At 34.9% G+C, this 57,671-nt stretch carries 52 protein-coding genes, 1 tRNA gene and 1 riboswitch (2 of these 54 cut by a window edge); of the genes, 3 read left to right on the top strand and 50 right to left on the bottom strand.

Annotated elements, in window-relative coordinates:
- The 12 genes from priA to P6940_RS03835 all read right to left on the bottom strand — a co-directional run.
- Positions 1–1,964: the 5' portion of a replication restart helicase PriA gene (gene priA / locus P6940_RS03890; RefSeq protein WP_277293249.1), read on the bottom strand. 220 nt of this gene lie to the left of the window's left edge; only the first 1,964 of its 2,184 coding nucleotides appear in the window; it begins with the start codon at positions 1,962–1,964; the stop codon falls past the left edge of the window.
- Between the two features lie 418 nt (positions 1,965–2,382).
- The gene (gene secF / locus P6940_RS03885) at positions 2,383–3,270 is read right to left on the bottom strand and encodes a protein translocase subunit SecF (RefSeq protein WP_028256928.1); all 888 of its coding nucleotides are present in this window, start codon (positions 3,268–3,270) and stop codon (positions 2,383–2,385) included.
- Positions 3,270–4,541 carry a protein translocase subunit SecD gene (gene secD, locus P6940_RS03880; RefSeq protein WP_028256929.1) on the bottom strand — a complete coding sequence of 424 codons (1,272 nt, stop codon included), beginning with the start codon at positions 4,539–4,541 and terminating at the stop codon, positions 3,270–3,272. The genes secF and secD overlap by 1 nt, the downstream gene beginning before the upstream one ends.
- Positions 4,531–5,127 (bottom strand): 5-formyltetrahydrofolate cyclo-ligase, encoded by a 597-nt coding sequence (locus P6940_RS03875; protein ID WP_051211922.1) that lies wholly within the window; start codon positions 5,125–5,127, stop codon positions 4,531–4,533. Before P6940_RS03875 ends, secD begins: the two co-directional genes overlap by 11 nt.
- Positions 5,127–5,414 (bottom strand): preprotein translocase subunit YajC, encoded by a 288-nt coding sequence (yajC, locus tag P6940_RS03870; protein ID WP_028256930.1) that lies wholly within the window; start codon positions 5,412–5,414, stop codon positions 5,127–5,129. The genes P6940_RS03875 and yajC overlap by 1 nt, the downstream gene beginning before the upstream one ends.
- 158 nt (positions 5,415–5,572) lie before the next feature.
- Positions 5,573–6,685 carry a tRNA guanosine(34) transglycosylase Tgt gene (gene tgt, locus P6940_RS03865; protein ID WP_277293248.1) on the bottom strand — a complete coding sequence of 371 codons (1,113 nt, stop codon included), beginning with the start codon at positions 6,683–6,685 and terminating at the stop codon, positions 5,573–5,575.
- A gap of 143 nt (positions 6,686–6,828) precedes the next feature.
- Positions 6,829–7,854, bottom strand: a complete 1,026-nt coding sequence (queA, locus tag P6940_RS03860) for a tRNA preQ1(34) S-adenosylmethionine ribosyltransferase-isomerase QueA (protein WP_028256932.1) — start codon at positions 7,852–7,854, stop codon at positions 6,829–6,831.
- A gap of 161 nt (positions 7,855–8,015) precedes the next feature.
- Positions 8,016–9,485, bottom strand: coding sequence for a SpoIID/LytB domain-containing protein (locus P6940_RS03855; RefSeq protein ID WP_231562152.1), 1,470 nt, complete (start codon positions 9,483–9,485; stop codon positions 8,016–8,018).
- A gap of 59 nt (positions 9,486–9,544) precedes the next feature.
- Positions 9,545–10,558 carry a Holliday junction branch migration DNA helicase RuvB gene (gene ruvB, locus P6940_RS03850; RefSeq protein WP_028256934.1) on the bottom strand — a complete coding sequence of 338 codons (1,014 nt, stop codon included), beginning with the start codon at positions 10,556–10,558 and terminating at the stop codon, positions 9,545–9,547.
- Positions 10,559–10,560: 2 nt separating this feature from the next.
- A complete protein-coding gene (gene ruvA, locus P6940_RS03845) occupies positions 10,561–11,169 on the bottom strand; it encodes a Holliday junction branch migration protein RuvA (protein WP_277293247.1) in 609 nt (202 codons plus the stop codon).
- A complete protein-coding gene (gene ruvC, locus P6940_RS03840) occupies positions 11,166–11,666 on the bottom strand; it encodes a crossover junction endodeoxyribonuclease RuvC (protein WP_028256936.1) in 501 nt (166 codons plus the stop codon). The genes ruvA and ruvC overlap by 4 nt, the downstream gene beginning before the upstream one ends.
- Before the next feature lie 176 nt (positions 11,667–11,842).
- Positions 11,843–13,183 (bottom strand): anaerobic C4-dicarboxylate transporter, encoded by a 1,341-nt coding sequence (locus tag P6940_RS03835; RefSeq protein ID WP_028256937.1) that lies wholly within the window; start codon positions 13,181–13,183, stop codon positions 11,843–11,845.
- A gap of 605 nt (positions 13,184–13,788) precedes the next feature.
- Here P6940_RS03835 and P6940_RS03830 point away from each other — a divergent pair.
- Complete coding sequence (locus P6940_RS03830; protein WP_277293246.1) at positions 13,789–14,391, top strand: HD-GYP domain-containing protein; 603 nt, start codon at positions 13,789–13,791, stop codon at positions 14,389–14,391.
- Between the two features lie 130 nt (positions 14,392–14,521).
- On the opposite strand, the gene P6940_RS03825 is transcribed toward P6940_RS03830, so the two are convergent.
- From P6940_RS03825 to polA, 16 genes are all read right to left on the bottom strand, one after another.
- Positions 14,522–15,202 (bottom strand): ComF family protein, encoded by a 681-nt coding sequence (locus P6940_RS03825; RefSeq protein ID WP_038151192.1) that lies wholly within the window; start codon positions 15,200–15,202, stop codon positions 14,522–14,524.
- A gap of 291 nt (positions 15,203–15,493) precedes the next feature.
- Positions 15,494–17,644 carry an SF1B family DNA helicase RecD2 gene (locus tag P6940_RS03820; protein ID WP_277293245.1) on the bottom strand — a complete coding sequence of 717 codons (2,151 nt, stop codon included), beginning with the start codon at positions 17,642–17,644 and terminating at the stop codon, positions 15,494–15,496.
- Complete coding sequence (locus P6940_RS03815; RefSeq protein WP_028256941.1) at positions 17,641–18,408, bottom strand: shikimate kinase; 768 nt, start codon at positions 18,406–18,408, stop codon at positions 17,641–17,643. The genes P6940_RS03820 and P6940_RS03815 overlap by 4 nt, the downstream gene beginning before the upstream one ends.
- A 222-nt stretch (positions 18,409–18,630) precedes the next feature.
- Positions 18,631–19,572, bottom strand: a complete 942-nt coding sequence (gene ribF, locus P6940_RS03810; protein WP_038151195.1) for a riboflavin biosynthesis protein RibF — start codon at positions 19,570–19,572, stop codon at positions 18,631–18,633.
- A gap of 10 nt (positions 19,573–19,582) precedes the next feature.
- The gene (gene truB, locus P6940_RS03805; protein ID WP_277293244.1) at positions 19,583–20,461 is read right to left on the bottom strand and encodes a tRNA pseudouridine(55) synthase TruB; all 879 of its coding nucleotides are present in this window, start codon (positions 20,459–20,461) and stop codon (positions 19,583–19,585) included.
- Complete coding sequence (locus P6940_RS03800; RefSeq protein WP_038151200.1) at positions 20,461–21,402, bottom strand: DHH family phosphoesterase; 942 nt, start codon at positions 21,400–21,402, stop codon at positions 20,461–20,463. Before P6940_RS03800 ends, truB begins: the two co-directional genes overlap by 1 nt.
- Complete coding sequence (gene rbfA, locus P6940_RS03795; RefSeq protein ID WP_028256945.1) at positions 21,395–21,754, bottom strand: 30S ribosome-binding factor RbfA; 360 nt, start codon at positions 21,752–21,754, stop codon at positions 21,395–21,397. Before rbfA ends, P6940_RS03800 begins: the two co-directional genes overlap by 8 nt.
- A gap of 10 nt (positions 21,755–21,764) precedes the next feature.
- The gene (infB, locus tag P6940_RS03790; protein WP_277293243.1) at positions 21,765–24,125 is read right to left on the bottom strand and encodes a translation initiation factor IF-2; all 2,361 of its coding nucleotides are present in this window, start codon (positions 24,123–24,125) and stop codon (positions 21,765–21,767) included.
- 17 nt (positions 24,126–24,142) lie between these two features.
- Positions 24,143–24,451 (bottom strand): L7Ae/L30e/S12e/Gadd45 family ribosomal protein, encoded by a 309-nt coding sequence (locus P6940_RS03785; RefSeq protein WP_028256947.1) that lies wholly within the window; start codon positions 24,449–24,451, stop codon positions 24,143–24,145.
- Positions 24,444–24,710 carry an RNase P modulator RnpM gene (gene rnpM, locus P6940_RS03780; RefSeq protein ID WP_038151206.1) on the bottom strand — a complete coding sequence of 89 codons (267 nt, stop codon included), beginning with the start codon at positions 24,708–24,710 and terminating at the stop codon, positions 24,444–24,446. Before rnpM ends, P6940_RS03785 begins: the two co-directional genes overlap by 8 nt.
- Positions 24,710–25,807, bottom strand: a complete 1,098-nt coding sequence (gene nusA, locus P6940_RS03775) for a transcription termination factor NusA (protein WP_277293242.1) — start codon at positions 25,805–25,807, stop codon at positions 24,710–24,712. The genes rnpM and nusA overlap by 1 nt, the downstream gene beginning before the upstream one ends.
- Before the next feature lie 29 nt (positions 25,808–25,836).
- Positions 25,837–26,295: a ribosome maturation factor RimP gene (rimP, locus tag P6940_RS03770; protein ID WP_277293241.1), complete on the bottom strand. Its 459-nt coding sequence runs from the start codon at positions 26,293–26,295 to the stop codon at positions 25,837–25,839.
- Between the two features lie 246 nt (positions 26,296–26,541).
- The gene (locus P6940_RS03765; RefSeq protein WP_028256951.1) at positions 26,542–27,195 is read right to left on the bottom strand and encodes a hypothetical protein; all 654 of its coding nucleotides are present in this window, start codon (positions 27,193–27,195) and stop codon (positions 26,542–26,544) included.
- Positions 27,196–27,201: 6 nt separating this feature from the next.
- Positions 27,202–27,768 (bottom strand): lytic transglycosylase domain-containing protein, encoded by a 567-nt coding sequence (locus tag P6940_RS03760; protein WP_277293240.1) that lies wholly within the window; start codon positions 27,766–27,768, stop codon positions 27,202–27,204.
- Complete coding sequence (gene coaE / locus P6940_RS03755; RefSeq protein WP_277293239.1) at positions 27,769–28,380, bottom strand: dephospho-CoA kinase; 612 nt, start codon at positions 28,378–28,380, stop codon at positions 27,769–27,771.
- A 25-nt stretch (positions 28,381–28,405) separates the two neighbouring features.
- Positions 28,406–31,039 carry a DNA polymerase I gene (gene polA / locus P6940_RS03750; protein WP_277293238.1) on the bottom strand — a complete coding sequence of 878 codons (2,634 nt, stop codon included), beginning with the start codon at positions 31,037–31,039 and terminating at the stop codon, positions 28,406–28,408.
- Between the two features lie 191 nt (positions 31,040–31,230).
- On the opposite strand from polA, the gene rpsT reads away from it, so the two are divergent.
- A complete protein-coding gene (gene rpsT / locus P6940_RS03745; protein ID WP_038151220.1) occupies positions 31,231–31,491 on the top strand; it encodes a 30S ribosomal protein S20 in 261 nt (86 codons plus the stop codon).
- 121 nt (positions 31,492–31,612) lie between these two features.
- On the top strand, positions 31,613–32,986 hold the full coding sequence (locus tag P6940_RS03740) for an amino acid permease (protein WP_277293237.1): 1,374 nt from the start codon (positions 31,613–31,615) through the stop codon (positions 32,984–32,986).
- A gap of 501 nt (positions 32,987–33,487) precedes the next feature.
- Here the strand turns inward: P6940_RS03740 and P6940_RS03735 are convergent.
- The 22 genes from P6940_RS03735 to ybaK all read right to left on the bottom strand — a co-directional run.
- On the bottom strand, positions 33,488–34,663 hold the full coding sequence (locus tag P6940_RS03735; protein WP_277293236.1) for a phosphopentomutase: 1,176 nt from the start codon (positions 34,661–34,663) through the stop codon (positions 33,488–33,490).
- A gap of 27 nt (positions 34,664–34,690) precedes the next feature.
- Positions 34,691–35,215, bottom strand: a complete 525-nt coding sequence (locus P6940_RS03730) for an NUDIX hydrolase (protein WP_277293235.1) — start codon at positions 35,213–35,215, stop codon at positions 34,691–34,693.
- 84 nt (positions 35,216–35,299) lie between these two features.
- On the bottom strand, positions 35,300–35,749 hold the full coding sequence (locus P6940_RS03725; RefSeq protein WP_028256959.1) for a deoxyuridine 5'-triphosphate nucleotidohydrolase: 450 nt from the start codon (positions 35,747–35,749) through the stop codon (positions 35,300–35,302).
- 39 nt (positions 35,750–35,788) lie between these two features.
- Positions 35,789–37,858, bottom strand: coding sequence for a polyribonucleotide nucleotidyltransferase (locus tag P6940_RS03720; protein WP_277293234.1), 2,070 nt, complete (start codon positions 37,856–37,858; stop codon positions 35,789–35,791).
- 458 nt (positions 37,859–38,316) lie between these two features.
- On the bottom strand, positions 38,317–39,570 hold the full coding sequence (locus P6940_RS03715; protein ID WP_277293233.1) for an amidohydrolase: 1,254 nt from the start codon (positions 39,568–39,570) through the stop codon (positions 38,317–38,319).
- A 228-nt stretch (positions 39,571–39,798) separates the two neighbouring features.
- A tRNA-Ser gene (locus tag P6940_RS03710) sits at positions 39,799–39,890 on the bottom strand.
- Between the two features lie 183 nt (positions 39,891–40,073).
- On the bottom strand, positions 40,074–40,859 hold the full coding sequence (locus tag P6940_RS03705; RefSeq protein ID WP_277293232.1) for a thiamine phosphate synthase: 786 nt from the start codon (positions 40,857–40,859) through the stop codon (positions 40,074–40,076).
- A 17-nt stretch (positions 40,860–40,876) separates the two neighbouring features.
- Complete coding sequence (gene thiH / locus P6940_RS03700; RefSeq protein ID WP_277293231.1) at positions 40,877–42,064, bottom strand: 2-iminoacetate synthase ThiH; 1,188 nt, start codon at positions 42,062–42,064, stop codon at positions 40,877–40,879.
- Between the two features lie 147 nt (positions 42,065–42,211).
- Positions 42,212–42,976, bottom strand: a complete 765-nt coding sequence (locus P6940_RS03695) for a thiazole synthase (RefSeq protein WP_028256964.1) — start codon at positions 42,974–42,976, stop codon at positions 42,212–42,214.
- A 25-nt stretch (positions 42,977–43,001) separates the two neighbouring features.
- Entirely contained in the window at positions 43,002–43,571 is a 570-nt protein-coding gene (gene thiF / locus P6940_RS03690) for a sulfur carrier protein ThiS adenylyltransferase ThiF (RefSeq protein WP_051211924.1), read from the bottom strand.
- A gap of 42 nt (positions 43,572–43,613) precedes the next feature.
- On the bottom strand, positions 43,614–43,859 hold the full coding sequence (thiS, locus tag P6940_RS03685) for a sulfur carrier protein ThiS (RefSeq protein WP_277293230.1): 246 nt from the start codon (positions 43,857–43,859) through the stop codon (positions 43,614–43,616).
- 217 nt (positions 43,860–44,076) lie between these two features.
- A riboswitch (TPP riboswitch) is annotated at positions 44,077–44,182 on the bottom strand.
- A gap of 288 nt (positions 44,183–44,470) precedes the next feature.
- On the bottom strand, positions 44,471–44,980 hold the full coding sequence (gene nrdG, locus P6940_RS03680; RefSeq protein WP_038151231.1) for an anaerobic ribonucleoside-triphosphate reductase activating protein: 510 nt from the start codon (positions 44,978–44,980) through the stop codon (positions 44,471–44,473).
- Positions 44,981–45,165: 185 nt separating this feature from the next.
- The gene (gene nrdD, locus P6940_RS03675) at positions 45,166–47,316 is read right to left on the bottom strand and encodes an anaerobic ribonucleoside-triphosphate reductase (protein ID WP_277293229.1); all 2,151 of its coding nucleotides are present in this window, start codon (positions 47,314–47,316) and stop codon (positions 45,166–45,168) included.
- A gap of 611 nt (positions 47,317–47,927) precedes the next feature.
- Complete coding sequence (locus tag P6940_RS03670; protein WP_277293228.1) at positions 47,928–49,874, bottom strand: ABC-F family ATP-binding cassette domain-containing protein; 1,947 nt, start codon at positions 49,872–49,874, stop codon at positions 47,928–47,930.
- Positions 49,875–50,087: 213 nt separating this feature from the next.
- Positions 50,088–51,491, bottom strand: a complete 1,404-nt coding sequence (locus tag P6940_RS03665) for a type II secretion system protein GspD (RefSeq protein WP_277293227.1) — start codon at positions 51,489–51,491, stop codon at positions 50,088–50,090.
- Positions 51,473–52,267 (bottom strand): hypothetical protein, encoded by a 795-nt coding sequence (locus tag P6940_RS03660; protein WP_028256970.1) that lies wholly within the window; start codon positions 52,265–52,267, stop codon positions 51,473–51,475. Before P6940_RS03660 ends, P6940_RS03665 begins: the two co-directional genes overlap by 19 nt.
- 133 nt (positions 52,268–52,400) lie before the next feature.
- Complete coding sequence (gene galE, locus P6940_RS03655; RefSeq protein ID WP_028256971.1) at positions 52,401–53,390, bottom strand: UDP-glucose 4-epimerase GalE; 990 nt, start codon at positions 53,388–53,390, stop codon at positions 52,401–52,403.
- A gap of 19 nt (positions 53,391–53,409) precedes the next feature.
- Entirely contained in the window at positions 53,410–54,858 is a 1,449-nt protein-coding gene (locus P6940_RS03650; protein ID WP_028256972.1) for a glucose-6-phosphate isomerase, read from the bottom strand.
- Between the two features lie 25 nt (positions 54,859–54,883).
- Positions 54,884–55,168: a DUF1294 domain-containing protein gene (locus tag P6940_RS03645; protein ID WP_038113250.1), complete on the bottom strand. Its 285-nt coding sequence runs from the start codon at positions 55,166–55,168 to the stop codon at positions 54,884–54,886.
- Between the two features lie 162 nt (positions 55,169–55,330).
- Entirely contained in the window at positions 55,331–56,254 is a 924-nt protein-coding gene (locus P6940_RS03640) for an NAD-dependent epimerase/dehydratase family protein (RefSeq protein ID WP_277293226.1), read from the bottom strand.
- 395 nt (positions 56,255–56,649) lie between these two features.
- The gene (locus P6940_RS03635; protein WP_038151242.1) at positions 56,650–57,372 is read right to left on the bottom strand and encodes a viroplasmin family protein; all 723 of its coding nucleotides are present in this window, start codon (positions 57,370–57,372) and stop codon (positions 56,650–56,652) included.
- A gap of 106 nt (positions 57,373–57,478) precedes the next feature.
- Positions 57,479–57,671, bottom strand: partial view of a Cys-tRNA(Pro) deacylase gene (gene ybaK / locus P6940_RS03630; protein WP_028256976.1) — the 3' portion only. Its footprint extends 293 nt past the window's final position; only the last 193 of its 486 coding nucleotides appear in the window; its start codon lies off the right edge, out of view; it ends in the stop codon at positions 57,479–57,481.

Below are 57,671 nucleotides of genomic sequence, written 5' to 3'. Positions count from 1 at the left end.
GCTACTTCTTTATGTTTATGACGAACCACTATATGAATCATTTCTCCATAAGGTGGATACCCAAGGTCTCGTCTATTTTTAATTTCTTCATTGTAAAAGCCTACATAATCATGGGTCTTACTTTTTATTATAGCATAATGTAGCGGATTATATGTTTGAATCACTGCTTTTCCTGCTTTATTTCTACGTCCTGCTCGTCCCACTGTCTGTGTTAATAAATCAAAAGTACGTTCAGCCGCCGTATATAAAGGGATATTCAACACTGAGTCAGCTGTTAAAACGCCAACTGCTGTAACATTTGGAAAGTCATGTCCTTTCGATACCATTTGTGTGCCCAACAAAATATCATAAGCACCTATTGCAAAATCATGTAAAATAGCATCGCCTTGTCCTTTTTTAGTAGCTATATCTTGGTCTAATCTAGCAACCTTCGCATGCGGATACCGTTTTTTTAGTTCCTCCTCCACTCGTTGGGTACCAGAACCAAAGTATTTAATCTTTTTACTTTGACAGTGAGGACAAACCATAGGTATAGGCTCATGATATTCACAATAATGACACTTTAACTCTTTAGCCGATTGATGGTACACTAACGCCACATCACAATGAGGGCATAAAATTGGTTTCCCACATTCACGACACATAACAAAAGTACTATACCCACGACGATTTAATAAAATAATCATCTGTTCCCGTTTTTCTAATGTTTCTTGAATCAATAATGATAATGCATCAGAAAAAACAGAATAATTACCATATAATAATTCTTCTTTCATATCTACCAATTCAATGTGTGGCATGGGTTGATCAAAAATACGACGTGGTAATTCCAATAAATGATATTCAGATTGTAATGCTTTATAATAGGATACTACCGATGGTGTGGCTGATCCTAATATAACTGGGCATTGATGTGCTTTCGCCCGCCACAAAGCCACCTTTCGTGCATGATATCTCACCATGTCTTCTTGTTTATAAGAATTATCATGCTCTTCATCAACGATAATTAATCCAATATCATCCGATGGGGCAAATACTGCTGAGCGTGCCCCAATAATAATATGACTATCCTTTCGCCGTAATCGTTCCCAGTTATTATAACGTTCTTGTATAGTTAACTTACTATGAAAAACGACAACTTCATCACCAAAAGTATCTACAAAACGAGTAACAATTTGATCAGTTAGTATAATTTCTGGTACTAATATAATAACTGATTTTCCTTTTTCTAAACATGACGCAGCCGCACGCAAATATACTTGCGTTTTACCACTTCCCGTAACACCATGTAATAAAAATGGTTCATAAATATCATGATTAATTGCATGTTCGATAGGTATAAAACACTGTTTCTGTTCTTCTGTTAAAGGAATGTGTATATGTCTATGGTCCACATATTGAAATTGAGTAGTTGTCTTAGACAGTCTCTCTTCTACTACCACTAAAGGATGATTCATCACCTGTTTAATCACAGCTAGTGTAAACCCTTTTGCCTTCACGAGCGATAGTGGCGCCACTTCTACTTCTTCTAAATAAGTAGCCAATGCTCGTTGCTTTTTTTTGCGTATTTCAAATTGTTCATGCGAAAAGCCTGGCAATATACGAATCCATTTTTCTTTAGGCCGCTCATAGCTTTTTAATTGCTTTTTAGTAATAGTAAATAATCGTAATGCATCACCGTATGAGCAAAGATAGTATTCACTTAATTTTTTAGCAGTCCCTAACATTTCATCCGTAAACCAAGGTTCACTATCTAATACTGCTACAATAGGCTTAATAGAAAATGTTGGTTTCTCTAATAGTTCCCGATACCCTATGAGAATTCCTTCTTCTCGTGCTGATCCCAATGGAACAACGACCCGGGTTCCTATCGGTATAGTACCTAAATCTGATGGTACTTCATAGCTATAAGGTTTATGTAATTGTTTAGTGGGGCGATTAATAATGACTTCCGCTACTACCATGTACTACTACCTCTTTAGCAACTATACTACATACTAATAATTTATTATATACCAACCCATGATATTATGAATAGTCTCTAAGCCAGAACCTACCAAAATATAACTCATAGCCATACCTACGTGTATCCGACAAAATCGTAGTCTTTGGTTCAACTTATATATAATTACTATTTTATCTAATCTATATTTCATATAATCTATCATCATAACTATAAATCATGTAATTGGCCTAGTAAACAATATATACTCCATACACAGCAACTTTATCATTAGTTATGTATAATCAAAATATAATTGTATTACCTAGTAAAAGAAAAATAAACAGCTACAATATCAGATATATAACACCTAATATTGTAGCTGTTCTCTAGTATACGATTCCTACAATATAAATTATATGCATACCAAACTATAAACGTTAAGCACGCTGTCTATTTTTAACTCTTGTTTTCCACATATTCCACAATGAAGTGGCAACACAAATAGAAGAATAACATCCACTAATAAAGCCAATGATCATAACCAATGCAAAGTTCTTAGTCGTATCTCCACCGAAAAAGAATAATGCTAAGCAGGCAAACAACGTTGTAGATAATGTATAAAAGCTACGATGAATACTTTGCGCAATACTTGCATTCGCTAAATCAGCAAATGTATCTGTTCGTTTATGAGTATGTGTATTTTCACGAATACGGTCAAAAATAACAACACATTCATTCATAGAATAGCCAATAACTGTTAAAATCGCAGCTAAGAATGAAGAGTCAATTTCCAATTGAAAGAAAGAAAACACACCAAGCACCATAATCAAATCATGGAAAATAGCTATTAATGCAGAAATGGCTATTTTATATTCAAAACGATAGGAAATATAGAGTGCTAACGCTACAAAAGCAACGACTAAATTAATAATAGCATGTTGCGTAACTTCGGACCCAATAACAGCCCCTACACTTTCAATACGTTTAGTTTGATTTTCACCAATTGTCTTAGTCATATTATCAATGACTGCCTTACTTTCATTAGGTGTTAAATTCCGTGTACGAATCATAACGTCTTTACCAGATGTATCATTAGATTCTCCTGATAACTGTATAACAGAATTTTCTAAATTAAATGTTTTTAAACTTTCACGAACCTGTGCAACTTCAACATTTTGTGTAAATTGAACTTCCACAATAGTACCACCAGTATAGTCGATACCAAGATTAAAACCTTTAGTAAAAATAGATACTAAGCTAATAATTACTAACAAAGAGGAAATAGTAAACCAAATGCGATGACGTGCTATTACATCAAATTTCATTATTTCTTCCCTCCTTTACTAGCTTCAATAACATCAAATACCGATTTAGATGGCGATATATTAGATCCAAACCAGAATGGGTGTTGGGTAAAATTACAAGCAATAAGCATTCGTAATAAATAGTGACTCATAGTAACTGCAGTAAACATACTTACCGCTACCCCTAGGGCTAAGGTGATTGCAAATCCCTTAACTGGACCAGATCCTAAGGCAATTAGAATAGCAGCAGTGATCATGACTGATACATTGGCATCTAGAATAGTCGCAAAGGCACGTTTAAAACCAGCTTCCATAGCTACACGCATAGATTTACCAGTAAACACCTCTTCTTTAAACCGTTCAAATATCAGAATATTAGCATCTACAGCCACGCCAATAGAAAGTATAATACCTGCAATGCCAGGAAGTGTCATCGTCGCATTAAATCCAATGGGACTTAAAATAACTAACAAAATCAAAACATAAATCAACAATGCTAAATTTGCCACAAATCCAGCCAATCTGTATAGCACTAATAAGAATACAACAATAAGTGCCAATCCAACAGTAAAAGCCATTACTGACTTATCTTTAGAATCTTGACCAAGACTTGGACCTACGGTACGTACTTCCATAACCTTAATTTTTACTGGTAATGCACCAGAACGTAACAAAATAGCAAGATTCTTAGCTTCTTCTAATGTTTTGCTACCCGTAATAACAGCTTTACCACCTGTAATAGCATCATTGACAACTGGTGCCGTTAATTCTTCTCCGTCAAGATGAATAGAAATACGTTTACCAATATTAGCAGCAGTTAGGTCACCAAATTTTTTAGCGCCTGCATCTGTCATTTCAATAGCAACTTCAGGTTTCTTATTCTGCCCTAATTCTTCTTTTGCATTTTTAAGATCATCACCAGTTAATTGAACTTGTCCAGCTTCATCCTTAAATTCAAGAACCGCTGTTTTACCAATCGTTTTAATTGCTTCGTCTGGATCCTTAACACCAGGCAATTCAATAATAATGCGTTTAGCGCCTTCACGTTGAATGATTGGTTCTGTTAACCCCATTTCATTGATACGTCGGCTCAAAATTTGAATAGTTCGCTCTACCGCATCATCGGTAACTTTATTTTCTCCAGCATCTTCTGCTTCTAAAACAATATGTGTGCCACCTTGTAAATCAAGACCTTGCTTAATCGATGTTGCTAATGGAACAATAAAATAAGCAAACAATCCAATAATTACAATGATGGCAAGTAAAAATTTTATAATTGCATTACGTTTCAAAAATGCCACCCTTTCTATTTTTATTACATTCAATACATCCCAGTTCAGTAATAATCTTTGGCATATAGCAATCATACATGTCCATAGGTAATAAAGCATCTGTTACCTGCATAGACCAACAAACTCCCATATACCGCGATGTATCCACGGATGCTAAAAATCGATCATAATAGCCAGCTCCCATGCCCATACGACCACCACAACGATCAAATACAAGACCAGGTACTAATAGTAAATCAATGTGATTTGGTGTTTCCATATACCATGGCTTTTTAGGAACTCTAATACCTAATACACCCTTATCAACCTCTTCTAAGTTCCTCAAACGAGCTGGCTCTATCAAGCTTTCATTCATACAAACAGGAACATATACAGTTTTTCCTGCTCCTAAAGCATGCGTAATCACACCATCCAAATTTGCTTCTTTTTCCATTGCCAAATACAACATAAGTGATGTTGCCTGTTCATATTCTGGTAAGGAAATAATTTGTTGTGTCAGTAATGATTGCCAAGCTTTACAATCTTCTGCACGCAAAGCAGCACGCCTAGCCTTGTATGCCAGACGCACTGCTTGCTTATCGCTCACTATTTAGCTTCCTTATGTTTAGTTACTATACTAGCAATACTAGAACGAGCAAATTTGATTTCTACTTTATCAGCCACTAGTAAAACAACAGTTTCATCATCAAGAGAAATAATTTCCCCATACATACCACCAATAGTTACAACTTTTTGTCCTTTTTTCAAACTATTCAACAATGTGTCGCGTTGTTTTTGCTGTTTCTTTTGAGGTCGATATAATAAAAAGTAAAAAATAACTACCATTAATAAAATCGGCCAACTAGTTTGAATAATCTGTTCAAAATCACCCATGATAAACCTCCAAAATAATAAAGTATTACTAAAAATAACTCATATGCTATTGTCACTGATAAACGAATTACATCTATCAGTACTCTAATGAGCTAAACAACTATATAATAATCAGTACTGCCAACTTGAATTTATTAATTTCTTATAACTATAACAAATTATTTTTTATGATAATTGGCCCAAAACTCCTCTCTAAACGCAGGGAATCGGTCTTCTAAGATAGCAGTACGCATACGACGCATAAATTCAAGTAAAAAGTATAAATTATGATATGTTACTAATCGAAATGCTAAAATTTCTTCTGCTTTATATAAATGACGGATATAAGCGCGAGAATAATTTTTACAAGTGTAACATTGACATCCATCTTCTATGGGATTCCAATCATGTGCAAATGTTGCATTTCTAAGTGTCAATCGACCTTGCCATGTCATAGCCATACCATTTCGAGCCACTCTTGTTGGATACACACAGTCAAACATGTCTACGCCTCGTGCAACACCTTCTACTAAGCAGTCTGGCGTACCAACGCCCATTAAATAACGTGCCTTATGAGATGGTAATAATGGTGTGGTATGTTCTAATATATCATTCATCATATCATGAGGCTCTCCTACTGAGAGACCACCAATACTATATCCATCAAAGTCTAAATCAACTAATTCTTTTGCACTTTGTGTGCGCAATTTTTTATACATGCCACCTTGTACAATCCCAAACATACCTTGTGTTTTTGAATCATGTATTTTACGGCAACGTTCCGCCCATCGAGTAGTTCTTTCTGTAGATGCCTTTGTATAATCATAATCTGCCGGATAAGGTATGCATTCATCAAAAGCCATAGCTATATCAGAATTCAATTTCATTTGTACTTGTGTAGCTACTTCTGGCGATAAAAATTGTGTAGATCCATCAATATGAGAACGAAACGTGACGCCCTTTTCTGTAATTTTTCTCATATCACCTAGACTAAATACTTGAAACCCACCACTATCTGTCAATATAGCTTGATTCCAATTCATGAACTGATGTAAGCCACCTGCTTCGGCAATCAAATCAGCTCCTGGTCTAAGAAAAAGATGGTATGTATTACTCAAAATAAGTTGAGCTCCCATCTCTTTTAACTCTTCCGGTGTCATTGTTTTTACTGTAGCTTGTGTACCTACCGGCATAAACATGGGTGTTTGAAATGTACCATGTGGTGTATGTAAAAGGCCAGCCCTCGCACCTGTATGAGGACATTCCTTTTGCAATTCATATGTAATAACCAATCGCACCCCTCCTTATAAAATCATTCATTATTATAACATATAACAGATTAATCTATCCAATAAATATAAATAGTAATTCCTAATATCATATGAATCACTACATGTCTAGCATTACCTAATAAAACTAGAGTACACTCCATACATCATCGAATAAACATGGCATCACCAAAGCTAAAAAATCTATACTTTTCCTTTACAGCCTCATGATAGGCGTTTAAGCAATGATCTCTTCCTGCTAATGCACTAATGAGCATTAACAAAGTAGATTGTGGTAAATGAAAGTTAGTGATTAACGCATCTACCATTTTATAGGTATAACCAGGATAGATAAATATTTCTGTATTTCCACTACCTGCTTGTAAGATACCTGCCTCATTAGTAGCAGATTCTAACGTGCGTACCGATGTGGTACCAACTGCAATAATACGTTTCCCTGCTTTTTTAGCTTGATTAATAATAGCAGCAGCATCTTCAGATACAGAATAAAACTCACTGTGCATCACATGATTTTCAACATTATCTACAGATACAGGTCTAAATGTACCCAATCCTACATGTAATGTAATAAATACTTCAGTAACGCCTTTATCCTGAATTCGTTTCAACAGTTCTGGTGTAAAATGTAACCCTGCTGTCGGTGCCGCTGCTGATCCTTTATGCTCAGCATATACTGTTTGATATCTATCTTGATCCTTTAATGTTTCATGAATATATGGTGGTAATGGCATTTGACCTAATTCTTCAATAATATCATCAAATACGCCTTCACAAGAAAATTCTACAATTCGTCCGCCAAAATCTGTTTTATCAATAACAGTAGCCGTTAAACGATGATCAAAAATAATCTCTTGACCAATAGGACATTTCTTACCCGGTTTTACTAAACATTCCCATCGATTCGAGCCACAAGGTGTTAATAGTAATACTTCAACCTTTCCACCACTCTCTTTTCTATGTCCAAACAAACGTGCTGGGATTACCTTCGTATTATTAAAAACAATGACATCGCCTTCTGATAATTCATCAATAATATCTGTAAAGGCATGTTTATGTTCTATGTTACCAGTAAGTTTGTCTAATATCATTAATCGTGATGAATCTCTTGGATATACAGGTGTTTGTGCAATTAATTCTTCTGGTAAATTATAATCAAAATCTGTTACTTTCATTAACAACCCTTCTTATTATCTTTAATCTGTTAACCATCAATTCACTAGTATGGAATCTAACAATCACATAATACGAAATAAATACACTCTGCTTGCACGGTATATGATAAAAATATTGCAGTATGAACGCCACCTATTTCTTATCTTGCTACCATCAATACTTAGTATATAGTATCAATGGAAACTCCCGTATAATAGTGACGCAAAATTGTTTTATAAAAATTTACATCTTCATGCGTAGCGCGTTTTGCCATCTCTGCAGCACCCCATTGTGATAACCCTACGCCATGTCCACATCCATGACCTTTTATATAAATCATGTCATTATTCTTAGTAAATGTGTGATATATTTTTTCTTGTTTTCTATCCCACGACATAGTAGTCGGCTTATGATTGATATAAAAATCAAATAGTGTGGATTTTAAACCTAATATAGCCATTAACGCATCACCCGATATAGTAACGTGTCCTTTTGAGCCTATAAAAACAGCTGATTTAATACGACCAGATACACCTCTGTCAATCGTATATATTGGTGGAGCTACCAACGGAGACAACTGTATGGAATGCAACGTGCCCACTGACTTACCTGCATGATATAATTTTTCTTCCAATTGCTTTTTGCTAATACTCACAAGCCATGTAGCCGTAGGAGCTGATTGATTCTCATCTTTTACACCTTGTAAATACGGTAAATTAGTGCCCCATACATTTTCACTATTTTCCGTATATCCCCCACTATCCGAATGAAACAATGCATTAATAGGTCGTCCATTATATCTGATAATCACGCCACGAGTAGCATCTACAGCTCGAGTCGTATTCGTATATTCTCCAGATTTTCCTCCATACACTTGATTCTTTGTGGTTGGTTGAATATCATATAATTTATTTTTATTGTTATTCATTGTGTATATAGCATAGGTCCGAGCCGCTACGGCTTGTGCTTCTAATGCAGACATCGGCCAACTTGGTATGGCTTCCTGTGGTACAACACCATATAAATATTCTTCTAAGGGCACATGATTAATCATAGTCATAGAATTAGGACCTGTAGCAATGAAAAAAATACTACCTCTATAATCCTGTCCATCGATACTTATCGCCTCATTGGCAGAAATTGATTGTACAGTAATCATAGGGCCATATACTTTCTTATCAACAACTATATTATTATTTTTTACCATAATAGGTACTCTCACCATCGCCGGAAAGAATGTATCTACTGTTGTATCCTTATCGTCACCTACAACTATTCTAGCACGTGACATAACAGCTATTTGTTGGCATTGTTCTCTTAATAACACGCGTATATAAGGTGTAGTATCTTTTTTATCGATAGATGACTTTCTAATAGGTGTCAACTTTGCATAATTCTTCAACACCTTTTCATTATTACTAGATCTAATCGACTTTGTTAAAGGTTCACTTGAGGTAGATGATTTATGTAGAAATAACCGTTTATTAATTTCCTTTTTCCCCACCCTATTAGTTATACTAGATTTAGCACTTCCTTGTTTAGGTATACCTACCATCTTAGTCGGTCTAGGTAAAACAATCGTTCCTACTTTCTTTTTTTCATGAACCCCTTGACTAGGAGCGTTAGCAATGATCATGCCATGACACATCATTATACTGCTTATGATAGTGCATATACTAATTGCTCTCAGCAATATTTTCTTAGAAATCATTATTTTTTTAGCTCCTCTGTCCATGGCACACCAAGATGTTTATAAGCAGCTTCTGTGGCAATACGGCCCCTTGTAGTACGCGCTAAAAAGCCTAATTGCATTAAATACGGTTCATATACATCTTCAATAGTTTCTCTTTCTTCACTAACAGATGCTGCAATCGTATCTACACCAACAGGTCCACCTTTAAACTTTTCAATAATAGCATATAGCACACGTCTATCAATCTTATCTAAGCCCATCGTATCTACATCAAGTCGCCGCAAAGCTTCATCAGCAATATTTTTTGTAATTATCCCATCTCCAACGACTTGTGCAAAATCGCGAACTCGTTTTAATAATCGATTCGCAATACGTGGCGTTCCCCGTGATCGCCGAGCAATCTCACTCGCCCCTTCCGAATCGATGCCAATCGATAAAATATCCGCTGCTCGTACAATAATGAGCTCTAATTCTCGCTGCTTATAATATTCCAATCGACTAACTACGCCAAATCTATCTCGTAATGGCGCAGCTAATGCACCTGCCCGTGTAGTAGCACCTACCAATGTAAACTTAGGCAAATCAATCCTCACGCTTCTTGCACTAGGACCTTTACCAATTACAATATCTAGTGCGTAATCCTCCATAGCAGAATATAAAACTTCTTCTACACTACGAGATAACCGATGAATCTCATCAATGAATAATAAATCACCATCATCTAAATTTGTTAATAACGCAGCTAAATCGCCGGCTCTTTCAATGGCAGGCCCTGAAGTTACACGAAAATTAACACCCATTTCATTAGAAATAATACCTGCTAACGTTGTCTTTCCTAGTCCAGGAGGCCCATATAACAACACATGATCTAATGGTTCTTTCCTTTTTTTAGCAGCTTGAATAAAAATTGATAAATTTTCTTTTACTTTTTCTTGTCCTATATACTCTTTAAACAATCGTGGTCGCAAACTATATTGCCAAATATCTTCTTCCTGTTCGCCCTTATCTACGATACGAACTTCTTCATTCATAGTTAACGTCCTTTCCCTAAGATAGCTAACGAAATTTTAATCAATGTAGCCACATCATACTGCCCATCATCACATTCTTCTACTACTGACTCTACTTCAGCTACGGTATAGCCTAATGATACCAATGCTTCAATAGCTTGATTAGCAACAGTGTTTTCTGTTTTTATAATTGGTGTAGATGGTACTGTTGACTCTTCAGTAGCTATAGCTAATTTTTTGATTTTATCCTTTAGCTCTAATACAAGTCGTTCTGCCGATTTTTTACCTATGCCTGGTAATTTTATCAATTGGTCGGTAGACTCATTACAAATTGCCCGAACAAAATCCGTTGGCCTAATTCCTGATAAAATACCTAATCCTGCTTTAGGGCCAATCCCCGATACAGATATTAACAAGCTAAATAATTCATATTCTTCTTCAGTAAAAAAACCATATAAGTGAATGGCATCTTCTCTAACATTAGTATACGTATATAATGTAGCTTCAGATCCCGTTATTAATCGTTCTCTTGTACTAATTGGAATATATACTCGATATCCCACACCATGCACATCAACATAACAAAGATCATCATATAAGTGAGTAATAGTACCTCGTACATAACCAATCATAACTGCACCGTCCTTGTTAATCTATCTCGATGGGAACTATGAGCTGTACAAATCGCTACAGCTAATGCATCAGCCGTATCATCTGGCTTTATTTTTTCACGAATTCCCAAAATATTCATCGTCATATACGTAACTTGATCTTTGCTAGCTTTGCCATAGCCAACTACAGCTTGTTTAATTTGTAACGGTGTATATTCATAAATAGGGATATGTTTTTTCTCTGCGGCTAATAAAATAACACCACGTGCCTGGCCAACCGTAATGGCTGTCGTAACATTTCTATTAAAAAATAATTGCTCTACCCCAAATTTATCAGGCTTATATGTTTCTAGAATCGTAGTTAAATCATTAAATACTATTTCTAACCGTTGCGCATCTGTAAATTCAGGTGTTGTCGTAATAGCACCGTAGGCCACAGGCTTTATCTTGCTTCCCTGTACATCAATGACACCATATCCACAAATCGCTGTTCCTGGATCAATTCCTATAATTCTCACAATACGCTCCTTATTTAAATTGAAATTACTTTCTATTATACCATACTTATAGCAATTCTAAGTTACTCATGAATACTTTTATAGCACATCAATAAAAGAAACTATAAAAAAGCTTTCCCAAAATATATAATGTAGATTACATATCTCGGGAAAGCTTATATATCTAGATAATTTTATTACAAAATAATATGTGCAATCACGTAGCCCACACAACAACCAGAAATTACCCCTATTAAACCAGGAATCATAAAACTATGATTTAAAATATATTTACCAATTCGTGTTGTTCCGGATCTATCAAACCCAATACATGCTAAATCAGATGGATACGTAGGTAGGAAAAAATATCCATAACAAGCAGAAATAAAAGATATTACTAAGATTGGATCCATCCCTACATGTAACGCCATCGGTACTACAATAGCTATGGCTGCACCTTGCGAATTAACTAATTTTGACGTAAAGAATACTAATATGGCATAGGCCCAAGGATATGATTGTACGGCTACACCTAATACCTCTTTTAAAATAGTCATATGATTTGAAAAATACGTATCTGCCATCCAAGCAACACCATATACTGATACTAGTGCAACAATACCAGATTTAAAGACTTGGCAATTTCCTACATCTTTTGCTTTAATTTTAGTAACAATTAATATCAAAGCCGATACCAAAAGCATTACCATTTGTATAACAACAACCATGGAAATTGGCTTACTAGCCCCTGTTTTATCTACAAAATGAGGTAAAAAAGATGGCAAATTACCTAATGCGGCAATCACAATAATACCAACTAAAAATATATACATCGCCCAATGATACGATCTTGGCAACTCTTTATCGACAAGTGTTTCACTATCACCATATACATATTCTTTGTTTTCTTTATCCGCAATCAAGGCCTGAAAAGCAGGATCTTTATCTAAGTCTTTTCCTCGTCTATAACTCCATAATGCAGCTAATAACACTCCACAACCTGTGGCAGGTATTGATACTGATAATATTTGTAATACAGAGTAGTCATATCCTGCAGCCACAAAAAAAGCCGCCATAGATACTACTGCAACAGATACGGGAGATGCACAGATAGCCATTTGTGAGGCTACTGATGCAACAGCCATAGGCCGTTCTGGTCGAATGCCTTGCTTAATAGCTATATCATAAATAATGGGAAACATAGTATACACTACATGCCCAGTACCACACAAAATAGTTAAGAACCATGTGGTTAATGGAGCAAAAATTGTAACATGCTTAGGATTATTACGCAAAAACTTTTCTGCATATTTTAGCATAACCGTTAAGCCACCAGATGTTTGTAGAAAACCAGCACAAGTAACAACTGCTAAAATAATTAGCATAACATCTACTGGTGGTTTGCCAGGCTTATAGCCGAAAACAAATGTAAAAATAGTAAGACCAATACCACTAATAACAGCTAAACCTAATCCTCCATGACGAACACCAAATAATAAACACAGTAAAAGTACAATAAATCCTAAAATAATTTCCATACAGTCCTCCTATAATAATTATAATACTTATTAAGTGTTAAGTTGTTTTAGCTAAAATACTTATCCTAATAATTTACAAGGCTATTATAAAACGATATAACAAGAACTATAAAATAAAAAAGAATCATAAGACTCTAACTAATAGTTTTTTATATAGAATATACAAAATAGAATGCTATTGTGAATATATATAATGATATATAATATATATCCATAATATATTGCTATATCTTAGACCACATTCAATATAATCCATCAAAAATCAAAAATATTCTGGTTAACTATATAAAAAAAGCATAGAACTGATATAAAAAGAACTTGCTTTTTTGTTACTAAGGAAAATCCACTTTAAAAAACCTTATCAATAAGGTAATCTCAAAAAATCAAGTTTTTTTATTATATTTTTTTGAGATACCTCATCTTTTTATCGTACATATAATCTATACACAAAACACTTAATTTGTTATATAATACGAATACTGTAAGGTTAGAACGGATTAAAAGTAAACTATTCATCATACAATGAACCGTAACATATACAAGTACGTATCTGTATATGATATGATGATAATAATTTCTATTGTTAGTTAAAGGGGTATCGTTATATGTTTATGTTGTCATTGATGCAGCCATCAGGTCTGTATGAACTTGAACAAGATAGTTTAGAGGCTATCAGTGCACAATTATTGCAAATAATTCAAATGAAAAATCAACATCTATATACACATTCACTACAAGTAGCTAATTATGCAGTAAGTATTGCTGCTAAATTAGGATTGCCTTATAACGAAATAGAACAAATACGACATGCCGCCTTATTACATGATGTGGGATTACTTATAATCCCGAATGCAGTATTACAAAAAGCACCCTACTTAAATCGCCAAGAACTAGCAAAATATAAACAACATCCTGTGAATGGTGCTAATATGATAGAGAACTATCCGTGTTGCCAGCAAATATTGCCCTATATCCGCTATCATCATGAACGCTGGGACGGCGCTGGCTATCCAAAACATCTACGCGGTGCTAATATACCACTAGGTGCTAGAATTATTGCTGTGGCTGATTATTACGACTCTGTCATAAATCCTTCTAGTGAATGTTGGGTTAAAACTAAAAAAGAAGCAATTCAGGAATTATTTAGCGCTTCTGGCATTTTATTCGATCCAGATATTGTAAAGGCCTTTATTACAGTATTAGGATAATAACGACTATATAAAATACTGTACTAGTACAAATCACCTTTTATTTTGTAGTATTAGATTAATTCTATACATACATAGATTAGGTGATTTTTTTCTTTCCATTCACACTATGCTAATAAAAACAGCTATATTAAAAACTTCCACTAGCCAATGTAAGAGCTTGAATACTATGCGCACCTTCGTCTTTAAGAATAGTGGCTACTGCCTCTATAGTAGCACCAGTAGTGTAAATATCATCTACAATAAGGATATTTTTTCCTTGTATCTTAGAGCAATCACTATAGTCTTTTAATAATCTAAATGTATGTAGTACGTTCGTAGATCTTTCGTTTTTCGTCAACTCCCACATCGACTTTCCCGTATCTATCTTGGTTAAACAATCGCACCATTGCCAATAATGTCTTCCCTTTCTTATCCATAACTCCCTAACCCACTCTTTAAATAATATATCAACTTGATTATAGCCTCTTTCTTCTATTTTTTTATCACTACTAGGCACTGGTACTACTATATCTGGCTCTATACTACATGCTGCTAATTGCAAAGAAAAAGATTGCAAAAAAGAAGCAGCCCATTTGGACTGCTTCTTTTGATGATTAAATTTAATATCATGTAGAATAGATTTAATACCTCCATCATAATGTGCTAATACCCAAACTCGATCCACAGGTGACCCCCAAGGCATATCAATCGAGTGAATATGTAATAATTCTTGATAACAACTTTCACACCAAACGCCTTCTGCCACAACAGGTGTACCGCAATGAGGGCAAACAGGTGGAAATAAGTAACTCCAAAGTGTATCGAGCATATATATATCTCCCTATTCATGATGTAAGACACCATACTTACTATATTTTGCTATTTATTATGGCCATACTCTATACCATTTTATATTTCTATTTTTTATCTAAATAACCATCATATCCCGATCATAATCATCTACGAATGCTTCACTAATATAAAATAATGCTTTACACTACTTACGCTATAGTCTTCCATCATTACTAAAATGCTACTTAAAAATAGTATGATTATCTATTACAAATAAAGTCTATCTAATAAGTAATACTATAAATAATTAACATACTAATCTAAACCACTAGTCACAAAGACCCTGTAATCGCTCCTTAAATAAAGTATATCGATTATCTGTGCTAACAGAATGAACTGCCCTTTCAATAGCACTACTGGTGCCTACAAGTACTACTTTATTTTTCGCACGAGTAACCGCTGTATATAATAGGTTTCTCTGCAACATACCACCATAATTAGGGATAAAAGGAATGATGACTGTACCATATTCGCTACCTTGACTCTTATGAACAGTAATAGCATAAGCAGGCATAATCATAGTCGCTTCATCAATAGAAAGTCGTACCTCTTTATGAATAAAACGAATTAATATATCTGTTTTAGAAATCCCAAAAATAATTCCTATATCACCATTAAATACTTCCAACTCATAATTATTAATTACTTGAATGACCTTATCACCTACTCGATATATAATACCATTTACTTTTATATCTGGTTTCATAGATGATGACGGATTTACAATATTTTGTATATGCTTAGAAATCGCAAGACTACCAGCCTGACCACGTCGCATAGGAGAAATAATCTGCAAGTCTAGTTCATCATGTACTATTTCCTTTTCTTTTTCATATATAGTAGCTATTGTATTCATCAATTCCGGCAAATTAGATACAGTAATAAAGATAAATTCTCCTTCCGATGATAATGTAGGCATCTCCCCTTGATTAATTCTATAGGCATTAGAAATAATACTATTACCTGAATCCTGTCGATATATCCTATATAGCTTTGTAAAAGGGACTATACCGCTATCTAATAAATCTTTTAGTACAAAACCAGCACCTATCGGTGGCAACTGATTCACGTCACCAATAATTATAATTCTTGCTTCTTCAGGAATCGCATTTAATAAAGAATAATATAATCTCACATTTAGCATAGATGCTTCATCAATAATAACTACATCTGCCTCTAATGGATCCTCTTCATTTTTCATAAAATCATAGGAGTCACTGCCTTGAACTGGCAATAATAATCTATGAATCGTAGTAGCTTCATAATCCGTAGCTTCTGTAAGCCGCTTAGCAGCACGTCCTGTAGGTGCACATAGTACAATGCGATGTTCACCAGCTAATTGAAACCCCTCTACTAATGTTTTAATAATTGTTGTTTTCCCTGTACCTGGCCCACCGGTGATAAGAGAGAACTGCTCTGTAAAAGCAAGTGTAATCGCTTCCTTTTGATCCTCTCCCAATAAAATATGATTCGTTGTTTCGAAATTCTGAATAAACTCTTCATAGTCTAAACTAATAGAAGCACTGTGCTGCAATAATCGTTTAGTTTTTTCTACACTTTCATATTCTGCTACATATAACTCTGGTGGATATACATATAAAATACCTGACTCATTGGTAGCACATATCTGCCCTATATCGATTAATTCTTCAATATAATCAGCTATTTCATCAGCATACCCAATCAATAAGTCAGATGCTTTCTGAATTAACTCATCTACAGGTAAACAGGTGTGTCCATAATTAGAAATATTCTGTAAAATCCAAGATATGCCCGCTTCAATGCGTCGTGTATCACTTCCTTCCAACCCTAAATTACTTGCCAATGTATCCACTACATTGAATGTAATATCATTAGCTATTTGCAATAAGGAATACGGATTATTTTCCAACGCCTGTATCGCTGACGCCCCATAAAATGTATATACTAATCGGCTCCATTTCCCACTAATACCATGCTCCTCAAAGAACTTCGTAAGTTCTGATAACATTCCTTCTCCTAATAAAGTATTATACAATTCATTTTTAATGGAATTTCTTAGCCCTGGTACGTCCTTAATTTCTTTGGGATTGTTAGATTTTAATAACTCTAATAAGGCCTCGCCAAAATAGTCTATTATTTTTTCAACTGATTTTTCTCCTAATCCTTTAACCCCTAGATTAAGTAAATATTGTTTTGCAGTGCCTAAGTTATCTGGTTTTAATTTCTCTATTGCTATAGCTTCAAATTGAAAACCATATTTTTCATGCTCCCTATAACGTCCTGATAATTCAATATCATCGCCTTCTCTAGGAGCCTCAAATTTACCAGTACAAGTAACGTATTCATCATTATAATCACGCAATCGAAACACACAATACGTATTAGTCGTATTACTATAAATGAGCCGATATACAAAACCTCTAATTGATTCTATCATGATTCTGACATAGGTAATGCTTTAACAATAGCTGCTACTGTATCTGATACATTACTAGAATTTTCAATTTTAATATGACCAACTTTTTCATATAATGGATATCGTTCTTCATATAGTCGGAAAATATACTCAATACTTTCTTTTAATAACGGGCGAATTTCCATATCTAAATCATCAAGAATTTGCTTAACATTACGATGAATAAATACAACAAAGCCATTCTCTCTCATAAGCTGAACTGTTTTTTCTGATAATACAGTCCCACCACCTGTAGCAATAACACTTGGATTTTTGTCAGCAATGATAGCACTAATGACATCATATTCATATTGCCTAAATGTATCTTCTCCATCATGAATAATAATATTCTGAATCGATTTACCAGTTTTTTCTTGAATTTCTGCATCTACATCAAAAAATTCTAATCCTTGTTCCTGAGCTAATGCTTTGCCTACCGTAGTCTTACCAGCTCCTGGCATACCAATTAAGAAAATATGTTGCCGCATATGATTCTTTAAAAACTTATTGCTAATCGCAATAACAGATTCTAAATATTCTTCAATATACACCTTTATCGATTCATCTGTACACGCATCAGATTGTTTTTTCACAATTTCCCGATCTCTACTGTCATCAGTGATTGGCAAATGATGTTCATCTTTATATTTAGCAATGTCCAATACAATTTTTAATCGTTCTGCATATGTATTAGCTAGTATGGTATCTATAGCATCAATTTTATTTCTTGCTTCTTGTAAATCCATGATTACACCTCTTCATGTACCTTCTATATAGTAACTTCTACCAATGACTAAAAGTCTCCTTTATCATACACTGATAGTATAGCATAAAAAAATAGTAGAGAGCCAAACTTTCTCTCTACCACTATTTTATACGCTCTATCTTTGCCACAACAAAGATATAACCTTTATGCTATGATAAAATAATTCTCCACAGTAAAAGCATATAACTATTCTTGTATCCCCTTAGATAAAATTCTTATCAGCTAAAATACGTAATGCTTTTTCTTCATCTAGCTTCATCTGCTCTATCAAAGCAGATAAACTATCAAACTTTTCTTCTCCTCGCAAGAAAGCAATAAACTCAACAATAACGGTTTCTCCATACACAGATTGATCAAAATCAAATACATGAACTTCACAACGATGATATTGATTTAAAAAAGTAGGATTATCTCCAATATTACCTACTCCATTATACCACGTACCTTTTATGCACACACGATTTGCATATACACCGTCCATTGGTGTTACCATACATGAGGGAAATAAGAAATTTAATGTAGGAAAACCCAATGTACGACCTCGCTGATCACCTTTAATAACCGTTCCTGTAAAAGAATAGGCCCTGCCAAGTAATTCGTTAGCATATTCGATTTGTCCACAACTAATAGCGTCTCGTATAACAGTGCTAGAAATAGGCGTATCAGAATTATGCCACTTGCTTAATGGTTCGACATATACAGTTGTCATCGTACCTGTAAAGTAACTCTGCAACGTAGTAATATTACCAAGTCCCTTTGCTCCATACGTATAATTTTCGCCTACAACGACAGCTAATAAATTATTTTGTATCGACAATGCTTCCATGAAATCATGAGCTGACATACGTAGTAAATCTATGGTCATCGGCAATGATACTACATACTGCACTCCAAGTTCATCAAGAACTGCATACATCGTTTCTTTTAACGCCAGTGATTTAGGTGCATGACTTGGGGATAAAATAGATAATGGATGTGCTTCAAAAGTAACCACTACAAGCACTGCATCATGAGAAATAGCAATTTGTTTAGCATGATTGATAACAGCACGATGTCCTATATGAATACCATCAAAAGTACCTAATGCAATAACTATATTATGTTGTATCTCATGTAATTCTTCAAAAGAATGAATAATTTTCATAATAGCCCTTTTATAAAAATATATTTTTTTCCACTTTAATACTATCCTTTGTCCGTCGAGCTAATCCCAAAAAGCCTTTTGGTGAATATACTCGATAACATCTACCTACTTGTGTATGGGCAAAATGTTTAGTAATGCCTAACTGTTTTCCTTGCGTTAAATCTAATAGTTCTCTGTTATCAATAGTAATTGTATCAAGAAAAGATACACAAGAATCTACGGGTAATAAAGCTGCATTAGTCTGCAACATCAACTCTTCTGCCGTAACCGTATCTGCTATTTTATAAGAGCCTACTTGTGTACGTGCTAACTGTGTCATCGTGCCTGGAATGCCTACCTGTAAAAAGATATCTCTCAACAGGGACCGTATATAAGTACCTGATGAGCAGGTAATGCGAAGCGTAAAATAGGGATACTGATAGGCCAATAATTGTATATTAAAAATAGTAATTGTCCGTTCTGGCAATGTTACTGTCTTACCAGCCCGCGCTAATTCATAGGCACGTACACCGTTCACTTTAATCGCTGAATAAGAAGATGGTCGCTGCTGAGATACGCCTAAAAATTTGTGACAAACAGTCTCCAAATCTTTCATTGTAGGAATATAATTACTTACCTTAATCATAGATTCTATAGGCACTCCAGAACTATCTTCTGTATCAGTAAAATGACCAAACATGCCTTCTGCTACATATGTTTTTTCTAAGTCATTCGTATATTCAATTAACCTTGTTGCTTTCCCCACAAAAATAGGTAACACTCCATACGCTAGTGGATCTAATGTCCCACTATGTCCAATTTTTCGTTCTTTTAGAATACGTCGACAAATGCCAATAGCATCATGACTAGTAATTCCAGGGGGCTTAAAAAATGCAAGTACTCCGTCCATTAATCAATTACCTGTAATAACTTACGTTTAGCTTCTTCCAATGAGGCAGAAATAGTGCATCCTGCTGCACGTATATGTCCTCCGCCACCAAAATGATTAGCAATAGCATTAACATCAGTTTGTTTAGACCGTAGGCTAACTCGAGTCGTCGTATCATCTTGTGCTTTTAATAAAATAGCAATATCCACTGAATTAATATTTCGAATAAGGTCTACAAAACCATCCGTATCATTGCCTAATGTTTTCATAGCCTCTTGATGTAACTCTATCGTTGCAACGGTTCCATTTTTATAAAATGAAATCGTTTGCATCGCCAATTTAGTAATTTCAATACGCTCTATCGTCGTTGATTCAATCGCTTCTGATACGATATGTGGCATAGCACCACAATCAACACAATAAGCTGCCATCGCCAACGTATGTCCTGTAGTATTACTAAACTTGAAGAATCCACAATCTGTAGCAATAGCCATATATAGTGCATTAGCCATAGATGGAGTAATTTCCCAATTCCATTCTTTGTAAAGATAGGTCAGAATTTCTCCTGTGGCTGCAAAATTAGTTTGCAAATATAATCCATCTGCAAAATTTGTATTAGATACGTGATGATCAATATTATATATCGTTGCGTACGAAAGTTCTCCAACTCGACCAATCCGTTCATATGTACTTGCGTCTAGCACCAGTAACATATCTGCTCTATGAGATTGTACATAGTCATTTACATGATAAATGGCATCCACATGGTCCAAAAATTTATATTTTATAGGAATGCTATCATCTACTACCATAACTACATCTTTTCCTTGTTGTAATAATGTTTCATACATTGATAGCATAGACCCTAAGGCATCTCCATCAGGATGAACATGTACCGTAAGAATAATAGTCTGTGCTTGCTTAATAGCTTGATGAAGTTCTGATATAGTAATCTTACTCATTGTTAGACTCGTCTTTCTTAATGGTTTGTAAAATAGATTCAATATGCATACTGTAATCAAGCGAAGTATCCTGGTCAAATAAAATTTCTGGAGTATATCTTAGATGTAATACTTTTCCAAGTTCAGACCGTATATGTCCACTAGCATGTTGCAAAGCTCGTAATGTTTCCGCTTTAGCCGTTTCATCACCAAATAAACTCACATAGATAGTAGCCTGTCGCAAATCACCAGTCACTTCTACATCAGTAACGGTAGTAAAACCAATACGTGGATCTTTTAGTCCACGCATTAGCATGCCACTCACTTCTTGCTTTATAAATTGTTGTAATTTTCTTACTCGTACATCACTCATATAAAACCTCCTATAATGTAGGTTTAATTTCTTCCATCAAAAAGGCTTCAATAACATCGCCTTCTTTAATATCGCGATACCCTTCGATAGAAATACCACATTCAAATGTAGCCTTCACTTCCTTCACTTCGTCTTTAAAGCGTCGTAAAGAATCAACTTTACCTTCATGAACTACAATGCCATCGCGAATTAAACGGATTTCAGAGTCATTAGTAATGCGGCCTTCTGTGACAAAACAGCCTGCCACTATTGCTTTTGGTGTAGAAATAACTTGGCGTACATCGGCACGACCAACTATAACTTCTTTAAATTCAGGCGCCAACATCCCAACCATAGCCGATTCAACGTCATTAATTGCATCATAAATAACACGATATGTCCGTAAGTCTACTTTTTCTTTTTCTGCCGCATTGCGAACGACTGCATCTGGGCGAACATTGAATCCAAGAATAATTGCATTGGACGCAGAGGCTAACATAATATCAGATTCATTAATAGCCCCTACTGCAGCATGAACGATAACAATACGAACTTGATCATTTTTAATGCTTTCTAATGATTGACGTAATGCTTCCACAGACCCTTGTACATCGGCTTTAATGATAATATTTAAATCAGACATTTCCCCTTCTTTAATTTGTTGGAAAATATCATCTAAAGAAATCTTATGTGATGCTTTTGCTTCTTCAGCTCTCTGTTTTGCAATACGTTTTTCCGCAATTGTTCTTGCTTCATTATCATCAACGGATACCATTACTTCACCAGCTAATGGTACATCGGACAAACCAAGAATTTCCACTGGCATTGAAGGCCGTGCTACTTTTACTTTTTCGCCCCGTTCATTTGTCATAGCACGCACTTTACCATAAGCAGTACCTGCTAAAATAGTATCACCTACACGCAAAGATCCTTTTTGCACCAACATTGTGCAAACTGGACCGCGCCCTTTATCCAACTGAGCTTCAATAACAACACCTTGTGCATGTCGATTTGGATTTGCTTTCAATTCCATCACTTCTGCTACAAGAAGAATATTTTCTAATAAATCATCAATACCTTCTCGTTTCTTAGCAGATACAGGAACCATAATAACATCGCCGCCCCATTCTTCTGGCAATAATCCATGTTCAGATAATTGCTGCTTCACATGGTCTGGGTTAGCGCCTGGTTTATCCATTTTATTAATCGCCACAATAATAGGCACTTCTGCTGACTTAGCATGATTAATGGCCTCTACAGTTTGTGGCATAACACCATCATCAGCTGCTACAACTAATACAGCAATATCAGTAGATTTAGCACCACGTAAACGCATCGCTGTAAACGCTTCATGACCTGGAGTATCTAAGAAAGTAACTTTATTTCCTTTATAACGAACTTGATACGCCCCAATATGTTGAGTGATGCCACCAGCTTCTGTAGAAGTAACATTCGTTTGTCGAATAACATCTAACAAAGATGTCTTACCATGGTCAACATGACCCATAATAGTGACAACTGGGGGTCGTGGTTGTAACGTTTCTGGTGCATCTTCAATATCAACAATATCAGTTGGATCCTCTTCAGGTTCAACTTCTACAACTTCTACACCAAAATCTTCTGCTACAATTGTAGCTGTTTCCATATCAATTTCTTGATTAATGGTGGCCATAACCCCTAGCAACATCAACTTCTTAATAATTTCGCTAACTTCACGCCCCATCTTCTCTGCTAATTCTTTAACTGTTAAAGAACCACTTAATTCAATGGATGTAGCAATAGCGGCTTCTGCTTTACGACGTTCTTCTTCTTTATGACGAATATTTTGTTCATTACGTTGTTTTACACGATTTTTATTTTTAGCAATCGATGTAGATAATAATGACTGTGCTCTGCCTTTTGAATTATTTTTCTTCTTATTCCGTCGATCATTACGCTCATTACGCTCATTACGTTCATTACGTTCATTACGTTCATTATGATTATTACTATTTTTCTCATTATGAATATGTTTAGTGTGACTGTGTGCTGAATGATTAACTTTTCCCTCAGCTTTATCCATATGAGTATGTTTTTGATGTGCTACTTTATCCGTATTTTGAACTACTCTACCATCATGTTTATCATCATGCTTCTGATTTTTTTGAACCTCTTTTTTATGAGGTTTATTACTTTCTTGTTTATGATGAGTAGTTACATGATTTTCTTGTGTATGGCTAACTCTTTCTGTTGTTTTAGGTGAAAGTGCTTTTTTTACCGTTTCATAAGCAACATCATCAATACCACTCAATACACTTTTAACTTGAATGTTATGTTGCTCTAAAATAGCCATAACTTTTTTTGTGTCAATACCCATTTCTTTTGCTACTTCATGTACTCTTTTTTTAGACATCTACATACCCCCTTAACTCATATTTCACCGATTTCCTTTAATAATGCCTTAGCAAAACCATCATCATTAATAGCCAATACGACTCGTAGCTCCTTACCGATGGCATGTCCCAACTGTTCTTTTGTTAGAATTTTTCGCATTGGAATATTATATTTCTTAGTTAATTCTTCATACTTTTTTTCATTATTAGCTGCACAATCCGTTGCCATCACTAGTAACTTGACGGTTCTTTTCTTGACAGCTTTCTCTACAATAAAGTCACCTGACTGCAGCTCTCCCGCTCGTTGTGCTAAGCCTAATAAATTAACTATTTTAATTTCATTCATATCCTAAATCATCTTTCAATGTATCATATACATCTTTTGATATAGCCCGTTTAAATGATTTTTCTAAACGTTTACCTGTATAGGCTGCTTCAAAACAGATACTGTTAGGACAAATATAAGCACCACGACCTGCGGCTTTACCAGTTCTATCAATAGATACAGTGCCATTAGGACTCATAACTATCCGTAACAAATCCCGCTTATTTTTAGATTCACCACAGCCTATACACAAACGCATAGGTTGAGATTTCTTTTTCATTAAGCATCACCTTCTGAAAAATCAACTAATACATTTTCTTCAATAATACTATCGTCTTCTTCTGCAGCTTGACTTTCACTTTTTATATCGATTTTCCAATTCGTCAATTTAGCTGCTAATCGTGCATTTTGTCCCGATTTACCAATAGCCAATGAAAGTTGATAGTCAGGAACAATAACTCGTGATGTTTTCTCTTCTAAATCAACATCTACAGATATCACTTTTGCAGGGCTTAATGAGTTTGCAATATATACTACTGGGTCTTCATCCCATTTTACAATATCAATTTTTTCATCATGCAATTCATCAACAATATTTTGTACCCGTTGCCCCTTAGGCCCTACACATGCCCCTACAGGATCAATATTTTCATCTCTAGATGTGACCGCGATTTTTGATCGTTGACCCGGTTCTCGAGCTACTGATTTTAATTCCACTACCCCTTCATAAATTTCAGGCACTTCCAACTCAAACAAGCGTTTTAACAAGCCTGGATGAGTACGTGAAATCATAATTTGTGGACCTTTATTCGTTTTCTTAACTTCTACTATATAGCATTTAATACGCTGGCCTTCTACATAGGTTTCTGTACTAATTTGTTCTGTAGGTGGTAAAATTGCTTCTGTTTTTCCTAAATCAATAAAGACATTTTTCCCATCGACTCGTTGAATAGTACCGGTAATAATATCTCCTTCTCGACTAGAAAATTCTTCAAAAACAACACTGCGTTCCGCTTCTTTTAGGCGCTGAATTAGCATTTGTTTTGCCGTATGAGCCGCACTGCGCCCAAAATTTTTAGGTGTTACATCTACTTTTATTACATCACCTATATCATAACGTACATCGTAATGATGACGTGCCTCTTGTAGAGAAATTTCACTTTCTTCATTCTCTACATCAGTAACCACTTTCTTTTTAGCAAATACCTTATATTCCCCTGTTTCTCGATTTAATTCCACATAGGCTTCTGGGTTAGCATTTAGTTCTCTGCGATAAGCCTGCAATAAAGCAGCCTCTAAAGATTCAAAAATCACCTCTGGCGAAAAACCACGTTGTTTTGTTAATACCAACACTGCTTGTATTAGTTCTTGACTCACTACAATTCCTCCATAACTATATAATATATTTAAAAATCAAGGTGTAATCTAATCTGTGCAATTGTTTTTCTTTCAAATGCTATAACCCTCTCATCAATAATAATAACAATTGTGTCCTCATCAAAACCATGCAATATACCCACATAGTGCTTATTACCATTCACCGGTTTAAATAACTGTACGTCTACTTCTCTTCCATTATAATGAATCAAATCTTTATCTTTTTTTAATACTCTATCGAGGCCCGGAGAAGACACTTCTAAAAGATAATTTTCTTCGATTGGATCTTGTTTGTCCAATTCTTCGCTAAGTTTTTCACTTACCATCTGACAATCATCTAAATCAATGCCGGTTTCCTTATCTAAGTATACACGTAAATACCAGTCACGTTCTCTAACATATTCTACGTCAACCAACTCCATCGTTGTGCCTTCTATAATATTCTCAACAATGGCAGATACTAACTCCTCTATATCTTGTTTCTTCACAACTATCACCTCCCTAGCATAAAGTAAAGAGTGAGCTATTGCCCACTCTTTTAAAATTCACATATAAAAGTTGCCTTTATTATAGCATTAATATCGTAATATTACAAGTATTGTCTACATAGCTATAAAAATAGATAGGAACGCAAATGACTTGCTAAAAACTCACTCGTACTTTTCCACAATTAATAAACGATAGTAGTTTACTATATCAAAATGTACTCATAGCATACTACATAGGCTACTACTTTATAAGCGATTTTCTAATTCTCTTAACACAGTAATTAATGACGTATCTAATGCTACTTCTAATGCTGCAATGCTATCTGCATCAAGATCATGATTAATTTCTGGATAATTATGATGTCGTAATTCGGCAAAAAATTCATCACGAAAAACGTTATAGAATAATAGTAACCCATTTTTATTAGTACTATCTTTATATTCTGCAATAATATATGAACCATTAATCATTTTAATAGCATTACTAGGGGTAATATCACATGTAAATGGTCCTACCGAAGATGGTAAATACTTAGAAAAATCCCAATTGACCAATCCTTTTTTCCGATATTGATAGGTAAACCTATTCTCTGGGCTTATAAATAGGCCTTCCATTTCTTGTACCATACGTTCTTGCAAGATATGCCAAAATTCACTAATTTTTGTTTTTATAAAATTAATATCCACAAATGAAAATAGAGGCATCACGATATGAACTGTATAATCTTCAACTTCTTTATCATATAATGCTTCCCATCGCCATCCAGCTTGATTTTGATAATGAAACAAACGATAAAAATCACCATCTATACATGTATCAATTGTTAAAGAAAAATCTCCCACAGTCGATGGAAGCCACGCATAATCTAATTTTGCGCATTCCTCAATAATTTTATCCATATCTGACTAATTCCTTTCTAGCGGATATAACACTTCATATTGCTTTTGATAGGCCAGTACCATTTCTACATATTTTCGTGTTTCTGGGAAAGGAATATCGCGAATATTAGAAAACTCATAATCCCATCCATTTTCTTTCATCCAATCATCCACATGTCCACGCCCCGCATTATAAGCTGCTAATGCTAAAATTTCATTATCATGATACTCCTCTAACAAATGTGCTATATACCAAGTTCCTAATTTTATATTCACCTTAGGATTTTTAATATCATTTTCAGATAATTCTGATTGATTTAACTCCTTGCCGATCCAAAGAGCCGTATCGGGCATTAACTGCATCAATCCTACAGCCCCTCTGTCTGATGTTGCTTCTTCTTTAAACTTGCTTTCTGCTAAAATAATCCCTGCAATTAATGAAGCTGGCACATGATTCTCGATTGCTTCTTGTTCAACTACGTCTCGATACATAAAAGGATACGCATAATGTCTAGCCATATACGGTTCAATATGCACGAAATAACCAATCGACATAATAATAATAACCCACGCTAAGAAAGTATTACCACGCACTTATTTTCTCCTTACAAATCTATGACATTCTTTTCTCCACAGTTCATTTAATCGTTCATACAAATCACGCTCACTACCATTATTATCAATGATAACCTGAGCATATTTTTTCTTATCTGCTAACGGCATTTGACTATCAATACGCGCTTTTGCCTGTTCTTGGGTATAACCGTTTCTCTCCATTAACCTTGCTAACTGCACATCATAATCCACGTAGACAAGCCAAATTTCATCCATCATAGTAATCCATCCAGTTTCAATAAGTAGAGGAATATCATAAATAATAGTCTCATATCCCTTTGCTTCATACGCAGCAGTTAAGTCCATCATTTTTTCGTAAATATATGTATGAAGTATTGCATTTAGTTGATGGCGTTTATCTTCATCTCGAAATACAATAGCCCCCAATTTTTCACGATTTAATGTGCCATCGTTTTGCACTATATCTTTCCCAAATGCTGCTACAACAGCCTCTAGCCCAGGTGTATGTGGTTCTACGACTTGCCGCGCTACAACATCCGCATCAACAGTTGCTATATCATGTGTTAATAACCAGTTTAAAACAGTACTTTTTCCTGCCGCAATACCTCCTGTTAAGCCAATTTTATACATACTATCACCTTATCCTTATAAATAGCTATTTTACAAGCGCCCAATTTCTAGCACTGTGAATATCTACAATTAATGGTACTTGTAAGGACACTACATGTTCCATAACAGAACGTAGTAATTCTACAATCTCTTGTTCTTCTGATTGTTTTACCTCTAACACTAATTCATCATGCACTTGTAATAATAAGCGTGATGCAAACTTGCCCTTTTCTAACTCTTGTTCAACACGATTCATGGCAATCTTAATAATATCCGCTGCGGTCCCTTGAATAGGTGTATTCATAGCTGTCCGTTCCGCAAAGGATCGACGATTAAAGTTTTTACTATTAATATCATCTAATTGACGAAGGCGACCAAACATTGTACGCACTTCACCAGTTTCATGTGCTTGTTGAATTACTGAACTCATATATTTCTTAATGTTAGGATATCGTTGATAATATAAATCAATATATTTTTTTGCCTCCTGTCGAGTAATGCCTAAATCCCTAGATAATCCAAAATCACTAATGCCATAAATAATCCCAAAATTAACTGCTTTGGCATGAGATCGTTCTAAACTTGTAACATCTTCAGGTTTTTTACCTAGCACCTCTGCAGCTGTAAATCTATGAATATCAGCACCATTCTTGAAAGCCTGGATAAGTGCCTCATCTCCTGATAAATGAGCTAATATTCGTAGCTCAATTTGTGAATAGTCAGCACTAACCAATATATCATATCCCTCACCTGGCAAAAATAAAGCTCGAATTTCTTTCCCCTTTTCCGTACGAACTGGTATATTTTGTAAATTAGGTTCAGAACTACTAAGTCTACCTGTAGCCGTTACCATTTGATTAAAATGCGTATGAATGCGATGTGTGTTTTTATTAATGAGAACGGCTAGGCCTTCTAAATAGGTTGATACCAACTTAGCAACTGTGCGATAAGCTACTATTTTTTCAATAATAGGACTTTCATGTCGCAACATTTCTAATACTTCTGCATCAGTAGAGTAACCCGTCTTAGTTTTTTTTATGACGGGTAGTCCTAGTTTTTCAAACAAAATAATCCCCAATTGCTTAGGCGAATTAATGTTAAATGTTTCTCCTGCTTCTTTATATATATCATCTTTCAATACATCGAGTTCTGCAGTAAATTTAAGCCGCGTTTCATCTAATGCTATAGGATCAATATATATACCATTTTTTTCCATAATAGCTAAGGTTCTAACTAAAGGCAATTCAATCGTCATATATAAATCCCACAACTTACGTGCTATCATTTCCTCTTGTGCAGTAGATACCATGGCATACAACGATGTTACCATCGATATAAATTCTTGTTCATTTCCCGATGCATGAATCATAGGGGCTTTAAAACGTTCACACAAATATAGCATTCCATAATTAGTACGTGTAGGGTCAAGTAAATACGCCATTAATGCTACATCTAGCACATGTGCTTTTCCTGTTTCATTAAACAAAGGAATCTTATCTATCATGTCAGTATCAAATATTTCTAACAACTGTTTACTTTGTATCGTAATAATGCGATTTGCTTTGTGAAGTGCCGCTACCACTTGTTGTATACCTGCACCATCATCACCATGAACAGTAATAACATCTTCTCCATTATACAAATACACAGTTACTGCTTTTTCAAAAGGTGCTATGCCATCTGTTCGTACATATATAGCAATATCTTTTTCTGTATAATATTCCGCTGTTAAGGAGGAACTTTCCAATGATTGTATAGCAGGTACTAAGGTGTTATCAAAAAATAATGAATCCTCATCACCACTTACTTCATTAGGCGCCATGACTTTTACAAGACGAGGTATTAGATTATGAAATCCCAAGCGATTAAACAATGGTGTTACTTCTGATAGATGAAAGTTAGTTGTAAAATCTTCTAATGTAACATCTAACGCCATATCTGTTTTAATAGTGGCTAGTTGCTTCGATAGAAAAGCTAATTCTTTATTATCTATTAACTTCTCCTTTAACTTTTTCCCACTAATTTCATCAATATGGTCATATACACCTTCTAATGTTTGATGCGCCGTAATTAATTTTAATGCCGTTTTTTTCCCTACCCCTGGTATACCTGGAATATTATCAGAACTATCTCCCATCAACGCCTTCATTTCTATCACTTTATCTGGTCCATATCCGTATAATGATTCCATCGTACTCATAGTGACCTCTAACATATCAGAAATCCCTTTTTTGGTGAGCATCACATCTGCATGCTCACTCACCAATTGTAGAGTATCGCGATCGCCAGTAATAATCTTAACCCCTAGATCAGGAGTAGCAAATATCTTGCTTAATGATCCAATAATATCATCGCCTTCAAAGCCTTCTTGTTCAATAACACGTATCCCCATAGCTTCTAAAACTTCTCTAATCAAAGCAAATTGAGGCCGTAAATCATCAGGTGCTTCTGGACGATTGCCTTTATAGTCAGTATATAGTTCTGTACGAAATGTTACCTTTCCCTTATCAAAAGCTACCACTATATAATCAGGATGAATCTCTTCATATAATTTAATCAACATGGTCAAAAAACCATATACTGCATTTGTTGGCACGCCTAGCGCACTCTTTAGTGGAGGCAATGCAAAAAAAGCTCGATACAACAAACTACTACCATCTATAATCATTAACTGTTTCATATAGCACCTCATTATTACATATATCATCAACTTACTAGAAAATATTTATTTACTTAGTAAACTATAGTCTATTATCGCACTTTCTTGTTTCTATTATATCATATAACCCAACTCTGAAAGTATTGCAGAATATAAAGCACTATGATATAATGCTTTAGGTATAGTATTATTAACATAAGGAGGTGACTCAATTGCCAAATATTAAATCCAGTATTAGAAGCGTAAAAACGGATGCTGAACGTCGTGCAAAAAACTCTGCTGTTAAATCCCAGATTCGTACTGCCACTCGTAAAACCGTTGAAGCTGTTCAAGCAGGCGCAGTAGAAGATGCTAAACAAGCACTAGTTCAAGCGACTAGCGTAATTGATAAAGCAGCCTCCAAGGGCGTTCTTCACAAAAATACAGCAGCTCGAAAAAAATCTAAATTAGCTGCAAAAGTAAATGCTTTATAAGATACTCTATCTTTTAAGCATTAGGGCCATAACATAGAGTTTCCACTCTAATGTTGTGGCTTTTTTACAAATATTATACACATCATAGATGACACTTAATCATCTGTAGATAGGGGATATTATGTCAAAAGAAATTTCTAATTCTAATCAAGTTCAGCGGGGGTTGACCAATCGTCATATACAAATGATCGCTATTGGTGGATCTATTGGGACGGGTCTTTTTTATGGTTCTGCCACATCGATTCAAATGGCGGGCCCCGCTATTTCTCTCTCCTATGTAATCGCCAGTATTATTATCTTTTTAATTATGCGTATGCTCGGTGAAATGTGCGTAGAAGAACCTGTTTCTGGATCGTTTAGTTATTTTGCAAAAAAATACTGTGGTGAGTTTTCTGGCTTCATGGCCGGTTGGAATTATTATATATTATACTTATTATGTGCCATGTCAGAATTAACTGCTGTTGGCATTTATATTAACTATTGGCTTCCTGACATGCCCCAATGGTTATCTGCTTTTATTTGCCTAGCCGTTATCACTACAGCTAATTTAATTAATGTTCGCATGTATGGCGAGATGGAATCAGCCATGTCAGTTATTAAAATTAGTGCTATTATCGCCATGATTATATTGGGCATATACCTACTCTTCTCCAATGGTACTCCTTGCCCACAAAATCTCAGCAACTTATGGGCCCATGGTGGTTTCTTACCTAATGGATGGCACGGCCTACTAACCTCATTAGTTATTGTAGTATTCTCATTTGGTGGTATAGAATTAATCGGTATGACGGCTGCTGAAGTGCAACGTCCTGAAAAAGTACTTCCTCGTGCAATCAATGAAGTTATTGTTCGTATTCTACTATTTTATGTAGGCACTATACTTGTATTAACCGCCCTCTTTCCTTGGAATCAAATTGGTTTAGATGGTAGTCCATTTGTTACTATTTTCCGTGATATAGGCATTACATCTGCCTCCCATATCTTCAATTTTGTAATTTTAGTAGCCGCTATTTCTGTATACAATAGTGCCATTTATTCTAATTCTCGCATGTTATACAGTTTAGCTAAAAATGGACAAGCTCCCAAAATATTCACCAATCTATCTGTTCACGGCGTACCAATTCTTGGTATTTTCTTCTCATCCGGTATTACCTTAATTGCAGTAGCACTTAATTATATTATTCCTAAAGATGTATTTATGTATATATTGTTAGTAACCGTTGTGGCCATTATTATGACATGGTTTTCTATCATTATCACTCATTTAGGGTTTAGAAAATCTAAAATTAAGGCTGGTCTTGTAGAGACACTAAAATTCAAATCTCTATTCTATCCTATTTCCAATTACATATGTCTCGCTTTCCTTGCCCTAATTGTAATCGAAATGTGTTTAATGGATAGCATGCGTCCTGCAGCTTATTTAATTCCTATATGGATGATACTACTATATATAGGTTTTAAATGTATGAAAGCCAAACAAAATCGTGATAAATAGGATCCCGTGATACCATAGATGCTAGTATTTTCTTAATGAAAGTACTATCATCTATATGGTAACATAAGTAAATAGTAACCAATTAACTGACATACGCAAATTAATTGGTTACTATATCTGCAGCATACTAATGAAACAATATATGCCAAATGTTTCCATATCTATACAACAACAATAGAGGAAAGTTGATTGCCCTATAATCAACTTTCCTCTATTTCGTATATCCTATATCTGTAATCCACTATCAGATTTATTACATGGTATATAGCTTATATGAGTGATCCCAGGCTAACTACCTATGTTCTAGGATAAACAAAATTTGTTATACCCACTCTCTTAGTATATAAATATGCATACATCAACATTTCATACATAAACTATATAAAACATAAACACCATTTCTAAATGAAGAACAATTGTATTGATTTCATATAACCAATTATACTAACAATTCATTTTTAGGATAACATACGATTCTGATTTTCTATCCGCTTCATCAAATTATTCTCTTATAAGCTCATGTAGAAAACTTTTTCCGTAAGGACTAGAACAGTTAAAATTATCTAAAATAGTTTGGCCTAAATCAGCAAAAGTTGACCTAACACCTACGTTAATCGACTTAGTAAATTGTTTAGAATATCCTAATAACGGAACTCGTTCCCTTGTATGATCTGTGCCAGTCCAAGTAGGATCATTTCCGTGATCTGCTGTAATTAACAATAAATCACTCTCATCAAGCAAAGGTAAAATCCCTCGCAATTGACAATCAAATTCTTCAATAGCTCGCTTATATCCTGTCACATTACGGCGATGACCATACAAACTATCAAACTCAACAAGATTAACCATCATTAATCCATTGGTAAATTCATGATCCAATAAATATGAAACCATTGCCATTCCATGTGCATTTGACTCTGTAGGATACGATGCACTCCACCCTACATGAGCATAAATATCACCAATCTTTCCTACCGCTATCGTTTGATAGCCTGCCCGTTGTAATAATTCTTGATTCATGGTGTGTTCCGGCATTCGACTATAATCATGACGGTGAGAGGTTCTTTCAAAGGATCCTAAGTTACCAATAAAAGGACGAGCTATAACGCGTCCTACTGCATAAGGACCAATGCATACCTTTTCACGAACAATATGACATATGTCATATAACTCATCAAGAGGAATAATATCTTCATGGGCGGCAATTTGGAATACCGAATCTGCTGACGTATAAGCGATAGGTTTTTTCGTAGCCATATGCTCTTTTCCCAATCGTTCAATGATTTCAGTACCTGATGCAACTTCATTTCCCAAATAACCAACACCAGTTTCTCTTTCAAAAGCCTCCATCAATTCACTAGGAAACCCATTATAAAATGTAGGAAACGGTGTATCTACTGGATGTCCCATCATTTCCCAGTGGCCGCTGGTTGTATCTTTACCCACACTAACTTCTTGCATTTTTCCATATATTCTTGCCATAGATTTATGGTTTGTTTTAGTCATATCCGCGATAGATTCAAGCCCTAGTGATCGCAGCATGGGGCAATAAATAGGGCCCGCAACTTCTTCGATGTGACCTAACGTATTCGCCCCATCATCACCAAATTTTTTAGCATTAGGATCATGTCCAATTCCTACACTATCCATAACTAATACAATAATCCGTTTAAACATAATAACACCTCCTACCGATAGGAATCTCTATTTGATAAACGGCATGGCTAACAATAACGCCGATAATGTTTTCGTATCTTTAATACGTTCTTTCTGAATTACGCTTAATAACTCATCTACTGTATAATATTCTAATTCCACGTATTCATCTTCATCCCAATGAACTTGACCAGAAGATAAATCTTTAGCTACATATAAATGAATTACTTCATTACAAAACCCTGCACTAGTAGCGATAGTTCCCAAAGGAATCCATGTCGATGCCCGATACCCTGTTTCTTCTTCCAACTCTCGTTTAGCACACACCAAAGGATCTTCATCACCATCCAATTTACCAGCAGGTATTTCTAGTAATGTTTGTTGCAAAGCATATCGATATTGTTTCTCCATAACAATTTTTCCGTCATCAGTCACGGCTACCACCGCACTAGCACCTGGATGATGTACTACTTCACGCCATGCCTGTTTGCCATTTACCTCTGCCATATCATATGTTACTTTAATCAATTTTCCATCAAATTTCATATCTGATGATAATGTTCGTTCTATCATATCTCTCATACATACCATCTTTCTTTTTATATAATTTATATAAGGAATAAGAAAATAGCCATAGGCATACGCCTACGGCTATTATTATTTATTTCCTGTACTTCCAATACCGCCTTTACGAATGCCTTGTGCATCATCTTCATTTGTTAATAAGTATTTGGAAAAAATTCCCTGTGCTACACGTTCACCTTTATCCAATGATACTGCTTCTGAACCTAAATTATAAAGGCCAATGAGAATATGTCCTTCATTTTCCTCATTATTATAGTAATCACTGTCAATAATACCAGTACAATTTGCCAACATCAAATGACGTTTAATAGCTATACTAGAACGTATATGAATCGCTAAATATTCATCATAATTCATAAATGCTTTTACGCCAGTAGCAACTAATCGCACTTCACCTGGTTGAATGGTAACACTTTCGCCACATTCTATATCATAACCAGCACTTTCTGATGTCTTACGTTGTGGTAGATTAATATTTTTTTCTTCAAAACTAGATATAACTTCAAAGCCTCGAATATCCATACAAAACTCCTTACATACGATGAGGTCATCAGAAATATATTATTTCAAACAGTCTTTACGAGATAAATTAATGCGACCTTTATCATCAATTTCAATCACTTTGACCATAATCTGATCACCTACATTAACAATGTCTTCTACTTTTTCTACTCGTTCTTTAGCTAATTTAGAAATATGAACTAATCCTTCTTTACCAGGTAAAATTTCTACAAATGCACCAAATTGCATTAACCGAGTAACAGTACCTAAATAAGTCTCGCCCACTTCAGGTTCTTTAACAATATTAGTAATAATTTCTCCAGCTTTCTCTGCACCAGCAGCTTCAACAGAAGCGATGGATACTAATCCATTGTCATCAATATCAATTTTAGCACCTGTTTCTTCAATTATACTCCGAATCACTTTACCACCTGTGCCAATTACATCTCTAATTTTATCAGGATCAATTTGCATAGTAATGATTCGTGGTGCCCATTGTGACATAGTATCACGAGGTTTTGAAATAGTATCAAGCATAATGTTCATAATATGCATACGGCCAATATGAGCTTGTTGTAGTGCTTCTTCTAATATTTCACGGGACAAACCAGAAATTTTAATATCCATTTGAATGGCTGTAACACCTTTAGCAGTACCAGCTACTTTAAAATCCATATCTCCCAAAGCATCTTCCATACCTTGAATATCTGTCAATATGGTATAATGTTCACCTTGTGTCACAAGACCCATTGCAATCCCTGCTACTGGTGCTTTAATAGGTACACCTGCATCCATTAACGATAAAGTACTACCACAAACAGATGCCATAGAGCTAGAGCCATTGGATTCTAATACTTCAGACACTAAGCGCAATGTATAAGGAAATTCTTCTTCCGATGGAATAACAGGAACTAATGCGCGTTCCGCCAAGGCACCATGTCCAATTTCACGACGTCCTGGACCGCGCGAGGAACGAGTTTCGCCTACTGAAAAAGATGGGAAATTATAGTGATGAATATATCGTTTTTCTGTTTCAGCACCAATACCATCAATTGTTTGTTTTTCAGAAAGAGGCGCCAATGTACAAACATTTAACACCTGTGTCTGTCCACGTGTAAATAGGCCTGAACCATGTGTACGTGCTAATAGACCTGTGCGGCATGAAATCGGACGTACTTCATCTAGCTTACGCCCATCTGGACGAATTTTTTCCACCGTAATCATATGCCGTACAATTTCTTTAATTAATTTATCAAACGCCATATGCACCTGATCCATATCATCTGCATATATATCTGTGAAATGAGCTTCCACATCATTCCATACAGCCTCTTGTTGCATATCACGTTGCTGTTTATCCACACATCGAACGGCTTTATCTAAAGCTTCATAGCAATAGTCTTTAACAGCATTCACTATATCTTCTGAAATCTCTTTTGTTGGAAATACACGTTTAGGTTTGCCAACTTTAGCTATAACTTCTTCCTGGAAAGCTACAATTTTTTTAATTTCTTCATGCGCCGCCATAATAACTTCTAATAAAGTTTCTTCTGGGACTTCTTCGGCGCCACCTTCAACCATCAAAATGGCATCTTTTGTACCCGCCACTACTACATTCAAATCTGAGATTGCTAATTCTTCAACTGTTGGATTCACTACCAGCGAGCCATTAACACGCCCCATTCGTACCCCTGCAACAGGGCCTGCCCATGGAATATCAGAAATGGCCAATGCTAATGAGGCACCAATCATACCACAAATTTCTGGTGCATTATCTGGATCTGCAGACATAACTGTTGCCACTACATGAACTTCATTACGGCAACCTTTATCAAATAAAGGACGAATTGGTCGATCAATTAAGCGACTAAATAAAATAGCACTTTCTGGTGGACGTGCTTCACGTTTAATAAATCCACCTGGCAAACGACCTACAGCATACATTTTTTCTTCATAATCCACTGTTAATGGAAAGAAATCAATATCTTTCGCATCTTTAGAACCTGTTGCTGTTACTAATACAGCGGTATCACCATATCGTACCATAACAGCGCCACTTGCTTGTTTTGCCAATTCGCCAGTTTCAATAGAAAGTGTTCGACCAGCTAATTGCATTTGGAATTCTTCCATTCCAATTCCTCCTCTTAATCACTGTATATTATAATCTTTATTATTATAGCATGACCTAATCATTTATACAAAAATCTCATCAATTATTTCACAAGCAACTTACATGTAAAACACTAATCGCCACTAGTAGCAATACATGATATAAGATTAATATGCTTGTTAACTATATCTTTCTTCAATAAAGCTGGTTTTAAATTTTTTCTCTATTATATAAATCTTTAAAAATATAGTAGGTCATAATAAGACGTATACGTCTTATTATGACCTATGCGTAAATCTATCTATTTCATCATATAATACGTACTATAAAACACCCTATATATTTCCATGCACTTTCATACGAATTAAGCATTATTCCATATTTCAAATATTCTTTCATTATCAAGTGTTACGGCAAAAAAAATAGCGTTCTAGTATCTTACTATCATAGAAATGTAAAGTTACTGCACTATATCTGATTATTTTTTATCGAACCAAGCTCCCACTGCTGAAAGCATAGCTTTCATTCCCGTAACTAATGTTGTTTCTAAATCAACCACCCAAAATGGTGAGTGCGGTCCTGGTAAGCTACCGATATCATCATTCGCTACTGCTTGATTATATAGTTCAGGCGCAGTACTTCCAATAAACCAATATACATACGGTATATGCCAAGCACGCCCATAACGACTAAAATCTTCACTAGCGCCTAGCGGACTCATTTCGAAAGCATTATCACCAAATGTCAAAGCAAACTCTTTTTCTATCTTTTTAGTAGCAGCTACATCATTAACTGTAAGAGGATAATTATTAATTTCTTCAAACATTGGCATTTTAGGTGCCTTTGATGCTTGTGCTTCTGCATTGCAAATCCGTTTAATTGCCTCTAACATATGAGCTCTAACACTTTCATCAATAGTACGAATATTCAATTTAATGTATGCTTCATCAGGAATAATATTTTCTGCTTTGCCCGCATGAAATTCACCAATAGTAAGTACTGCCTGTGTTTGTGGTGCCACTTCTCGAGACACAATAGTTTGCAATCTAACCACTGCCGAGGCGGCCATAACGATGGGATCAATCGCATTATTTGGCATGCCTCCATGACCTCCTTCTCCGAAGAAGGTTACTTTTAAACTATCTCCAGCTGTCAAAATTTGACCTGGTCGATAGCCAACTGTACCAGATTTAAAAGACATTAAATGCTGTCCTAATATAATTTCAGGCTTAGGAATATGAGCCAACAAATTATCATCTATCATGGCTTGTGACCCTTCCGCCGTTTCTTCTCCTGGTTGAAAGATGGCTACAATAGTCCCAGACCAGGCATCTTTTTTCTTGGCTAATACGGTAACAGCTCCTAATAACATGGTAGCGTGCATATCATGACCACACATATGTGATACAGACGTTTCATGTCCTTTACGATCAATCATAGTCTTGACACTGGCATAGGATAAGCCGTTAGACTCTTTCATTGGCAAGGCATCCATATCAGCGCGAAGCATAATAGTAGGGCCTTCTCCATTACGAATGATGGCTACTACACCAGTGCCTCCTATCCCTTCAGTAACATCAATGTCTAATTCTTTTAGTTGATTAGCTATATAAGAACTAGTCTCATATTCTTGCATAGATAGCTCAGGATTTTGATGAATATGTATATATACTTCTTTTAAGGCAGGCAATTCATCTATAATAATAGATTCTACCTTTTCTATTAATCGCATAAAACACCCACTTTTTTAATGTATACTTAAAATATATTGATAGTTACAGTATAATCCTTACTCATAGTAAATACAATATAATGCCTGTACCAGCTTAACCAATCATATTCATATGCTAAGAGCAATGCATATCCATCATTTATAAAAATTCCATTATCTACCGCTTTAAAATCTATACAACTGATATACAAAAAAGGCATCAGTGCCACGCACTGATGCCTTTACTTTTGGCGGAGAGCCAGGGATTTGAACCCTGGGTACGGAGTTCACCGCACACATGATTTCCAATCATGCTCCTTAAGCCACTCGGACAGCTCTCCATAAGGTACTTTATGAGTATACCTTGTAATCAAATAGATGTCAACCAAATTTTTATAAATCTGCAAATTTATAAATTTACATGCAATAAACGTCCATCTTTATATATAATGCGAATAGTAATACAACAGACATCAAATTACCACCACTTCATCTTATAAAATAAAGTGAACTCATACTACTAATTAGATTGTCATAGCTTCACTCATCATAGCAATACCATCAACACCCCATGTTAATACATCTTGATAGGTATGACTTGTAACTCCACCTAATGCATATATTCTAAAAGGTAATGTCTTTCCCTTTTTAGCTTCATAAACTATGTCCATATCTCTAGCATCATAATTCCTATCTAAATTTGTATCACCACAATTAGTATGTATTTCATTAATAATCGATACTACCCCAGATTTACCCAAAGCTATAGCATTAGGTTTACATGATGTAGGTAATACGGGACTGATAAGGATATAGTTCCAACCTGTAATAGAGTACTGTTTTATATAGGCAAGCCAACTTTTCCACTGCCCGACAGAATGAATCGACGTGCCTTTAATATGTTTCGATAAAAATCGACCAATCATAGGATTTGTATCTATAGACTTACCAAATTTTCTTACTATATCTTGCAACGAATACAATGGCATATGAACATACAAGTCTCGAGTAACAATTCTATCTATATCTTCTAATCCTTGCACCATCATTCCATGAATAAGCATCCGACAATGATCCATTATAGGGAGTAACTCATCAATTAATTGCCAATACGTATCATGATCCATATCAGGTTCTCTAATAATAACTTGACAATCACCATAGTTTGTAATCCAATGTGAATCTCCATAGAAATGTAGATGTTCTTTATGATGAACTGCATCTTTATGACACTCTATTATATACGTAATTTGATCTTTCAAGGGTCTCTTGGCTAATCTTCGATTACTAATAATAGTAATAGGATACATCTTAATTCACCCGTCTTTTATCCTACATAAATATAATCGCTCATCACTGGTTGCATGTTTTTATCTTTAATGGCCTTCATTACTTCTTCTACGCTGCGACTATCAGAAATTTCAAATTGTGCATCGCCTTCGGCCTCTTCCTCTTGATTAATTCCTCCATGACTACCAATCCCTGTGCTAACACCAGCTGATATTTTAGTTGCTCCCAAGGTGATAACATGATCTCTGAAAGTAGGTTTTTCTCGCGTAGAAATCGTAATGCTAGCAAATGGTAAAAACAAACGATAGGCTAATATAACTTGCAATAATTGTGTTTCATGAACATCTTTAGGATTAATAGTAGCATCATTAACGATAGGACATAATCGAGGGCAAGAAATAGAAATTTCTGCATGCGGATATTTTCGTTGTAATAACCATGCATGATATCCTGTGGCAAACGCATCTTTTCTAAAGTCATCAAGGCCCAATAGAGCCGCAAAGCCAACTCCGCGCATGCCACCCATAAGTGCTCGCTCTTGTGCTTCTAAGCGATATGGGAAAATACGTTTATTTCCTCCCAAATGCAAAGTTTCATATTTTTTATCATTATATGTTTCTTGAAATACAGTAACATAGTCGCAACCACATTCATGTAAATAACGATAATTTTCTATATTAGTCGGATAGATTTCAATGCCCACCACCGAAAAATATTGTTTAGCTAATTCACAAGCACGTCCAATATACTTTATATCGCTCCAATATTCACTTTCACCAGTTAAAATCAAAATTTCTTGCAATCCAGTTTTCGCAATGGACTCTAATTCAATAATAATTTCAGCTTCATTCAATTTAGCTCGGTGAATATTATTATGGCAATTAAATCCACAATATACACAATAATTTTCACAATAATTGGAAATGTATAAAGGTGTAAATAATTGTACATTATTACCAAAATAACGATGACGAACAGAGGCCGCTTTTGCCGCTATTTCTTCTAGAAATGGTTCTGCTGCAGGTGATAATAAGGCTTGAAAATCTTGTACTGATAAGATATCTTTCTGTAAGACTCTCTTTACATCTTTCGCTGTATAATTACAATAATCATAAGCATTCATAGCTGTGATTACAGATTCACGTACAGTACTATCAATTTGATCCATATATGGCATATATTTCATATGATCTGTTTTATTATTCGGAATAGCAACTCCATTCATATAAAAACTCCTATTCTAATTAGCAATATGTTTACTTTACTATCACCTATTCATGTATAAATGGTCGACCAAGCTAAACATACGACTAATATACATCACAAAATTCTAACTATTTAAATTATCACGCAAGCAGATTAAGAAAACCACTTAATCTATCAAAAATCCTGTTAATGGAGATGATGCTTCAGCCCCCGAATCTAATATGCGTCCTAATTTTGCTAAATATCCTAAACGGCCTGCTTCAACGGCTTGTCCAAAAGCTCGTGCCATCATAGGAATATCGCCAGCTGTAGCAATGGCCGTGTTCACCATAACTGCAGTAGCTCCCATTTCCATAACCATCGCTGCTTGTGATGGTGTACCTATGCCTGCATCTACAATAATAGGCACATCCACTTCATTAATTAGTAATTGAATAAATGCTTTTGTTTCTAAGCCACGATTGGAACCAATAGGTGCTGCTAAAGGCATAACTGCCGCTGCTCCAGCATTTACTAAATCTCTTGCCACATATAAATCTGGATACATATAAGGTAGAACCGTAAAGCCCTCATTAGCTAATATTTCTGTAGCCTTTATGGTTTCATAATTATTAGGTAGTAAATATTTAGAATCACCAATAACTTCTACTTTTACTAATTCACCACAACCACATTCTCTTGATAATTTAGCAATGCGAACTGCTTCTTCTGCTGTTCTAGCACCACTCGTATTAGGTAATAAACTAACCGTATTAGGAATATAATCCAATATATTTTCTATCTTTCCACCTACGGCACGTCGCAATGCCAATGTAACAATTTCTGCATGAGCTTCATTGATTGCTGCCTGAATTAAAGGTAAAGAAAACTTACCTGATCCTAAAATAAACCGCGATGTAAATGTATGATTTCCTAATGTCCATGTATCCATTATTATGTCTCCTTATTATATATTACTAACTATTACTCAAACACTGTATCATTTTATTCGCCATATGCCCGGCACATACCATAACACGAGCTGCGGTAATTTTTCCCAATTCATCAATATCACTTTGAAAGTCTCCACACACATACCAATTATGACGGAACTGTCTACACAGGATATCATTACTATCACCCCAGCCGGCCATGCCAGAACATCCGATCAAACAAATAAGATTAGGTAACTGCAAAATCTCCTCTGTAAGCCACGCTTTCGTAGTCGCCTTATCAACTGCCTCTATAATAAATTGTTCTTTCTCTAAAATATCTCCTATCGTATCTTGACTTACCCACCGTGATTCAACCTCAATGTGTACATTAGGATTAACCTGTTCTAAATACGCTTTTAAAGCTATTACTTTATCAATCCCAACGTCTGCATGCGTATAACATTGTCTTCCTAAATTACTCACATCTACCGCATCTCGGTCAATTAACCGTAAGGTTCCCACTCCAGCACGACACAAAGCTACCGCTACATGAGATCCAATTCCACCAACGCCTATGATTGTCACCCGCTTATGACTTAATGTATTTTCCATATATACCCTCTCTAAAACGACAATACTACTCTCTACTGTGCATTAGCCGCCACCAACAAACGATACAATTTCTATAATGGATCCAGCTACGACTAATGTATGATTCCATACATCGCGCTTAACAATATTTCCATTATATTCAACCGCTACTCGTTCTAAACGATATCCTAGTCCTATAATTAGCTGTTCTAATGTTATTGATTTTTCTTGATCATATCCAAGTTGCTCCAATAATATAGAGTACGAATACATCTGTCCATTAATCCTAAGTGTACACTCATCTTTCATACATATCACCTCTGTCCTATATATTATTGTATATGTCTATTCTATATAGTATGTACCAATACAAATCAGTTACTAAAAAAGACACCAAGAAATCATACCCGTGGTGGTATGCCCCTTCGTGCCTTAGCAGTCTAATCATATCTATTTAATTAATTAGTAATAAACTATACTATAATATTCACTATAATTAAAATACAGGAACACCAATGTAGTATCCCTGTTCTCTATTATGCATCCCTACGTTGGCATTATCCAAATCAGGTTCTAGGTCAAAACATTCGTTTACTCTCAGCCAACCAGTGTTAGCTCCCTTTTCATATATAATTATATTTTCATTATACTAAAATTTTCAAATTTATCAATAGGAATTTACTATTTTATAACGATCAATTCTATAGTAGTCAAACATTGACGATATAAATCTATAAGACCCCTATATAAGAACTAATTATTATAGAAAATTATTTCTCATATTTCATAACATCTATCAAACTGTCTAAAAACTAACATCTACTAAAACATACTATCCTATTGATATGAATAGCCTACGGCGCATCAATTTTTTACCTATCCTCATAGCCTTTTACTATTACTAGGAAATTATTATACCATTACAGAGCTTCTTCTATATCTAATAAAACAGGCTTAGAAGCTTTTAAACTTTTTTGTATATCAATAATTCGTTGATTTGATGATCCTCTAAATGGCAACGATGGATCTTTTAATGCATCTACAAATAATCCGTCAACTAATACATCGCACAATACTAATAATCTATATTTATGAGGGCACGCCATAATTTCTTCAAATGTATAACCAGAATACGCCCAAATGTCTTTATCCGGTATTGCCGCTCGTACATTAGTTACCAATTCTACCAATCCATCAACATTTTGAAAAGGTTCTCCCCCAAGTAATGTAAGTCCGCGAATATTTTCATCCTTTATATAGTCAATAACTTGCTGTGTTTCTGTATCCGTCCATTCTGCACCTGCAGTAAAATCTTGATATGACTCATTAAAACAATTATAACATTTATGAGTACAACCAGTTACAAATACAGACGTACGAATCCCTATTCCATTAGCTATATCATACTTTCGTATTTGTCCATATCTCATAATAAATCCCTACCATCATCATAGCTATACAAACAATACTTATCATGAGAATTGCCTGTATAGCTATTTTTAATTTTACACGATACAAATCAACTTACTCGTATATACGCATTTTTCTTACATTATATAATCCGCATCATATAAAAACATACCGTCTAGTAACCTGATGCAGCCTAACACGTCATCTAAATATGCATAACTCGGTCTTTAATTTCTTTAGTGCGTCCTTCATTCCAAAAATTTTCACCTAAATAACCACAAGTGCGACGAATAACAGTTAATGTATCACGATTTGTATTATGACATCGTGGACATTCCCACTCATTATCATCATTTACAATGATTTCTCCATCAAATCCACATTCATGACAATAATCAGATTTTGTATTAAATTCAGCATACGAAATATTATCATAAATGAAACGAATCATTGATAGTACTGCTGGTATATTATGCGTCATATTAGGAATTTCTGCATACGAAATACATCCACCAGTTGATTTCTTTTGAAATTCAGATTCATAAGCAAATTTATCAAACACATTAATCTCTTCACGCACATTCACATGATAGCTATTAGTATAATAACCCTTATCTGTAATATCTTCAATCATACCAAATCTAGCGCGATCAATAGATGAAAAACGATTTGTCAAACTTTCAGCTGGTGTTCCATAAATAGCAAACCCTATATTGGTTTCTTTTTTCCATGAATCTACGGCTTCATTCATAACGTCCATGATTTTCATAGCAAATTTTTTACCCCGAGGGCTTGTGTTAGATTCACCAGTAATTAATCTAGTAGCTTCATAAATACCAATATATCCTAAAGAAGCAGTCGCATACCCTCCCAATAAGTATTTACCAATACATTCGCCTTTTTTCAAGCGAGCAATGGCTCCATGTTGCCAATGAATTGGTGATACATCACTTGTTACATTTTTTAATAAATTATAGCGTAATAATAGTGCTTTTTTACAAAGCTCTAATCGTTTTTTCATAATTTCAAAAAATATTTCTTCATCGCCATTAGCCAAGATTGCCATTTGTGGTAAGTTAATACTAACTACACCCATATTAAATCGTCCATCAAATACATATTCACCTTTTTCATTTTTCCATGGTGATAAAAAGGATCTACATCCCATCGGACTAAATACGTTGCCTTCATAAATTTCTCTCATTTTCTTAGCGGAAATATAATCAGGATACATTCTCTTAGCTGTACAACGAGCGGCTATTTCCGTTAAGTAATAATATGGTGCATCTGGCGTCGCATTATGCTCATCTAACACATAAATCAATTTAGGAAACGCCGGAGTGATATATACATTAGCTTCATTCTTAACTCCAATAATCCGTTGTTCTAAAATTTCTTCGTCAATAAGTGCCGCTTCTTTGGCGTATTCACTATGAGGATCAAAATACATAAATAATGTAACAAATGGAGCCTGTCCATTCGTTGTCATTAATGTGTTAATTTGATATTGAATCGTCTGTATTCCATCTTTTACTTCTTTACGTGTACGTTTCCATGCAATTTCTTTAGCTTTTTCTAAATTAGGTTCTATACCGTAAATTTCAACTTGTTCTTCTAATACATTAGCTAAAATTTTATCATATGATTTTCTCACAAAAGGCGCTAAAATTCGATCAATACCGTTAATACTTTGACCACCATACTGTCCTGAAGCTACTTGTGCAATAATTTGTGTCGTTACGGTGCAAGCTACTTGAAATGATTTAGGTGTATCTATTTTTTTACCATTAATCACAGTCCCATTCGTTAACATATCTTCTAAATTAATTAGACAACAGTTAAACATAGGTTGAATAATGTAATCCATATCATGAAAATGGATAGCCCCACTATCATGAGCCTCTAAAATATCTTCAGGAATCAGTTTACGTCGAGCAATATCTTTACTAATCTCACCAGCAATCAAATCTCGTTGTGTAGATACAATAGCTGCATCTTTATTAGAATTTTCATCTAATACAGCAATATTAGTGCTATCTAATAACCCAAGGACACCTTCATCACTGGTATTTACCTTTCGTTTAAAAGCTTGAACCGCCTTATATCCTTCATAAGCACGTGCTGTAGCTGGATTATTATATTCCAATAAACGATAATATACTTGATCTTCAATAGCATAAATAGTTATATCTTTATGTAATTTATGAGCATATTCCTCAATTTCAGTAGCAATCTTATCAGCTAAGCCTTCTTCATATAAACCAGTACTACTGTGCATTGCTTTTTCAATGGCCACAACAATTTTATTTTTATCAAAATCAACTACTGTACCATCCCGTTTAACGACTCGCAACATAACGTTTCCTCCCCTTATACGACATCTATTTAATTGCTCTATTTAAGACACAGATGCAAACTAATTGTAAAACACACTAGTCACATCCTATATTGCATAGTATGTTTTTTCATAAATTAGAATTCTTATCAATAAGTATACTATATATAGTAATTTTGCTCAACACAAATACTATATATACCAATTATGCTATTTTTTCATATGTATAGTATTGACATTTTATAAAATCCTAAACACCTCTATTTTCCTTGTCTATTACTCATGCATATAAAAATAAATGAATATTTTATCATGTTACACATCTTTATAAAGTGGCATAAATACTAGATATATTATTTTAGCATAGTAATAGCCTCACTATATCAATTACTCACACATTTCTTATAAATGATTTCTGTAAAACAATCTATAACTATGCTAATCATCTAACTCAACAACCATATATCTACAATTCACCGTATATAAAATTCCATAGAAAAATCACTCCTATGATATATCCTCATAGGAGTGTTTATTATGTATTTTATATGTTTGTGCTACTACATGACTCATGATAAATATATACATGCTCTGGCACTAAACAGTCTATCTGCTATCAATAGTCTGCCAAATTATTTACCGCCCATTAAGGTCTCCCACACTTCATACAAATGATCTAACTCTTTTTTCTCCATCTCTAATTCACGGGCCACTCTTTCTAATTCGCCTATATCAGATTGTAGTGCTGGATCCATTAACTGTGTTTCATACATTTTTATAGTAGCTTCTGCTCTAGCAATGTTCATTTCTACTTCCCCTAGTTTCTTCTCGGCCATATACGAATTAGTAGGTTTAAGAATAGGTGTATCCATTATACTCGTATCATCAGAGTCTTGCATTTTTTTTCTAGTGAAAGCAGTAGTCTCTCCTACCTTGTCATCATTCGTGTTTTGAATGATGCCTTCTTTCTGCTGTTGCGACAAAAATTCTTGTTCTTTTATTTTTTCTTTATAATACGAATAGTTGCCCATATATTCTGTTATATGTCCATCTTTTAATGCCAATGTGCGCGTCGTTATTTGATCTAAAAAATACCGATCATGAGAAATAACAAAACAAGTCCCTTCAAAATCTTGCAAGGCCTTCTCTACTACTTCTCTAGTACCGATATCTAAATGATTGGTTGGTTCGTCGAGTATTAAAAAATTATTTCCTTCTAAAAATATTTTCAATAATGCTACTCTAGCTTGTTCTCCCCCAGATAGATCCTTAATACATTTAAAAACATCATCTCCACGAAATAAAAATCTTCCTAGCACATGTCTCGCTTTTTCTTCAGATCCATCAAAATAGCTCTTCACTTCATCAATCACTTGCCATTGTGGATGCAATGTTTCATGTTCTTGAGAAAAATATCCTACCTCTACTCGGTTTCCTACTGTAATCGTTCCGTCAATAGGCGCTATATCTCCCATAATAGTCTTAACTAATGTAGATTTTCCTGCCCCATTAGGCCCAATCAACGCTACCGTTTCGCCTCTACGAACGACTGTTGATAATCCACTCGCAATAGGTTGCTGACGGTCATAGCCTACTGTAACATCATCTAAAATTAGTACCTTATCCGCACTCATAGACGGTTTAGGGAACGTAAACGCGATTTGTTCTGTTATTACCGGTGCCTCAATTCGTTCTAATCGATTTAATTGTGATTGTCGTCCTCGTGCCATTTTTGATTTAATTCCTGCACGATATTTATCAATATATGCTTCCGTTTTCTTAATATACTCTTGCTGTTTTTCATAAGCAGCTGCCATTGCTTTCATAGCATGCGCACGCTGATTAATATACTTTGTATAATTACCTTTGAATACATTGATTTTACATTGCTCTAATTCTACTACACTGGTAACAATATGATCTAAAAAATATCGATCGTGACTAATGACTAGAATTCCTCCTTTATAAGAAGATAAATAATTTTCTAGCCATTCTAGCATATCCATGTCCAAGTGATTCGTTGGTTCATCTAAAAACAAAAAATCTGGACTACGTACAAGTGCTTTCGCCAAATTAATACGTGTTTTTTGACCGCCAGAAAATTCATTAGCCGACTTTCTTAAGTCACTATCAGAGAATCCTAATCCCTTAATAATTCGTTTTGTTTTTAGTTCATATTCATAGCCGCCGAGCCATTCTAATCGATTCTGCAAATAATCTAATCGTTGTAATTCTTCTTGATTAGGTTCATGACATGCCATATAAGAAGTCAACTCTTCTAACTGACGTTCCAAGTGATGAATATCTGCCCAAGCAGATTGAATTTCCTCCTCTAAACTACTATCCCCTAAATTGACATCTTGTTGTAAATAACCAATTTTAACAGTACCGTTTTTAACAACCTGCCCTTTGTCTAGTTCCTCTAACCCTAAAATACATTTCATCAAGGTAGATTTTCCTGCTCCATTAGGTCCTACTAGGCCTATACGTTCACCTTGTTTTATCTCAAAAGACACATTAGAAAATATTTGGTCAATACCAAATGATTTTTCTAGCCCTATCATCTGAATGCGTTCCATATCATCCTCCTAGGATTTTAAACTCAATACTATTATCTTACCACGAGTACAGCAATTAAAAAAGAGAACTTATACGGCCTATCATGATAGAAATTTCTAATCTCTTTTACATATGATTAGAATAATACTTTCATAGTATACCTATAAGTTCTCTTATTATGTTCCATCGATACACGTATATAGAAATTCTCGTATACACATATATCGTCTTACTTATAAAATAGTAGCTTTTACCAATATCATAAGTTCCACCTTATCATTAGTTTTTCTACTATGTTTAAATAAATTTCCTAACAAGGGAATATCTCCTAACAGAGGTATTTTCTCTATTTGTGTGCCTTTTCTATGGTCCATTAGCCCCCCTATAATTAATACATCTCCCGGTTTCATACGCACTCTAGTTTTAGCTTGTCGTGTTGATATTTTATAAGCTTTCATTTCTGATACCATTACAGGATTGCTTACTTCTGCAGAAATCGTCGCATCTACCATACCATCTTCTAAAATATATGGCTTATAGTACAAACGTATACCTGACTCTTCATATCGAACAGAAGCCTTATGTCCGCCGTCACTATATATATCTTCTAAAACGGGAATTTTTTCACCTATAAGAATACTCGCTTCTTCTCCATTCATAGTTACAATAGATGGTCGAGCTACAATGACTGCTCTTCCTGAATTTTCCATAGCTCTTAATTCTGGGTTAATAAAAAATTTATTCGCCGCCCTTGTCGTATCTGTTTTAAAATGTATGCTCCCATCCCCACTTGATATATTCTGAGAACGGCTTAATAAATTGGCCCAGGACCATCTAAGTCCTACTTCTCGTACATAACTATTTTCAATGGCAACTACGATAGCCTCCAATTTCACTTGTTTAGGAATTTCATCAATCGTCTGTATAACAGTTTCTACTTGCTGGCGTTCTTGTGCTGTTCCATATACTACTAATTGATTCGTTTCTGGTACAATCGTCATACCTTCATCACCAACAATACCTGCAACCGATGCTTTAATAGACTCTGGTCGCAAATGAACAGGTTTTATTAACAATATATCTTTTTCTATATTGTTCCCCATTCCTCTACCATCAACAATAATCATTTGATTTTTTTCTTTTACTACAAAATGTTGTATCATTCCTAGTTGTCGCAGTATATCAATACCATTAGCACCTTTGATTTGTGCAGTAACTGTACCCTCTAATGTTTCAATACCTATAATATTCATTTTATACTCACGAGCAATGCCTCTTACCACATCAGAAAGTGATGCATCTTTAACAGATAGTTGTACTGTATTTTTCCTGTCTACCCTACTCCTATTCTTTATAGGATCTATATGATTTATAGTAGTCACTGACAAAGATTCTTCCTCATGATTATCTATTAAATTATTATTATCTCTATGAGAAGATACAGATGTTGCCATAGACTTTGAATCAGCGTTCCTATTCGTTTCCTTTCTATACGTACTAGATTCATTTATATCATTATTATTCATTGCATAAGCGGTATAACAATCTACATTGGTATCAATTAATAGGTTCGCATATACACCATGTATAACCACATATACAAGCAATACTTTTTTTATCAATCTAATGTAATCCATCGATCAACACTCCCTACTCGTATCAATACTCTCTCTGCCTCAATAGAAATAATCGTGCATCCCCTAACTATATCGCCCTCTGTACATATATAGTGTTCTCCTCCAATCTCTAACGCCGCTTGTCTTACATTCCCAATCATAACACCAGTCAACTTTATCTGTTGAGTTGGCCCCGTATTATATGTCAAGGTATTATGATGATTTCCATGGATATCACCTGATGAACTCATAGACGTAGTAGTATTGCTTTCACTAATGCCTTGCCATGTTCTAGAATTTGCCATGCCCATCCTCTGATCGATGTAATACCTAGGCATAGATCTAGGTTCTCTATAATTAATCGGCCTATTTTCATTTTCTATAGATTGGTTTACATCATAATCATCGATGGATTTCTCTTTCTTCATACTAGTGTCTGTAGAACCAAATACTTCTTTCAATGGATATGGTCGTATACTGCTCACAATATCATAAATACGGTGTCCTCTATTTTCTTGATCCTCCTCTACTTGTGTACTTTCTCCTTTAGTTTTACTATGCTCATTTGACCGTATAGTCTCTCTTCTTAATGATTCATTTTTATCTGATCTATTCTCTGAATAACTGTAGTTTTCTTCATTACTCCTATATTGGTTAATAGACCACGCATCTTTATAAATACCATATCCACAAACAAGGCAAAGAAAAAAGGTCATTCCCAAAAGGGAGCGACCTCGTTTACGTATCATATATTTTATATTTTCTTTTGTTGGCAAGTGTTGATCTAATAATGACATAAAAACTCCTTTATATTCGTAATCCCACGACAACTAGTAATAAATATGCATGCTATATATTTGCTATTAGTCATGCCATAGTCATATAAAAGTTCCACGTAATATGTCAAAATCCTTTATTGATTTAGAAATTTTATCTATCACCATAGCCATATGGATGTTGTTGATGCCATTGCCATGCATCGCTAATTATCTTATCTACATTACTATATTGAGGATTCCATCCCAGTAATCGCTTAATTAAATCGGACGAAGCAATGAGCACACTAGGATCACCAGCACGACGCGATCCATAAGAAACCGGAAAATCAATTCCTGTGACTCGTTTAGCCGTTTCAATAATTTCTTTTACACTAAAACCATGCCCACTACCAAGATTAAACGCAATAGAATTGCCGCCTTCTTTCAAATATTTCATTGCTAATACGTGTGCTTGTGCCAAATCATTCACATGAATATAATCGCGAATACACGTACCATCAGCCGTATCATAGTCAGTGCCAAACACTGTAATTTCTTTTCGTTGTCCTAAAGCTGTTGCTAAAACAAGTGGAATTAAATGTGTCTCTGGTGTATGATCTTCTCCAATTACACCCGACTCATCCGCACCAGCAGCATTAAAATAACGTAGTGCTACATAGTGCATGCCATAACTATCACTATAATCTTTCAAAATTTGTTCTATCATCAATTTAGTACGCCCATATACATTAGTCGGTGCTAAGAAAGCTGTTTCTATAATAGGTATTCTATCTGGTTCACCATATACCGCTGCCGTAGAAGAAAATACAAAATGTCTGATACCAGCTCTACGAGCCGCTTCAATTAGCCGATATGATCCAACTACATTATTTTCATAATATATAGATGGGTGTACCATCGATTCACCTACTTGTGAATGTGCTGCAAAATGCATAACACCTTCAATTTTATGCTCTTTTAGAATATTTTCCAACTCTGGATTGGCAATATCCATAGCAATATATGGTACCTCAGGCGGAATAGCACTACGATGTCCACGAGAAAAATTATCCAATACTATCACTTCATATCCTGCAGTCAATAATGCGCGTACTGTATGACTTCCAATATAGCCCGCACCGCCAGTAACCAATAGCTTCATATGTCCACCTCTTGCTTATCTATAATATTCCTTTAGAACATTTAATATCTCTTAATTTAGGTCCTAATATTTTTTTATATACTTCTACACCTGGCTGATTAAATGCATCAACACCTGCTAATTGGGCTTCGTAAAAAATCGCCCAAAAAAACATGAACATAACCTCGCCTAAATGAAAGGCATTTAATTTAGGAATTTCAATCGTCATGTTAAATCGATTATCGCTATTTAAGGCCTCTTGATTAGAAGCTAAGGCAGCCTGCATAATTTCATTTAAAGAAATACCTGTAAAAGCTTCTATCTTTGGAAATTCTTCATACACATGAGGAACTATAGCATCAACGTCCCACTCTCTTACTTTAATAAATTGAACCACTTTATTATATCGTCCTTCTTGATGCTCTTGTACTTGTGCATGCATATCAGTAGTACCTACCGCTGCAACAGGTGTACGTCCATATGGCAATCGACCTTTTTCACGATGTTTGCCCAAAGACTCTGCCACTAATTGTACATACCATTCACCTAAAGACTTAAATGAGTCTCCAAAGGGCATAAATATTTCTATGATTCGATCATATACTTCTGCACTAAGATATTTCAATACAGCACATAATAGAGCTGGATTCTCAAATAACTTCTTCTTACGACAAGCTATATCCATAGAGCGAGCTCCAGCCAAAAAGCTTTCTATATCAAATCCTATCAATGCAGCTATAACAAATCCTACGTCTGAAAATACTGAGAAGCGACCACCTACACCTGTAGGAACGGAGAAAATCTCCCATTCTTCGCGGCGAGCAATCGTATGTAACAATGTTTCTTCCATTCCCTCTGTTGGGTCTGTGACAGCTATCACCTCATAGGAAATGCCTGCTTTTTCTAAAGCATCACGAACAATAAAAAAATTGGCCATAGGCTCTATAGTAGATCCAGATTTAGAGATAACTACTAACATTACTTTAAAATCATCAGATCGGACTAATTTTTCATGGACTAAGTAGTTAATTAATTGAGTGACACTATGACCAGATGCAGTATTTCCAGAAAATAAAATTTTAGGATAGCCATGACGCGCTTCATCAGACAGTGTATTCCAATATTCTCCGCATTGTACGTCAAACAAAACTTTACTGCCTAAATAGGATCCACCAATACCAAAACTAATAACAATATCTATCGTTTCTTTTGCGTGCATGCCTAGTTTTTTTAATCTTTGAAGCGTAACTGTCGTATTAATTCCCTCATCTTCTATATATGGCAACTGAGAGAACATTACTTTTTCCGGTACTCCATCTTTTGATACATGTCCATCAATAAATCCTGTTTCGCACATTTGATGCGCCGCTACAACGGCAGTATCAATATTAGACTGTATACGTTCTATATCAGACAACGTCACAGCTTTATCGTGATATATACCAGAAATGTCTAAAGCAAAGCCAGATGGCAATTCTACAACACTCATTCTCTCTGTCCTTTCAGATGTTAAATTATAATCCATATAAGAAGAATATATAGCCTCCAAAAAATGATTGCACTAATGTAGCTACCCCCACAATAATTCTAAATTTCCACTTATTGGTTTTATGACAGAAAACTATCATTCCCATAATGGCCCCAATGCTTCCTAATACTATAGCACTGATTAGCAATGTTTTTTCAGAAATACGGTTCATATGCGTAATAGCTAGTCTCTTATCAATAGCATACATAATAAATACTATACAATTCCATACGCAAATTCCTATTACGATATAATCAAATATAGTTTTCATATTTATATATCCTTACTATACGTATCAAGATAAAAGCAATAAAAATCAATGCTATCAAGCACACGTATATATCGTTAACTTTTTCTACATGATTACTAGTTAAGTAAGAAAAGATTGTTGTTCTATACGGATACCCTATATCAAGCAACTAAATATATAAGCTCATTTATTTACACTTTTAAAATAGTCATAAGTACTTGTTAGGCCATCTATAAATGACATATGTGGTGTGAAGTTTAATTCACGTTGAATCTTATGGTTATCTAAACGAGAATGTCTAATATCTCCTTGCCGAGGGTCTGCATACATAACTTCTATAGGTCTATGTGCCACCGATCTAAAAGCATCAATCAATTGATTAACCGATAGTGATGAATTAGTAGAGACATTATAAATTCCTACTTTTTCAGGGTGGCGTAAACCAGCAATGTTTGCTTCTACTACATCGCCTACATAAATAAAATCACGTGTTTGCTCACCATCGCCAAAAACAGTAATCGACTCTTCTTTCACTACACGTTGCCCAAAAATACTAACAACACCGCCTTCGCCACCATTTCCTTGACGAGGTCCATACACGTTAGAATAGCGATAGCAAATATAAGGTAATCCAAAAGATTCATAATATAAACGCAAATAACTTTCACTAGTCAATTTACTAAGTCCATAGAAAGAACTAGGTATACCTACACTAGTTTCACAAAGAGGTAATTCACTATTATCGCCATATACAGCAGCTGATGAAGGCATTAATATTTTTTTTACCTTACAGATGCGACAAGCTTCTAAAATATTAAGTAACCCCATCAGGTTAACATCACAATCATAGGCAGGCTGCTCCATAGAAACATCTACCATTGTCTGGGCTGCTTCATGAAAGACGTATTCTGGTTGAAACTCTTTGAAGATATGTACAAGATGAGTATCTCGTATATCAATTTTCTCAAAAGTAGCCCTATCATTAATAAACTCACGACAACCGGACACTAAATTATCGATTACTAATACAGTATGTCCTAGTTGAATTAGACGATCTACTAAATGTGAGCCAATAAAGCCAGCACCACCAGTAACTATGGTATTCATGCCTCACAACCTCCTATACTACTAATAATGCTATAACAATATAACTAATTAAATGTATTCCACTTTCTACATTATACAATACGGATTATCGAAATAGTGTACTAATTTATATTCATACTAACAAATCAATACTAACTAATTTTCAAAATTAATTTCTTATCATCACTATAAGTATAATAATACTTCACTTCTTAATAAACATAAACCAACTAACTGTATGAATGCAAAATAGATGCGCCTATTATGCTAGTGGACACGATAGTAATTATATGTATAAATAATCTACATACATCAAATGAAATTACTATACGTGAAATCTAACCTTTTTTACGTTTTAGCGTTATTCATATAGTTATATCATTTATCATAACTATTGATATGTAAATCCTTTTATTTTATATAAGTGTCCCTTTTTTAGCTAATTGATCTGCTATTTCATTATAAGTATCTCCAGTATGGGCCTTCACTTTACAAAAATGAATACGCACTTGTTTCATAATAGACGTAGCAAACGCACTATACTGTCGAGTTAAGTCATTATTACATTTCCATCGTTTAGTCGCCCACATTTCAATACCCATATAATCATAATAAATTGAACAGGTCTGAGCTCCTTTTTGTACGGCCAAGTCCATAACATGCATAGCCGCTAATAATTCTCCTGCTACATTCCAAAAAGTCGTATACATTGGGTCTTTTGTACCAAACGAAAAAGGTATTTCTTCACCATTATAAAATATAATGCCCCCTGCACCGACAATACCTTTTATCTTATCAAAACTGCCATCAATATAGGCAACCATATGAAACGGAGGTATGTCATGGATGGATTCATAACAGCTCTTTACATCTTCTACAATATTTTCATTGCTATCCATAGTAGATGTTGTTATATCTACGACGTTCTTATTAGTATGTATTTCATGATTAGTTGCCAAATGATCTGCTACAGACATACCTGCATTTTTCTTGATAAATAGACGTGCTTCTTCTTCTGTAGCGAATGATTTATATACAGCTCCACGATAACCTTTCACTTGTGCTTCGCATTCCGTCCATGTTCTATAAATGCCCACTCGACGTCCTCGTTGTACCGCATACCATTTATTACGTGCCATATAACTTCCTTTCCTCTTGTAGCAATACTATTTATGTAGAGCAATACTTTTGTCTTATGATTATATTTTATTATACAACCAATATTATTTTCATATGTCACAAAAACTACATGATAATATCTTCAAAATGTGCATCTACAACTGATGCCAATTTCTGTGGATTCACTTTAATTTGCATTCCTCGTTTACCGCCACTAATATAAATACAGTCTTGTTCTTGCATAGATTTATGAAAATAGGTAGGGAAGAGCTTTTTCATCCCCACTGGGGAGCAACCTCCTCGAACATAACCAGTTAGC

It is taken from the genome of Veillonella montpellierensis (assembly GCF_947090115.1).
GTDB lineage: Bacteria > Bacillota > Negativicutes > Veillonellales > Veillonellaceae > Veillonella > Veillonella montpellierensis.
The sequence above is the reverse complement of the archived record's forward strand: the minus strand, read 5'-3'. Positions and strand labels throughout refer to the sequence as shown.

Excerpts from the sequence above, each read along its gene's own strand:
- P6940_RS03660 (WP_028256970.1), bottom strand. The coding sequence starts at position 52,267 with ATGTCATTATTAGATCAACACTTGCCAACAAAAGAAAATATAAAATAT.
- P6940_RS03645 (WP_038113250.1), bottom strand. The coding sequence starts at position 55,168 with ATGAAAACTATATTTGATTATATCGTAATAGGAATTTGCGTATGGAAT.
- galE (WP_028256971.1), bottom strand. The coding sequence starts at position 53,390 with ATGAAGCTATTGGTTACTGGCGGTGCGGGCTATATTGGAAGTCATACA.
- P6940_RS03730 (WP_277293235.1), bottom strand. The coding sequence starts at position 35,215 with ATGATAGAACGAACATTATCATCAGATATGAAATTTGATGGAAAATTG.
- P6940_RS03640 (WP_277293226.1), bottom strand. The coding sequence starts at position 56,254 with ATGAATACCATAGTTACTGGTGGTGCTGGCTTTATTGGCTCACATTTA.
- truB (WP_277293244.1), bottom strand. The coding sequence starts at position 20,461 with ATGGACGGAGTACTTGCATTTTTTAAGCCCCCTGGAATTACTAGTCAT.
- polA (WP_277293238.1), bottom strand. The coding sequence starts at position 31,039 with ATGAAACAGTTAATGATTATAGATGGTAGTAGTTTGTTGTATCGAGCT.
- P6940_RS03740 (WP_277293237.1), top strand. The coding sequence starts at position 31,613 with ATGTCAAAAGAAATTTCTAATTCTAATCAAGTTCAGCGGGGGTTGACC.
- P6940_RS03835 (WP_028256937.1), bottom strand. The coding sequence starts at position 13,183 with ATGGAAATTATTTTAGGATTTATTGTACTTTTACTGTGTTTATTATTT.
- P6940_RS03765 (WP_028256951.1), bottom strand. The coding sequence starts at position 27,195 with ATGGATAAAATTATTGAGGAATGCGCAAAATTAGATTATGCGTGGCTT.
- infB (WP_277293243.1), bottom strand. The coding sequence starts at position 24,125 with ATGTCTAAAAAAAGAGTACATGAAGTAGCAAAAGAAATGGGTATTGAC.
- P6940_RS03800 (WP_038151200.1), bottom strand. The coding sequence starts at position 21,402 with ATGAGTAAGATTACTATATCAGAACTTCATCAAGCTATTAAGCAAGCA.
- P6940_RS03855 (WP_231562152.1), bottom strand. The coding sequence starts at position 9,485 with ATGATGTGTCATGGCATGATCATTGCTAACGCTCCTAGTCAAGGGGTT.
- rnpM (WP_038151206.1), bottom strand. The coding sequence starts at position 24,710 with ATGAAAAAGAAATCTCAACCTATGCGTTTGTGTATAGGCTGTGGTGAA.
- P6940_RS03785 (WP_028256947.1), bottom strand. The coding sequence starts at position 24,451 with ATGAATGAAATTAAAATAGTTAATTTATTAGGCTTAGCACAACGAGCG.
- P6940_RS03670 (WP_277293228.1), bottom strand. The coding sequence starts at position 49,874 with ATGGAACGCATTCAGATGATAGGGCTAGAAAAATCATTTGGTATTGAC.
- nrdD (WP_277293229.1), bottom strand. The coding sequence starts at position 47,316 with ATGTTGCGAGTCGTTAAACGGGATGGTACAGTAGTTGATTTTGATAAA.
- thiH (WP_277293231.1), bottom strand. The coding sequence starts at position 42,064 with ATGAATGGAGTTGCTATTCCGAATAATAAAACAGATCATATGAAATAT.
- ruvB (WP_028256934.1), bottom strand. The coding sequence starts at position 10,558 with ATGAATGAAGAAGTTCGTATCGTAGATAAGGGCGAACAGGAAGAAGAT.
- P6940_RS03650 (WP_028256972.1), bottom strand. The coding sequence starts at position 54,858 with ATGAGTGTTGTAGAATTGCCATCTGGCTTTGCTTTAGACATTTCTGGT.
- P6940_RS03815 (WP_028256941.1), bottom strand. The coding sequence starts at position 18,408 with ATGGATTTACAAGAAGCAAGAAATAAAATTGATGCTATAGATACCATA.
- P6940_RS03735 (WP_277293236.1), bottom strand. The coding sequence starts at position 34,663 with ATGTTTAAACGGATTATTGTATTAGTTATGGATAGTGTAGGAATTGGA.
- P6940_RS03705 (WP_277293232.1), bottom strand. The coding sequence starts at position 40,859 with ATGTATCCTATTACTATTATTAGTAATCGAAGATTAGCCAAGAGACCC.
- nrdG (WP_038151231.1), bottom strand. The coding sequence starts at position 44,980 with ATGAGATATGGACAAATACGAAAGTATGATATAGCTAATGGAATAGGG.
- secF (WP_028256928.1), bottom strand. The coding sequence starts at position 3,270 with ATGAAATTTGATGTAATAGCACGTCATCGCATTTGGTTTACTATTTCC.
- thiF (WP_051211924.1), bottom strand. The coding sequence starts at position 43,571 with ATGGAAAATACATTAAGTCATAAGCGGGTGACAATCATAGGCGTTGGT.
- P6940_RS03665 (WP_277293227.1), bottom strand. The coding sequence starts at position 51,491 with ATGGATTACATTAGATTGATAAAAAAAGTATTGCTTGTATATGTGGTT.
- P6940_RS03830 (WP_277293246.1), top strand. The coding sequence starts at position 13,789 with ATGTTTATGTTGTCATTGATGCAGCCATCAGGTCTGTATGAACTTGAA.
- P6940_RS03635 (WP_038151242.1), bottom strand. The coding sequence starts at position 57,372 with ATGGCACGTAATAAATGGTATGCGGTACAACGAGGACGTCGAGTGGGC.
- P6940_RS03725 (WP_028256959.1), bottom strand. The coding sequence starts at position 35,749 with ATGGATATTCGAGGCTTTGAAGTTATATCTAGTTTTGAAGAAAAAAAT.
- thiS (WP_277293230.1), bottom strand. The coding sequence starts at position 43,859 with ATGAAAGATGAGTGTACACTTAGGATTAATGGACAGATGTATTCGTAC.
- yajC (WP_028256930.1), bottom strand. The coding sequence starts at position 5,414 with ATGGGTGATTTTGAACAGATTATTCAAACTAGTTGGCCGATTTTATTA.
- ruvA (WP_277293247.1), bottom strand. The coding sequence starts at position 11,169 with ATGATTGGTTATGTACGAGGTACTATTACTCACTTATATGATGATCTT.
- P6940_RS03715 (WP_277293233.1), bottom strand. The coding sequence starts at position 39,570 with ATGCGATTAATAGAAAAGGTAGAATCTATTATTATAGATGAATTGCCT.
- queA (WP_028256932.1), bottom strand. The coding sequence starts at position 7,854 with ATGAAAGTAACAGATTTTGATTATAATTTACCAGAAGAATTAATTGCA.
- coaE (WP_277293239.1), bottom strand. The coding sequence starts at position 28,380 with ATGTATAAAATTGGCTTAACAGGAGGTATTGCGGCAGGAAAAAGTACT.
- P6940_RS03825 (WP_038151192.1), bottom strand. The coding sequence starts at position 15,202 with ATGCTCGATACACTTTGGAGTTACTTATTTCCACCTGTTTGCCCTCAT.
- P6940_RS03720 (WP_277293234.1), bottom strand. The coding sequence starts at position 37,858 with ATGGAAGAATTCCAAATGCAATTAGCTGGTCGAACACTTTCTATTGAA.
- rbfA (WP_028256945.1), bottom strand. The coding sequence starts at position 21,754 with ATGAGTGATGTACGAGTAAGAAAATTACAACAATTTATAAAGCAAGAA.
- P6940_RS03695 (WP_028256964.1), bottom strand. The coding sequence starts at position 42,976 with ATGGATACATGGACATTAGGAAATCATACATTTACATCGCGGTTTATT.
- ribF (WP_038151195.1), bottom strand. The coding sequence starts at position 19,572 with ATGAAAATTATTCATTCTTTTGAAGAATTACATGAGATACAACATAAT.
- P6940_RS03820 (WP_277293245.1), bottom strand. The coding sequence starts at position 17,644 with ATGATAGAATCAATTAGAGGTTTTGTATATCGGCTCATTTATAGTAAT.